We start from the raw sequence: 57,242 nt of genomic DNA, 5'->3' as shown, positions 1-57,242 counted from the left end.
ATAAAGCATTACAAAAGTACCTGTAGCAGCGCCTGCAACATAAGTTGTTATACCTATTGGATCTAATTTAATCCATTTAAAAGACACAAAAGTAATAGCCATATAGGCTTGGTATGGAATTGGAAAAACATTTAAAGCCGATAATAAGACACCTTGAAAAAAGCGACTTTTTTTACTTTTAACGTTAGACTCGACATTAGGTTTATCTGTTTTTTTTGCAACCACCAAAAAGTAAATGGTTAAGAGTACAAATAACACGAATGCAACACGTTGCATAATATCTACAACATCTGGATGGCTAGTTAAATACCTTGCAAAAACAAGTGCTATTAAGGTTTGTAAAATAACAATTACACAAACACCAACAGAAAACACTAAACCTCTAGTATGCCCTTCTTTTATACTAACCTTAGCAGCCGTCATGTTTAATAATCCCGGAGGAATTACGCCAACAAACGCAACAAATAAAGCAATACCAAAAGTTAAAGTTATCTCCAAATTTATTTAATTTTGAATCTAATATACGTAATTGGTTTGTTTTGCTCCAAATAGATGCTTTCGTAGTGCGTTTGAATGCTTGTAACCTCTTCTGGGCTACCTTCTTGCTTGTACACATTATGGTTTGCATACAATACTTCGTGTCCTGCACCATGCAATAACCCAAGTGTATAACCGTGCATAAATTCGCTATCGGTTTTTAGGTTCATTACACCATCTGCTTTTAAAATCTTTTTATAACGTTCTAAAAACACAGCATTCGTCATTCTATGTTTTGTACGCTTGTATTTTATTTGCGGATCTGGAAAAGTAATCCAGATTTCATCAACTTCGTTTTCAGCAAAAGCATGATCGATAAGTTCTATTTGTGTTCTTAAAAAAGCAACATTAGGAATATTTTCTTCTATTCCTGTTTTTGCACCTCTCCAAAAACGCGCACCTTTAATATCTACTCCAATAAAGTTTTTATTTGGATATTTTTTGGCAAGATTTACAGAGTATTCTCCTTTTCCACAGCCTAATTCTAAAATTAACGGATTGTTATTTTTAAAATGTTTCTCGTTCCAATGGCCTTTCATTTCGTAATCTGTATCAACTAAATCTTCTCGTTTTGGTTGATATACGTTAGAGAACGTTTCGTTTTCGTTAAATCGCTTAAGCTTATTTTTACTTCCCACTGCTGTAAATTAATTTTTGGTAAAAATAAAGAATTTTTTATAACCAACTATCCTCAAGACAGAGCAATAAAGGTATTACTTGGTTTCTCGTCTATACTAATAAAAAACCGTTATACGTTTTTAGGTTTTAAAGACTTAATTATACGAGAGCTTGATAATGATTATCTTTGTTATTTATTATGATGAAAAAAATTCTAGTCGCACCACTTAATTGGGGAATTGGCCATGCCACACGCTGTATCCCAATAATTAATTGGCTTTTAAACAGTAACTTTACGCCAATAATTGCAAGTGATGGTGATGCCTTATTATTACTACAAAAAGAGTTTCCTAATTTAGAATCTATAACATTACCAGCTTTAAATATTACATATCAAAAAAAAGGAAAACACCTAGATTTTAAACTATTTACACAGTTACCTCATATTTTAAAAACACTTAAAGCCGAAAAAAAAGCTATTAAACATATTCTTAAAACACGTGAAATTGATGGTATAATCTCCGATTGTCGTTTTGGTGTTTACAGTAAAACTATTCCGTCGGTAATTATTACGCATCAGCTAAATGTATTAAGTGGCAATGCAACTTATTTTAGTTCGAGGTTAAATCAGCTTCAGCTTAAAAAATTTAAAGAAGTTTGGGTTCCCGATTTTAAAAACAATCCTAATTTAAGTGGAAGGCTTGGGCATTTTACAAAAAAATCGAAGTTAAAAACCAAATATTTAGGCCCTTTAAGTAGGCTAAACAAAACCGAAAACAAAACTGAATACGACCTTATGGTTTTATTATCTGGCCCAGAACCTCAGCGTTCTCTACTAGAAAATAAATTAGTAAAAGAGTTACAGTATTATAAAGGTTTGGTTTTATTTGTAAAAGGAATAATAGAAACCGAGCAAACCAAAACTACAAATGGAGCGTTTACTGTTTATAATTTTATGACTTCTGAAGCATTAGAAAAAGCTATAAATAGTAGTAAAACTATTATCTGTCGTTCTGGCTATACTACCGTTATGGATTTAGCAAAACTAGGAAAGAGTGCTTTTTTTATACCTACTCCCGGGCAATATGAGCAAGAGTATTTAGCGCAGCGTTTTACAGCATTAAAACTAGTGCCTTCTTGCTCACAAAAAGAGTTTAGTTTAAATAAATTAAAGGACATTGAAACTTTTAAAGGCTTAAATATGGAATATAGCACTCCAGACCTAAAGGCGTTATTCGGTCTTTTCTAGTGTAAAAGAAAACTCACTACCCACACCAAATTCACTTTCAATATAGATTTTTTCGTCGTGAGCCTCTATAATATGTTTTACAATGGCTAAACCTAAACCAGAACCACCTTCTTTTCTAGAACCACTTTTATCGACTCTAAAAAAGCGTTCGAATAATCTTGGAATATTCTCTTTTATTACACCTTCGCCATTATCTGTAACACGAATAATAACTTTGTTTTTAATAAGGTTTTCTACGCTAATTTCTGTAGTTCCTTTTTCTTTACCGTATTTAAGAGAATTTACTACTAGATTACTAAGTACTTGCTGTATTTTTTCTTTGTCTGCAATTACCATAATTGGCTTTACATAATCTCTATCGAAAGTAAGTGTTATATTCTTTTTAGACGCTTTCATCTCGAACAAATCGAACACATCTTCTATAAGTTCTATAATATTAAAATTCTGTACTTGTATGCGCACATCTCCAGCTTCTAACTTGGTAATCATGTCTAAATCTTTTACAATATAAACAAGCCTTTCTACACCTTTGCTTGCACGATCTAAATACTTATCTCTTATATTTTTATCTTCGGCAGCACCATCTATTAATGTTTCTAGATAACCTTGCACTGTAAATAATGGTGTTCTTAATTCGTGCGAGACATTACCTAAAAATTCTTTTCGGTATTCTTCACGAATTTTAAGTGTTTCAATCTCTAGTTTTTTATCTCTGGCAAACCTATCTATTTCGGCAGTAAGTGTTGCCATATCTGTAGTAACAGGTCTTTTTCTAAAAGTAGTAGACTCTAAAAGTGTAAGATCTTCGTATATTTTATTAATACGTTTATAGATAAAGTTTTGAGCGCGGTGTTGTATTACCGAAAAAGATAAACCGTAACAAACACAAGCAAACAACAATAAATAGAACCAATTTATAGTATAAAACGCATACAAAAACACGCACATAGCTAACGATAGTACAACTGTAATGTGCAATGATGTTTTTAACGCAAATTTATAGGTCTTTTTAATTTTCATTTATTCTACAAACTTATAACCAACGCCTTTTACTGTTTTAAAAGAAGCATCACCTATTTTTTCACGTAGTTTTCTAATGTGTACATCTATTGTTCTACCACCAACAACAACATCGTTACCCCAAACTTTATCAAGAATCTCTTCTCTTTTGTAAACTTTTCCTGGTTTTGAAGCTAATAAAGACAATAACTCAAACTCTTTTCTTGGCAACACAATTTCTTTACCTTTAATAGATATTTTGTACTCTTCTCTATTAATAACAATGTCTCCAATTTTTAAAACAGGAATACTAGCATCCTCAGTTTTTACACGTCTTAATAAAGCTTTTACTTTACTAACTAACACTTTTGGCTTAATGGGTTTGGTAATATAATCGTCGGCACCAGCATCAAAACCTGCTACTTGAGAATAATCTTCGCCTCTAGCAGTTAAAAATGTAATCACCGTATTTTTTAACTCAGGAACTTTTCTAATAAGTTCGCAAGCCTCGATACCGTCCATTTCAGGCATCATAACATCTAAAACAATAAGTTGTGGTTTTTCGGCTTTAGCCAAAGCAACACCTTCGACACCATTACTTGCAGTAAGTACTTGATAACCTTCTTGTGTTAAATTATAACCAACAATTTCTAGAATATCTGGCTCATCGTCTACTAGTAGTATTTTAATGTCTTTTTTATTCATTAGAAATCTTTAATTTAAGAATTATTATTCGTGCCAAAGATAAAAATATTAAAATACTTCTATAAAAATTACAAATTGGTAACATTATAATAACATACAAAATCTTTAGCCTTAAAGTTCAACAAGTTATCTAATTTAGATATTATTTAAACGTTAATTTAAACTATAACTACCTATATATTAGTACTAAGCAATAAATTATTTTTATATTTGCACTCTAATTTAAAACACACTATTATGAAAAAAATCTACTTTTTACTATTAACTCTTTTAGTATCATCTGTTTCTTTTGGACAAGTGGCTAATTCGGGTTTTGAAACTTTTACAGGAGGCGCTTTCGATAGCTGGTCTACTGAAGCCGGAGCAACTGTTGAACAAGAGACAACAATTGTAAATTCTGGTACTAGTTCTGCTAAATTTACTGTTAACACTCCAACACAAGGTGATACAGACGTTAGACAAACAATAAATGTAGAAGCTGGTAAAACTTACGATGTTAGTGTTTTTGTATACCAAGCAGATAATGGAGCTAGAGCTCGTTTATATGTTGGTAACTACGAAGGCTACTCTGATCCTGATATGTTAAACGCATGGCAAGAACTTACTTTTGAGTACGCTTCTAGTGCTACAGAAACTATAGATATTGGACTTAGATTTTATGATATAGCTGCTAACTGGACTGGTTCTTCAGTTATATACATAGATGATTATACTGTTACTGAGCAAGTAACTACTGTACCATCTGTAACAATTACTGCTCCTGGTGACAATGATTCTTTTGCACCTGGAACTACTAGTGTAGATTTAGAATTTGTAACTCAAAATATAGATTTATCTACTGCAGGTAACCAAGTTAATGTTACTGTAGGAACTAATGCAACTGCTACAAATGTTGCAAGCCCTTACGCTATTGCAACTGTAGATGGAGGAACTTACGATGTTACTGTTGAGTTATTAGAAAACAATGCTGTTGTAGATACTAAAATGGTATCTTTTACTGTTAGCGCATTAACAACTGTTGCAGATATTGCTGCTTTAAGAGCAGATGTTACTGCAAATGGAACTGGTGGAACATATTTATTACAAAGTGTACCAGTAGTAACTTACACTAGAACAAGTAGAAACCAAAAATACATTCAAGATGCCTCTGCAGGTATTTTAATTGATGATGTTCCTGGTAACATTGCAACTACATTTGCTGAAGCAGATGGAATGGCAGGTCTTACAGGTGGTGTATCTATATTTAATGGTGTTTTACAATTTAATCCTTCTGCAGATGCTACTTTAGTAGCTAGTACAGCTGTTATTCCAGAAGTAGTTACAATTGCAACTTTATTAACAGACTACGCAGATTACCAGTCTGAATTAGTAAAAATAGTAGGTACTACATTTACTGAAACTGGAACTTTTGCTGCCTCTACAGATTATACAATTAACGATGGTGCTTCTATGGTCTTTAGAACTAACTTTTCTGAAGCAGATTATATTGGACAAGCAATACCAACAACATCTGAAGATTTAGTAGTTTTAGTTGGTGAATTTAATGGTACACCACAAGTTACAGCACGTACACTTACAGATTTAACTTTAAGCACAACTACTTTTGATGCTAAAACAAGCTTCTCTGTATACCCAAACCCAACAAACACAGGTTTTGTAAACATTACTACAACTGCTAACGAAGCAATTAATGTAACTGTTTTTAGTATTTTAGGAAAGCAAGTTTTATTTGAAACAATAAACAACAACGTTTTAAATGTTTCGACTTTAAATGCTGGTGTTTACATAATGACATTAAACCAAAATGGTGCTACAACTACTAAGAAATTAGTAATTAAATAGTCCTATATTAAGTAATTGTTAAAAAGGCTGATAATTTTTTATCAGCCTTTTTTTATATATATATTTGGGGTAATTAATCTAATTAAACACAACAACATGAAAAAAATTTACTTTTTACTTTTTACAATTTGTTCTTTAACTTTAAGTTTTGGTCAAAACGAACTTTCTAATGGAAGTTTTGAAACATGGACAGGGACTAGCTCTACAGATGTACCAAATAGTTGGCATGGAGATAGATCTAGTATTTCTCTATCTGGAGTATTACAATCTACAGAAGCTCAAGATGGATCTTCATCTGTTTCTTTAAATGTAACAGGAACTAGTCACAAACGTTTTACAAATGAAGCAATAACTGCAACTAACGAGGAATACAAATTAAGTTACTACTACAAAGGAAATGGAGATTTAAGAAATGCTTATAATGACGGAGCCTACTCTAATTATACATCATACACATCTGTTAATACTACAACTTGGACTTTAATGGAATATACTTTTACTCCTGATGCAGGAAATTTAGAAGTTATATTTTCTGTTAGAAATACAAGTGGTGATGGTGTATTAATTGATAATGTTGTATTAGTACCAACTGCGACTCTTTCAACTCAAAATTTCGAAGAAAAAGCAACTTTTTCTATGTACCCAAACCCAACAAGTAATGGTTTTGTAAACATTAAAACAAGTAACAATGCAGCAACTCAAGTTGCCGTTTACGATATTTTAGGAAAACAAGTTATTAATACTACATTAAATGGAGAGCGTTTAAACGTTTCTAAATTAAATGCTGGTGTTTATGCAGTAAGATTATCTCAAGGTAATACTGTAACTACTAAAAAATTAGTGGTTAAATAATTACTTTTTTTTAAAACACACAAAAAAGGCTGATAATATTTTATCAGCCTTTTTTTATGTCTATTTTTGCCGACTATTAATTAAACCATAACATAATTATGAAAAAAATCTACCTTTGGGGATTTTTATTAACTTCCCTCTTTTACGGTAATGCACAAGGCATTGCATCGAATTCTGGATTCGAAAACTTTACAGGCAATACGCCTAACAACTGGACACTTATTGACGAAGGTATTACAACTGCCGAAGAAACAGTAATTGTTAATCAAGGTTCAAAATCTTTAAAAGTTACTTTAACAACAGACAATCAAGAGATTACAGATTTAAGACAAAATTTATCTGTAGAAAACGGAGTTACTTATAATGTTTCTCTTAAAGTATACCATCCATCTACAGATAATGATGCAAGAGCAAGATTATTTTTAAACGGATTTTCTGTCTACTCTGATCCAAACATTACAGACCAATGGCAAACTGTAACTGCTACATACACAGCTACTGCAAATGCGTCTATACAAGTAGGAGTTAGATTTTACGATGTTACTCCTTTTAATGGTTCTTCTGTAATATACATAGACGATTTTTTAATGGAAGACCAAACGTTATCTATTAAAACATTCGAAGCTTTAACTTTTTCTATGTACCCAAACCCATCAAGTAATGGTTTTGTAAACATTAAAACAAGTAGCAAAGAAGCAATACAAGTTTCGGTTTTCGATATTTTAGGAAAACAAGTTATTAATACTACTTTAAATGCAGAGCGTTTAAATGTATCTTCTCTTAAATCTGGTATTTACGCAGTAAGATTATCTCAAGGTAATAATACAATTACTAAAAAATTACTGATTAAATAATCACTAATTTTTATACTTTTTAAAAAGAGCGTTGCCCATGGTAACGCTCTTTTTATATACCTAAAACACTATTAATTACAAGCATTATTTATTACTTTTGCGTTGTATTTAAAATACAGTAGCATTAAAAAATGATAGACCCAAACCAAATTTTCAACATTAAAACCGAAGCCGAGTTTAATACTATGGCTTTGCAAGTGTTTAAATTTCAGTTTGACAACAATCCTGTCTATCGTTCGTTTTGCGATTTACTTTACAAAAATCCAAGCGATATAAAAACAGTAGAAGCCATTCCGTTTTTACCTATACAGTTTTTTAAGTCTCACCATGTATTAAGTTCTAGAGATAACATAGTAAAAACATTTTCTAGTAGTGGCACCACAGGTAGCGTAACTAGCAAGCATTATATAACAGATGTTAAAGTCTACGAAGACAGCTTTAACTATGGTTTTAATGCGTTTTACGGCGACATTAAGGATTATGTTGTATTGGCATTGTTACCAAGTTATTTAGAGCGCGAAGGCTCGTCTCTTATCTATATGGTAGATAGCTTGATTAAAGACTCTAATCACCCAGAAAGTGGCTTTTACCTGGATAATCTTTCCGCTTTAAGCGAAACCTTAAAACGTTTGGATAGCGAAGGTAAAAAAGTATTGCTTATTGGCGTATCGTTCGCATTGCTAGATTTAGTAGAAGCCTATACTTTTAACCTTAACAATACCATTATAATGGAAACTGGAGGCATGAAAGGCAGACGTAAAGAATTAATTAGAGAAGAGCTACACCGTGTTTTAAAAACTGGTTTTGGCGTAAACGCAATACATAGCGAATATGGCATGACCGAGCTTTTAAGCCAAGGCTACTCTAAAGGTAATGGTGTTTTTAATTGCCCAAACTGGATGCGTATTATTACACGCGATACCGAAGATGCTTTAACCACACAAGATCGTGGTAAAACTGGCGGTATTAATGTTGTCGATTTGGCAAACATAAACTCCTGCTCTTTTATTGCTACACAAGATTTAGGTCGTGTAAATAACGATAACTCGTTTGAGGTTATTGGTCGTTTTGATACTAGCGATATTAGAGGCTGCAACCTTATGGTTTTATAATAACTGCAAAAAAAATAAAACCGCCTTTGTAAATTCTCCGTATATATTCCGACAAACGTGATATAGGAAACGAACTGTTAAACCTTAGCGCTAAAAAAACAGCTATAGCGAACAGCATGTGACCGTAAAACAATAATTAAAAATCGCATGAAATATATACTATACTTTTTTTTCTTCGGAATAATAACAAGCCAAGCGCAAACAGATTACAATACCAAAAAAGGTTTTGTAGCCGAAGGTTACGATGTGGTTTCCTATTTCGATAATAAAGCTATAGAAGGACATAAAGATTTTACCACCACTTACGATGGTGCAAAATATAAATTTACATCTCAAACACATTTAGATACTTTTACAGCAAACCCAAACAAATACGTACCACAATATGGTGGTTATTGTGCTTATGCTGTTGCCGAGTACGATAAAAAGGTTTCTATAGACCCAGAAACTTTTGAAATTAGAGATAACAAGCTTTATTTATTCTATAATTCTTGGGGAAATAACACTTTAGAATCTTGGTTAGAAAAAGATGTGAAAGGTTTAATAAAAAAAGCCGACAAAAGTTGGAAGACTATTGGTAAAGAAGATTAATTTATTGGTTTATTAATTAAATCTTTAATAGTTATGAAAAAGAAAAATTAGTTTTTAGTTGGTTAACTAATTTTTTATAAAAGGTCCGATTGCAGCTTTGCATTCGGGCTTTTTTTGTTAGTTAAACTTTGTTTTTTTTTAACTAGATAAATTGAAGATTGGACAGCGACATGAATTAATTCCTAATTTGTTTTTGAGAGCTTACTATTTTGTAATTCCTGCAAAGGTTTGAGGTATTACTATTCTGTCATTCCTGCGAAAGCAGGAATCCACTTTTATTATATAGATTCCTGCTTTCGCAGGAATGACAAAATAAAAAGACCTCACAGGTTAAAAAACTTGTGAGGTCTGTAAACTTAAAAAGGATATTTTTTTATACTACTTTTAAAATATAAGTATTCTTTTTCCCTTTGTTTAATACTACGTACTTATCGTGTATTAAATCTTGTGTTGTTATTTTATAATCTTCTTTTACTTTGTCTTTATTTACGGCAACAGCATTTTCTTTTAGTGCTCTTCTAGCTTCGCTATTACTCTTTAAAAAATTAGTTTTATCTGCTAAAGCAGCAATCATATCTAATCCTTCTTCTAAATCTGCTTTGGTAACTTCGGCTTGTGGCACACCTTCGAAAACATCTAAAAATAAACTTTCGTTTAATGTTCTAATGTCTTCGTTAAAAGTTTTACTAAATAAAATTCCAGAGGCTTTTTCAGCATTTAAAAAATCGTCTTCAGAATGTACAAAAGTCGTTACCTCTTTAGCTAAACGTTTTTGTAATAAACGTAAATGTGGTGCTTCGGTATGCTCTGCTATTAATGCTTCAATAGTTGCTTTGTCTAAAAACGTAAATATTTTAATATACTTAGCGGCATCTTCATCGGTAGTGTTTAGCCAGAATTGGTAGAACTTGTAAACCGAAGTTTTGTCTGTATCTAACCAAACATTACCACCTTCACTTTTACCAAATTTAGAGCCGTCTGCTTTTGTAATTAATGGACACGTCATAGCATACGCTTTTGCTTGATCTTCGCCATCGTGCATACGTCTTACTAGCTCTGTTCCTGTGGTTATGTTTCCCCATTGGTCGCTTCCTCCCATTTGAAGTTTACAGTCCATTGTTTTGTATAGGTGATGAAAATCGTAACCTTGAATTAATTGGTATGTAAATTCTGTAAAACTCATACCAACGTTTCCTTCATCTCCAGACAAACGTTTTTTAACTGAGTCTTTAGCCATCATGTAATTTACCGTAATACGTTTTCCAACGTCACGAGCAAAGTCGATAAAGCTAAAGTTCTTCATCCAATCGTAGTTATTCACTAAAACGGGAGCATTTTTATTAGTAGAGTTAAAATCTAAAAATCGAGATAAAACACTTTTAATACCTGCTACATTATGCGCTAAAGCTACTTCGTCTAATAAATTACGCTCGTCGCTTTTTCCAGAAGGATCACCAATCATTCCTGTAGCACCACCAACCAAAGCAACAGGCTTGTGTCCTGCTTTTTCAAGATGTACTAATAAAATAATTGGGACTAAACTACCAATATGTAGCGAATCGCTAGTAGGATCGAAACCTATATAAGCTGTCGTCATCTCCTTATTCAATTGCTCTTCTGTTCCTGGCATGATGTCGTGTAACATACCTCTCCAACGTAATTCTTCTACAAATGTATTAGCCATTTTATACTTGATTTTGTGTATTGATTCGCAAAGATAAAAATAGCTATATAATTTAAGATGCTATATTGAATATTTATTACCTTCGACTTATGATTTTAGTTACAGGAGGAACCGGATTTGTAGGTGCACATTTGCTTTTTAAATTATTAGAAGAAAAGCAAACGGTTCGCGCTATTTATAGAAATAAAAAAAAGTTTAATACTGTAAAACGTATTTTCTCTTATTATTCTAATAGTGCCGAAGCGCTTTTTAATACTATAGATTGGGTTGAAGCCGATTTAAACGATATTCCTGCCTTAACCGAAGCTTTTAAAGATGTAACACACGTTTACCATTGTGCTGCGTTTGTATCTTTCGAGCCAGATAAATTCGATTTATTACTAAAAACAAATGTAGAAGGCACTGCGAACATTGTTAACCTTTCTATTGCTTTTAATGTTACTAAACTGTGTTATATAAGTTCTATTGCTGCCATTGGAGAAGCAAAACCTGGAGCGATAACTACCGAAGAAACAGAATGGAATCCTGAAGCAGATAATAGTGTGTATGCCATTACAAAATATGGTGCAGAACTAGAAGTTTGGCGTGGTACGCAAGAAGGCTTAGATGCTGTAATTGTTAATCCTGGCGTTATTATTGGACCTGGTATTTGGCGATATGGTAGCGGTTCTATAATAAAAACAGTGGCTAATGGTTTAAAATATTATACTAATGGTAGTGTGGGTTATGTTGCAGTAAACGATGTTGTAAAGGCACTTTTTACACTCATGCACAGCGATGTTAAAAACGAACGTTTTATTATAGTATCTAAAAATTGGACTTATAAAAAATTCTTAGCTATTTGTGCAGAGGCCTTAGCTGTAAACGCTCCTAAAAAAGAGGCCGAAAATTGGTTATTACAAATAGGTTGGAGACTAGACTGGCTAAAACATAAAGTTACCGGTAAAAGAAGAGTACTAACAAAGCAACTTGCAGAATCTTTAGTATCGAAATCTCAATTTAATGGTGATAAGATTAAAGCTCATGTAGATTTTGAATATTCTGATTTAGAAATAGAAATTACCAAAACCTGCAGTTTTTATAGAAATGAAATTAATCTTTAATTTCAGGCTCTATTTTTCCTGCTTTACCATCTTGTAATTCACTATTATTTTTAAGCTTATCGAGATCTTCTTGACTGTGTTTCTCACGATTATTAACTTTCCCTTTACTCTTTTTTTCCGCTCTCTCTTCTTTCTCCTTCTTATCTACTACTCTATATTTTTCTCTAATAACAAATAAACTATCCTTTACACGTTTGTAAATTCCATTGTATGTTTGTATATCGAAAGCATAATATGCATTGCTTTCGGCAAAAGTGATACTATCTATATTGTTTCTTTTGTAAATGTATTCGGCTGGCACAATACCACTATCTTCTAACTTCTTTTTGTTAACACCTTTAGAAGCAGACATTATAGCCATATCTACTAAGACATTAACCATTTTTTCTTCGGAAATAAGGTTCTCAGGTTTCTCTGGCTTGCTAAAAGTATAACACGAGCTTAATGTTAAAAACAATACTAAAAATGAAAGATGTGTAATTTTCATGTGCTTAATTTAATAGTTATACTGTTTATTAATTATTCCTTTTCGGAATAAAAAACCATCTACTATTCCAGATTTCTATCTATCGAACGTTAATTGCTTTGCGAATTTAGTATCGTAAAACTTAAAGTTTTTATATGCTAAACCTCCATTTACAAAGGTATGTGTAATACGCGATTTAAATGTTGTGCCCTCAAAAGGAGACCAACCACATTTATATAAAATATTATCTTTTTTAACGGTCCAAGGATTGTTTAAATCTACAACAACTAAATCTGCATAATAGCCTTCTTTAACATAACCACGTTTTTCTACATTAAATAATATAGCAGGATTATGCGCTGTTTTCTCTACAATTTTCTCAATAGATATTTGTCCGCGATGATGCATCTCTAATAAAGCAGGTAAAGCGTGTTGTACTAATGGTCCTCCAGAAGGCGCTTTAGTGTAAACGTTGTTTTTCTCCTCGATTGTATGTGGTGCATGATCTGTTGCAATAACATCTATTCTATCGTCTAGCAATGCTTTTAATAATTGTTCTCTATCTTTTTCTGTCTTTACTGCTGGATTCCATTTAATTAAAGTGCCTTTCTCGTCGTAATCTTTATCGCTAAACCAAAGATGATGTATACAAACCTCAGCTGTGATTTTTTTATCTTTTAATGGTATTTTATTACTAAACAGTTCAGTTTCTTTACCTGTAGATACATGGAATACGTGTAATCTTGCTCCAGTTTTCTTTGCTAATTCGATAGCTTTAGAAGACGATAAATAACACGCTTCTTCACTTCTAATTATAGGATGTAAGTTTAGCGGAATATCATCTCCATAACGCTCCATATAAACTGCTATATTTGCTTTAATTGTTGCTTCATCTTCGCAATGAACAGAAATTAGCAAATCTGTACTTTTAAATATTTTTTCTAAAACTTCTGGATTATCAACTAACATATTTCCTGTAGAAGATCCCAAAAATAATTTTAGTCCAGCAACTTGTTTTGGATCTACTTTTAAAATTTCCTCAAGGTTATCGTTAGTGCCACCAAACATAAAAGAATAATTAGCATAAGCTGTTTCTTTTGCTATAGCGAACTTATCGTTCAACTTTTCTATAGTTGTAGTTTGTGGGTTTGTATTTGGCATTTCTATAAACGAAGTAATACCTCCAGCGATTGCTGCACGCGACTCGGTTTCTATATTCGCCTTATGTGTTAAACCAGGTTCTCTAAAGTGAACTTGATCGTCTATCATTCCAGGAATAACATACTTTCCTTCGGCGTCAAACACATTTACGTTTGCCGATTTTGCACTTATAGACGTATCTATTTTGGTAATAAACTCACCTTCAATTAATATGTCTCCATTAAAAATTGTGCCTTCATTTACAATTTTGGCATTTTTAATAAGTGTTATTTTATCGCTCATTATTTTATTTATTGAATATACTTTTAAATTTCATTGAGACTACTCCAAATATTGCTTCGGAAATAATACCTGTGCTTAATTTAGATTGTCCTTTTGTTCTGTCTGTAAAAATCACTGGAACTTCTACAATTTTAAAATGCTTTAAATAGGCTTTAAATTTCATTTCTATTTGAAAAGCGTAACCTATAAATTTAATATCATCAAAATTAATACTTTCTAATACACTTCTATGGTAGCAAATAAAACCTGCTGTACTATCATTAATGCGCATTCCTGTAATTAAACGCACATAAATAGAGGCACCATAAGATAATATAATTCGGCTTAAAGGCCAATTAACAACATTTATACCTTTTACATAACGCGATCCAATACTTAATGCAGCTCCTTTTTGGTGGCATGCATTATAAAGCCTTACTAGGTCTTTAGGATTGTGAGAGAAATCTGCATCCATTTCAAAAACATACTCATACGCTCTTTGCAAACACCATTTAAAACCGTGAATATAAGCAGTACCTAAACCCGATTTTTCTTTTCTAACTTCTAAAAATAAAGAGTCAGAATATTTACTTTGCAGCTCCCTTACTTTATCTGCAGTACCATCTGGAGAATTATCGTCTACCACCAAAACATGAAACGCTTTTTCTTGACTAAAAACTGTCTCGATAATAGCCTCGATGTTTTCAATTTCGTTAAAAGTGGGTATAATTACAACAGCGTCTTGCATTAAAAATCTTTAATTAAACGAACACATTCCTTTTTATTGTTTGATAAAAAAAGTCAACATACAACTATTCTTCTGTTTGCTTTAAAGTCTATAAACTATGTTATAAAACTAAAAAAAACACCTTAACTAGTTATATTTTAGGACTAATTTTAGCTACAATAGAAAAAGCTTAAATGAGTTCTTGGCAAATGTACATAATTTGACAATTGCTTTTTTATAAAAATTTCTTAATAAATGATGCATCGCCTTAAGAATTTTATAATAATTTTACGGCATGCTAAGAGAAGTCCTTTCAACCGAACTATATACCATTTTACTAATAATTTGCCTTGTTCTAGTTGCAATCACTAAACTTTTATTTCCAAAACGTTTTAGAGACTTTCAAGTACTATTAATAAACTTTAGATACTTAAAAGTCTATTCTCGAGAACAGAAGTTTTTTGACCTCTTTGAAGGCTTACTCTTTTTAAACCTCGTTATTAGTTTAACCGTTTTTACATTACTATGCTTTAATTTAAGTATTAATATTCCTGCAACCGAATACATAACAACACCTAAACTAGCCTTTGGTATTAGTGTTTTGTTTCTTGTTAAAATACTATTAGAACGTTTAGTAAGTAGTATTCTTAATATGGATGCTATTATTGATAATTACATTTTTTTAAAAGTAAGTTATAAAAACTTCTTAGGTTTATTACTAATACCTATTAATGCTATCCTAATTTATTCTTGGTATCCAACACAAACAAACACCTCCATTTTTGCAGTATTACTGGCCTTAATTAACGTATATGGCATTCTATTATTTATAAAAAACAATCTTAAAACTATAAAAAAGAATTGGCTCTATTTTATTTTGTATCTTTGCGCACTTGAAATTTCACCTTATCTAGTTTTGTATAAGTTATATACACTACAATAAGGTCTTAAAAAAGCTATTAGAATATGAAAGTAAAAACCATTTTAGTATCGCAACCGGAACCTAAAATAGAAAACTCACCATATTTCGACTTGTCAGAAAGACAGAAAGTTAAAATAGATTTTCGTCCTTTTATTCATGTAGAAGGTGTTCCTTCTAAGGAAATTAGACAACAAAAAATCGATCTTGGTAAATTTACAGCCATTATACTAACCAGTAGAAATGCAGTCGATCACTTTTTTAGAGTAGCCGACGAAATGCGTTTTAAAGTGCCAGACAGCATGAAATATTTTTGCCAGTCTGAGGCCGTAGCCTATTACCTTCAAAAATACGTAGTATACAGAAAACGTAAAATCTATGTTGGTAAGCGTACATTTTCAGAACTTTCTCCTTTAATTAAAAAATATAAAGACGAAACATTTTTATTACCTGCAGCGGATAAACTAAAAGCAGAAGTGCCAGAAGTTTTAAATGGTTTAGGCGTAAACTGGAAAGAAGCTGTTTTTTACAAAACTGTAATTAGTGATTTATCTGATCTAGAAAACGTAACCTATGATATATTAGTATTCTTTAGCCCAAGTGGTATTGATTCTTTATTTCATAATTTCCCAGATTTCGAACAAAAAGACACGAGAATTGCAGTGTTTGGAAACACAACAATAAAAGCTGTAGAAGCAAAAGGTTTAAGAGTAGATATTGCTGCTCCAACACCAGAAACACCTTCTATGACGATGGCATTAAAAAAATACATTACACTTGTAAACAAAAAATAATTATTATTTTACACCTCATAAAAAAAGGCTTCTCTATCGAGAAGCCTTTTTTAGTTTTATAGTTTAGCTATACTTAGTAAGCATAACGTTGTGGTCCACCACGTCTTATTTCTTCGCTTGCATTGTCTTCAAACTGTTCGAAGTTTTTTCTAAATGCATTGGCTAATTTAAAAGCAGTATCATAATATGCTTTATCATCTTTCCAAGTTGCTCTTGGGCTCAACACTTCTGTTGGTACTCCAGGACATGTTCTTGGCTGTGCAACTCCAAATACAGAGTGAATATGGTAATCATCGTAATTATACAATCCTAAATCACCATTTAACACTGCACTAATCATAGCACGTGTATATTTTAATTTCATACGTTTACCAACACCGTAAGATCCGCCAGACCATCCTGTGTTAACTAACCATACATTAACGTTAGCATCTAACATCTTTTTACTTAACATCTCTGCATACTTTGTAGGATGTAATGGCATAAAAGGTGCTCCAAAACAAGCTGAGAACGATGGTTGTGGTTCTTTAACTCCAGCTTCTGTTCCTGCAACCTTAGCAGTATAACCAGAAATAAAATGGTATGCCGCTTGTGCTGGTGTTAATTTAGAAATTGGAGGTAATACACCAAAAGCATCTGCTGTTAAAAAGAATATATTTTTAGGATTCTTTCCTATAGATGGCTTCTTAATATTTTCAATATGATGAATTGGGTAACTTACACGTGTATTTTGTGTAATAGAAGTATCTTCAAAATCTACTTCTCCTTTAGCATTCATTTTTACATTCTCCAGAATTGCACCTTCTTTTATAGCTGCAAATATTTCTGGTTCCTGTTCTTGAGAAAGGTTAATTACTTTGGCATAACAACCACCTTCAAAATTAAAGACAGTGTTTTCTGCAGTCCAACCATGCTCATCGTCACCAATTAAACTTCTCTCAGGATCTGTAGATAATGTAGTTTTTCCTGTTCCTGATAGTCCAAAGAAAATAGCAGTATCATCATTTTTACCAACATTAGCACTACAGTGCATTGGTAAAGTGTTTTTAAATACTGGAAGTATAAAGTTTAATGCAGAGAAAATACCTTTTTTAATTTCACCAGTGTAACCAGTTCCGCCTATAAGGGCTATTTTCTTTTCAAAGTTTAAGATAGCAAAGTTATGTTGGCGTGTTCCATCTTCTTCCGGATTAGCCATAAAACCTGGTGCGTTTACAATAGTCCATTCTGGAGAGAAATCTTTTAACTCCTCTTCTGTTGGGCGTAAAAACATATTATATGCAAACATGTTACTCCAAGGGAACTCATTGATTACACGAATATTTAATTTATAATCTTCGTCTGCACAAGCATAACTGTCTCTTACAAACACTTCTTTTTCAGATAAATAATCGACAACTTTATTATAAAGTTTATCAAACTTAGCAGAATCGAAAGGAATGTTTATGTCTCCCCACCAAACGCGATCTTTTGTGATATCGTCTTTTACAATAAAACGATCCATTGGAGAACGCCCAGTAAACTCACCTGTATTAACAGCTAAAGCTCCGGAAGACGCTTGCACGCCTTGTCCTTTCTCGATTGTTATATCTTGTAATTCTTGAGGAGATAGTTGGTATTGAACATTAGCGTTCTTAATACCGTATTGTTCTAACGAAATCGATTTCGTAGATTGTGTATGGTTTACCATAATTTAGATTATTGTTTAGAGTGTAAAATTAAACATAAATATGAGATACTGATAAAAATACAAGTTATTTATCTTATTTTTTTACAAATTCCACAAATAAGACTACCCAAGACAAAATAAATAATAATCCTCCAATTGGAGTAATAAAACCAATTACGCTAAAATCGAAACTAGTTAAACTATTGGTAGCCAAACTATATATTGAACCCGAAAAAAACAAAATACCAACGCCTATTAAATAAAACACTATTTTTTTTGCTTTAGCAGATATACCATCCATATTACCAACAAACAATAGTAATAGTGCATGATACATTTGATAACGTACTCCTGTCTCAAAAGATTGCATTGCAGAAGCAGAAATTTTGGGCTTTAATCCATGAGCAGCAAATGCTCCAATTACAACTGCTAAAAAGCCAAAAATAGTGGCTAGAATTAATATTCTTTTATTCATATAAATGTATTATTTGAGTTTAAATAACGCTAGCATTTATTACATTCGTATTTTATATACAAAATTACATAACAATTCTTAATATGAGAAACATTTTGGTTATAGGATCAGGAAAATCTGCATCTTATTTAATAAAGTATCTTTTAGACAAATCTGAAACTGAAAACCTACATATAACTGTTGGTGATTTAGACATAGCAAACGCATCAAAACTTACAAGTAATCATAAAAATGCAACCGCAATAACTTTAGATGTTTTTAACGAAAAATCGAGAGTTACAGCTGTAAAATCTGCAGATATAGTAATTTCTATGCTTCCTGCACGTTTTCATATAGAAGTTGCAAAAGACTGTATTACCTATAACAAAAATATGGTAACAGCATCTTATGTTAGCGACGAAATGCAAGCTTTAGACGCGCAAGCAAAAGAAAAAGGCTTAGTTTTCATGAATGAAATAGGTGTAGATCCAGGAATCGACCACATGAGTGCCATGCACGTAATAGATAGAATAGAAGATCAAGGCGGAAAACTAATATTATTCGAATCTTTTACTGGTGGTTTAGTTGCTCCAGAAAGCGACAATAATTTATGGAACTACAAATTTACTTGGAACCCAAGAAATGTAGTTTTAGCAGGACAAGGTAGTGCAGCAAAATTTTTACAAGAAGGCACTTATAAATACATACCATACAATCGTTTATTTAGACGAACAGAGTTTTTAGAAGTTGATGGTTTTGGGCGTTTTGAAGCCTATGCCAACAGAGATTCTTTAAAATATCAAGATATTTATGGTCTTGACGCTATTAAAACATTGTATCGTGGTACTATAAGACGTGTTGGTTTTAGCCGTGCTTGGAATGTTTTTGCAGCATTAGGCATGACAGACGATAGCTATACAATAGACGATAGTAAAAACATGAGTTATCGCGATTTTGTAAACTCATTTTTACCATATAGCCCTACAGATTCTGTAGAAATTAAATTTAGACACGCATTAAAAATTGACCAAGATGATGTGGTTTGGGATAAATTTGAAGAGTTAGATATTTTTAGTCCTACAAAAATGGTAACTCTAGATAAAGCAACTCCTGCGCAAATATTACAAAAAATATTAATGGATAGTTGGACATTAGACCCAACAGATAAAGACATGATTGTAATGTATCATAAATTTGGTTACCAATTAAATGGTAAAAACTACCAAATAGATGCTACAATGGTAACTTTAGGAGAAGACCAAACCTATACAGCAATGGCAAAAACCGTTGGCTTACCAGTAGCAATGGCTGCAATGGCTATACTTAACAAAAAAATTACCACTCCTGGCGTTTTAAGACCTATAAACAAAGAAGTTTACGAGCCAATTTTAGAAGAACTGGAAGATTATGGTATTATCTTTAAAGAGAAAAAAGTACCTTATTTAGGTTACAATCCCTTACACGTATAATATATTTGGGCGTTACCAAGACTTGCCTAAAGGCATTGTCTTGGTCAGGCTCTACGTTATATCTTTTTTTGCCATTTATGACAGCAAAAAAAAGGATACCACTTCTATCCTTAACGCACTTACCTAAGCATCATATTAAATTAAAGTTTCAGTTTCATACTATTTTAGTACTTTTATGTTTTAAATTAGAGTTTTACTACACTTAAAAAGTAATAAATACTAATAGATTTTCCGCTGTAGCGGTACTAAAAACATTTAAATGAAGGTTATAAACCAAAACATACATATAGATGGTATCGATAAAAAGATACTTCGTGCCTTAATGGAAGATGCAAGAACACCTGTTTTAGAAATTGCCAGACAAGTAGGCATCTCTGGAGCAGCAATACACCAACGTTTAAAAAAACTAGAAAAATCTGGATTAATAGCAGGTTCTAAATTTATAATAAACCCAAAAGTATTAGGCTATACTACCATGGCATATATTGGTGTTTACCTAGACAAAGCCATGAGTAATCCCGAAGCTGTAAAACAACTAAAAAAAATACCTGAAGTCTTAGAATGCCATTACACTACAGGGAACTGGAGTATTTTTATAAAAATTCTTTGTAAAGATAACGAGCACCTTATGCATGTTTTAAATAAAGACATTCAATCTATAGAAGGTGTATCGAGAACAGAAACTTTTATTTCTCTAAACCAGCAAATTGATAGACAGATTAAGATATAAAGAAGTCTCTATTACTTCGAAAGTTTTCAAAATAGAACAACTAAAACTAACAAAAAAAACTCTTAAATCGCTTTAAGAGTTTGTTTAATAAATTAAATTATTTATTTTATAATTAGCTTTTTAGTAATTGTACCTTTTTCAGATATAATAGAAACAAAATATAACCCTGAAAATAATTTTGAACTTAAATCTAAGTTTTTATTGGTTTTTATTCCATTTAAATTAATAGTCTCGATTGTTCGGCCTTTAATATCTGTAACTACAGCTGTATATAAAGTTACACCAGAATTTTTAATTGTTATATCTCCATTAGATGGGTTTGGAAAAACAGCAACTTGACTACCTAAAGACACAGACGCTCCCGTACTTAATGTATCAAGAACATCTACCTCTATATTGTGAAATGCAAAATCGGTATTATCACTCACATCTGGCTGAAGAATCTTAAATGCTGTAATATCTACAGCATTACTTGGATTATTTATAGGTATAGCACCAGCACCTACTAGATATTCTTGCTCTAATGAAATGACTTCATCATCTTGGTTTACAATAGAAATACTCCCTGTTTCTACTGTGTCATAATCCATTCCGTTTAATTTAAAATTTATAGGGTTACCATTTTTAGTAAGTGTAAGAGTAAAGGTATTTATAGTAGCTCCACTTCCAAAATAGAAGATTAAATCGGCACCAGATAAAGGCACTACAGTTTCAGCTCCTGAATTAGGAACGTCTATTAGTAATACATAGGTATCAGATCCTGTAGTAAGTGTTTCTGTAATACTTACACCATCATCTACTGCCGTATCAATAGTAAAATTTAATACTTGTGCATTTACGCTATAACTTAACATGATTAAGCAACAAAAAAAAATGCTATCTAATGTTGCCTTTTTTAAAGTGTAGTTTTTTTTCATAATAATAAGTTTTAATAATGAAAACCAAAGGCAAGGATTAGACTCCTTTTGCCTTTGATTAAATTTTTAATTAGCTTCTTGATGGAAATATACCTTGTAAAGCAATAATATAATTCACAACTTGATAAGGTTGCATATTATCGTGTGGCTGGCTACCTCCAGTTTGTCCAACAGACACACTATCTGCAGCCATTGTAGCATTTTTACCCATTGCATATACTCCACCTTGAGCATTATATGCATTTGCTGGATCTGCAACTGTCACTCCTCCTCTAGGAAGCGGACTAACGGCCTCAATTGTAGCTCCATGCGCATGAGCTGGTATTTCACTTACGTTAAGTGTAACACTTGCATTACCACCTTTTTGTCCTAATTTTACTACAGGCAATCCTGGTCCATCACCTGCATGTACAGGGACGCGACCTCTAAGATCTGGCAATCCAAAAGTTGTTCTTCCATCTCCACCATAAGTTGTTCCTAAAATAGAAAACAGTGCTGTATTGCTAGAAATAGATAATAACTGACCGTTGCAAAATGCCCAATTCCTAGGTGCAAAATTCCCTCCAAACATTAAAATTTGTCCAATAAACTGTTCCATAATTTTTATTTTTAGTTGATTAATTCTGTAAATGTACCCTAGACAATTCTCGTTTTTTAGAGCATTTTTACTCATATTAAAAAATAGGGGTTTACACCTGTTTTTAAGCCCCTATATTGCTCAATAACAATATTTTAGTACTTTTATATAATAACCAACTAAAAATAATATTATGAAAGCAAAACAAATAGACCTTGAAGACGCAATTATTTATGCACGTGAATGGCAAGAAGAAAACCCAACACATGCTAAAGCTTTTTTAATCCCTTCAAACGATTTAATTGCTTGTTTAGAAGAAATGAACGTGCTTGTAAAACAAGAAGATGGACACTACACAATAGAGAATGTTACAGACTCTGGAGTGCGTGCTTATATGGCCATTAAGAAATCAAAAAACGATCCGCCAAGCGCAGAAACAGAAAAACTATTAATTGTAGGAACAGTAAAAGATTGTAATGGGATATATAGAGATATTATTGAAAACGAAAAACCTTCTGGATGCCCAGATGGAGAAACAGAAAAAGCAGTAGCTGCTCTAGAAGGAAGTGGTGTTTTCGACTTTACATCACCTTGTCCTAGTACATGTGACCCAAATAGCCCTTTATATAATCCTTAAAAAATGGAATGAAAGAAATTGATGGTGCATTAAAACAGCTTGGCATAATAATACTTTTTATAAATGCTACATTATATATTTATAGTTACTTAAAAGGTAACAAAAGCAAAGCTGTTAAGTATTTTGTTTTTTATTTAGTTCTTAGTTTATGTATTTCAATTGGCAGTGATCAAATAGTAAAAATTCAGAGGTTGTATAATTTAGAATTAAACAACTTATACTTATCACATTTCTATTTTATTTTTCAATTTATTTTCTTGTCTTTATTTTACAATCAACTATTTAATAAAAACCAAAAGAAGTATGTAAAAATTATAAGCGCTATAATCTTTTCTATTTTAATAGTCCAATACACTTTAAATCCTAGTTTATTTTCTAAGTTTAATCTCTTAGAAATATTTATAACATCATTTCCTTTAGTTATATATTCTATTTTTCATCTATATAACTTGTTAAGCAAACCAGGAAAATTTATGTATATAAACGCTGGTGTATTAATATATCTATCTACAAGTACTCTTATTTTTATTTTAGGAAATCTACTTAATACTGTAGACAGGTTACTATCCTTTAACATTTGGTTTTTAAATAGATTATTCTATTTGGGTTTTTTAATACTAATTTTAATAGAATGGAAAAAGAGCTTATGGAAAACGAAAAGTTAATTATTCAAGCATTAGTTTATGGCATCATCTTTTTGGTTTTGGTAACTACTGGATTAATTCTGTTCTTTCATTATTCAAGACAAAAAATAGTTCAAAAAGAGCTTGAAAAATCAGCTTTAAAATTAGAAAATCAACAAAAAATATTACAAACCTCTATAGCTATTCAAGAAGCCGAACGCACCCGTATAGCACAAGACTTACACGATGCTATTAGCTCTAAACTAAATATAATTAGCCTAAGTACAAATGTGCTTTTGTGTGATAAAGTTATTAATATAAAGCAACGCGAATCTTTAAATCAAATATTAGAAATTACGACTAGCACACTAGAAAGCTCTAGAAGAATTGCACACGATTTAATGCCTCCAATTTTAGATAAATTTGGACTTAAAGTCGCCTTAGAAGAGCTTTTTGATGATGTTTCTACTAATACAGCTATAGACATTGAACATAATATTGAAGAGCTACATAAACTTAATGAAAGCAACCAGCTACATGTATTTAGAATTATTCAAGAATTAATAAACAACTCTATTAAACATGGAAAAGCAAAAGAACTTGCTGTATTTATGGAGCAAGATGCTAGCGGTTTTGTAATACATTACCAAGACAATGGTGTTGGGTTTAATGTTTTAGATCTACACAAAAAAACTGGAATTGGCTTGCAGAATATTAAAAGTCGAGTTAAAATTTTAAATGGAAAACTTAAAATTGATAGCATTCAAAATAACGGAAGTCATTTTATTATAAATTGCAAATACAATGAATAAAATAAAAATAGCATTAGCAGACGACGAGTTACTTTTTAGACAAGGTTTACTGGCTATTTTAGGTAACCAAGAGAATATTGACATTCTTTTTGATGCCGAAGATGGTGATGATTTAATTAACAAATTACGTAGTGCAGATCTACAGCCAGAAATTGTTGTAACCGACTTGAAAATGCCTGGTTTAAATGGTGTAGAAGTAACAAAACTTATTAGAAAAGAGTTTCCAAACATTAAGGTTATTGCATTAACCAGTTACTTTAGTAAACCTTTTATTTTAAATATGATATCTATTGGAGCTGTTGCTTACTTAGCAAAAAACAGCACACCAGCATTAATGATTAAAACCATAGAACAAGTTGCAAAAAAAGGTTTTTATTACGACGAGCAAGTACTACAATATGTCCATGAAAGCTTAGTAAGCCCAAAAGACAAAAAAACAAAATGTACTTTCGATGCCAACTATTTTACAAAAAGAGAAATTGAAGTTTTAGAGCTTATTTGCAATCAAATGACCACAAGCGATATTGCCGAAAAACTTTTTATAAGTCCAAGAACTGTAGAAGGGCATCGTAATAATTTACTTCTAAAAACCGAAGCCAAAAATGTTGCTGGACTAGTAATATATGCACTTAAAAACAAACTCGTTTCTTTAGACAATAATTCGTTTTAATATAAAACAGAACACTTATAAAAATAAAAAACTCCTCTAATTAGAGGAGCTTTTTAATTCTATAATTTTACAATAGATTAATCTCTAGACATGAAAATTCTTAATACATACCAGAATAATAACATTAACGAAGCAAACAACCCTAAAGCTGCAGGAATATAATCGTCTATTGTATATTTTTTTACAAGGTTAGAAGTTTGATATAAAATAGAACCTCCTGCAAGTAAACACATACCTACAGAAAACCATAATCCCATATTAAACCCAAAAAGAGTTCCTGCTACTATTAAACCTAGCGCAATAAAGAAACCTATTGTTAAACCTGTTTTTAAGAAAGAAAAATCTTTTTTAGTAACAAACACTACCGCTGTTAATCCTGAAAACAAGGCCAAAGTAACTATTCCCGCTTGCTGTATCATTTCCGATCCTTGTGGCAGATACGTTAAAGCAATATAAATCATTGGAATAAAAATAAAAGCTTCCGCTAAAATGTATAGTCCAAAAGCTAAGTACTGCTTGTTTTTATCTGGCGTTTTTAGTGCCATGTTTTCTGCATAATTAGTAATAAACATAAAACCACCTAACATTAATAACCATTTAAAACCTTCGGTCATTGATAAAGCAAAGCTTACAACAGCTTCACTTTGTAAAAAAAGATATTCAAAAAAGATAAATACTAATACACCTACTGCAACATGCGCGTATGTTTTTTTGTAAAAAGCTACGCGTTCTTCTTGCGCTACAGCACTAAGCGCCATACGTTGTTGTGGCATTGGGTTTTCGAAAGAATTTTCCATATAATTGTTTGTCTTATTTTTTGTTTTTAATCTCTAGATCCAAATATTCTTAAAGCAAAGTACAATAAAGAAGCAATTGCTCCAAGAGCAGCCACTAAATAAGTTCTTGCAGCCCATTTAAGTGCATCTTCCGAGCCTTTATATTCTTCTGGTGTTACTATGTTTTTATTTTTTAACCATGCTAATGCACGGTTACTAGCATCGTATTCTACAGGTAAAGTTACCACACTAAATAGTGTAGCAAAACCCATCATTATTAAACCAGCGATAGCTACATATTTACCAGCAGCTCCCATAGCCTCACTTGCCATTAATGCTATACCTCCAAAAATAACCCATTGAGAAATATTAGATGTTACTTGAACAACCGGCACTAATTTAGAGCGCATAGTTAAATACTTATAAGCCGTAGCATGTTGTACCGCATGACCACATTCGTGTGCTGCAACAGCTGCTGCCGATGCGTTACGTTCGCCATAAACAACCTCACTTAAATTAACTGTTTTATTTGCAGGATTGTAATGGTCTGTTAATTGTCCAGGAGTAGAAATAACCTCAACATCTCTAATACCATGATCTGCGAGCATTTTTCTAGCAATCTCTGCGCCGCTCATTCCATTTCTTAAATGCACCTTAGAGTATTTAGCAAACTTCTTTTTTAATTGGTTGCTAACCAACCAGCTTACTACAGATATTATTCCAATAATAATATAGTAACCCATATAACCTGTTCCCATCATAATTTTAAATATTAATTCTAGTTATAAATATAACAAAAAGTAAGCCAATGTCTTTAACCGAAAAAATGTCAGCTAACAAATGGTTTATTTTAGTTTTTCTTTAGAATGAATCACCTCTGTAGCTACATCGTATTTAAAAACGACAGTTAGCTTCTCTCGTTTTTCTTCAAAAAAAGTAGGTTTAATACCTAAACGGTATTCCATATGTTCTTTTCCATTAACATTATACACCTCTCCTTCTCCTAATAAAACAATAACAGCTGCTTTTCTTTTGCCTACAATTAATTTATTATCCAAAAGGTCTTCTACAATTTTATAGCGCATTCCTGGACTCGATTTCCATTGCTTTGAATTAAACCGCTCTTCGAAAAACCATATTAAAGATGTACCTATTACAAATGCTGCAAAGAAAAACATTCCTATTTGGTCATTCCGTTTAATTTTAAAACCCATCTCCTTTTTTTGCTATTATTCTAATTGCTTAACTAATTTTAAAAACAATTTCTCTATCGCTTCCGCGGAAAAACCAAAGCCTAACCCTAAAAATAAATAGAAAAACTTGAATAACCTTATTTAAATGTAAAGTATAAAAAAATGGATTCTCTCTTTCAAAAGAATCCATCTATCACTAAATAAGCTAACATTGTTTTAGCCTACTATATTTACAATTTTACCAGGAACTACAATTACTTTTTTAGGCGTGCGCCCTTCTAATTGTGCTATGGTTTTTTCGTGAGCCATAACGGCTTTTTCTATTTCGTCTTTACTTAAATCCATTGGTAACTCTAACGTAAAACGCATTTTACCATTAAATGAAATTGGGTAATTTTTACTACTCTCTACTAAATGGCTTGCTTCAAATTCTGGAAAAGCAGCAGTAGAAATAGATGTACTATTTCCTAATTTACTGTATAATTCTTCAGCAATATGTGGTGCGTAAGGCGATATTAAAACCAATAAAGGCTCTAGTACGTCTTTACTTGTACATTTTTGAGCACCAAGTTCGTTTACAGCAATCATAAAAGTAGAAACCGAAGTATTAAAAGAGAAATTCTCGATATCTTCCTGTACTTTCTTTATGGTTTTGTGCAACGTTTTAAGGTTGTCTTTTGTTGGTTCTGCGTCGTTTATTTTTAAACCATTATCATCTACATACAATTTCCATAGTTTCTTTAAGAAATTATGCACACCTGTAATACCTGCTGTATTCCATGGCTTGTATTGTTCTAATGGACCTAAAAACATTTCGTATAAACGAAGACTGTCTGCTCCGTAATCTGCTACAATGTTGTCTGGATTGACAACGTTGTATTTTGATTTCGACATTTTTTCTACTTCGCGTCCTACTTTGAACACACCTTTTCCTTCTTCAACTATTTCTCCTTTATTTCCTATAAAAATTGCATTAGCATAATCATCTCCAAACTCACCATCATTTTTTAAACCCTCAATATTTAATTCATCTGAAGCATTTACATATTGTACCTTAACATGAACCGGCATAAAATCAAGACCATCCAAATCATTAGAAAAATTGTTAACACGTAAATTACCTATACCTAAATCATCAATAATTTTTTGAAGTTTATTCTTTATTTCAACAATTGCTACTGCATCTTTATTTATAATTTTTTCAGATATATCTTCTGATAAACAAACATAAGGCAGCTTTGTTTGATCAAAATCTGATTCTCCTGATAATGACCATGCTATTCTCTTTACAAAAGCACTAGTCCCAAGAATCATCCCTTGGTTTATTAGCTTTTTAAAAGGCTCTTCAACATTTACAAAACCTCTATCTTTTAATAATTTTACCCAGAAACGAGAATATAATAAGTGACCAGTAGCATGCTCTGCTCCACCAATATATAAATCTACATTTTCCCAATATTTAAGGGCATCTTCACTTGCAAAAACATCTCCTCTATTGGCTGCTTCCTCCATATAACGGAAAAAGTACCATGAGCTTCCAGCCCAACCCGGCATTGTGTTTAATTCTAAAGGATAGATACCATTATGAGATTCTTCGCTTTGCTCTGAATGACAAAGATCGTTAGAAACAACTTTGTTATTTTTAGTATCCCAAGCCCAAACATCAGCACGGCCTAATGGCGGCTCACCTTCTTCGGTTGGTAAATACTTTTCTACTTCTGGTAATTGTATTGGTAGATGTTGTGCATCTATCATTTGTGGCATTCCATTTACATAATACACAGGAAATGGTTCTCCCCAATAACGCTGTCTAGAAAATACAGCATCACGTAATCTATAGTTTGTTTTACCTTCTCCTTGACCTAGTTTTTCTAGTTCGTAGATCGCTAATTTACTTGCTTTTTTATAGTTCATTCCGTTTAGGAAATCGCTATTAGCAATCTTTACATTGTCTTTTCCGGTAAAAGCTTCTTCACTAATATCTACGCCTTCAAAAATGTTAGGAATCTCAATATTAAAGTGTTTTGCAAAATCGTAATCGCGCTGATCTCCACAAGGCACAGCCATAACAGCTCCTGTTCCGTAACTTGCTAATACGTAATCACCAATCCAAATTTGCACTGGTTCTTTAGTAAAAGGATGTTCTGCATAAGCACCTGTAAATACACCAGAAATGGTTTTTACATCTGCCATACGATCGCGTTCGCTACGTTTTGCGGTTTTTTCTATATAGGCTTCAACAGCTTCTTTTTGGTCTGCTGTTGTTAATATAGATACTAGTTCGTGTTCTGGCGCTAACGTCATGAAACTTACTCCAAAAATAGTATCTGGTCTTGTGGTGAAAACTTCTATTTTATGAGACTCTTCGCTTTCGCTCTGAGTGACATTGAACGACACTGTAGCTCCAACCGATTTTCCAATCCAGTTACGCTGTGTTTCTTTTAAAGAATCTGTCCAATCAACAGCTTCCAAACCTTGCAATAAACGTTCTGCATAAGCAGAAATTCGCATACTCCATTGTGTCATCTTTTTACGTACAACTGGATGTCCACCACGTTCCGATACACCATTTACAATCTCGTCGTTTGCTAAAACGGTTCCTAAAACTGGACACCAATTTACTTCGGTTTCAGCTAGGTATGTTAATCTGTATTTTAATAGTATTGCTTGTTGTTCTTCAGTTGAAAAACTGTTCCAAGCTTCGGCAGTAAATACTTCAATATCATCATCGCAAGCAACGTTAACATTGGCATTTCCTTCCGAAGAAAAAATAGAGACTAATTCTGTTATATCTTTAGCTTTATTATCATTATTGCAATAATACGATTCGAATAATTGAATAAATATCCATTGCGTCCATTTGTAATATTCCGGATTAGAAGTTCGTACTTCTCGAGACCAATCGAAAGAAAAACCAATTTGATCTAACTGCCTTCTATAAGTTTTAATATTGGTTTCTGTAGTAATTGCAGGATGCTGTCCTGTTTGTATTGCATACTGCTCTGCAGGTAAACCAAAACTATCGTAACCTTGAGGATGCAATACATTAAAACCTTTATGGCGCTTGTAACGCGCATAAATATCGCTGGCAATATAGCCTAAAGGATGCCCAACGTGTAAACCTGCTCCAGATGGATAAGGAAACATATCGAGTACGTAATATTTAGGTTTATCGCTATTGTTTGAGGCTTTAAACGTTTGGTTTTCTGCCCAATATTTTTGCCAGTCTCTTTCTATTCTATTAAAATCGTATTGCATGGTCTTGTTTTTCCGCTTATAAAGCGTCAAATTTAAAGGTATTACAACAGAATTAAAAGTTTAAACGTTGTAATTATATTAAACATGAATTTAGGAAGATTCCCGTTTTAAAGGGAAAGACAATTTAATTGAAAACAAAAGACTTAAATCTTTTGAAGTATTGTTCATTTTCTTTATTATTTTTACACCATTAACTAAACTCTTTTTATGAGCTCATCTTTTGATAAATACCAAAAACGTCGTTTAATTTCTTCATACTTTTCTGTAGTTTTAAGTATTGGACTCGTTCTATTTTTATTAGGCTTATTAGGCCTTTTGGTATTGAATGCAAAAAAAGTAGCCGATCATTTTAAAGAGCAAGTTACCGTTACTATTTTTTTAAAAGATACTGCTAAGGATGTTGAAACTAAACAACTTGAAAAAAGTTTAGCAATGGCAGACTACGTAAAATCGACAACTTTTGTATCTAAAGAGCAAGCTGCCGAATTTATGAAAGCCGAAAGTGGTGAGGATTTTATGGACTTTTTAGGAAGTAATCCGTTAAAAAATTCGATCGATGTAAACTTAAAAGCAGATTTTGTAACCTCAGAAAAATTACAAATTATTGCCGATGAAGCATTAACTAAAAACTTTGTAGAAGAAGTTAGTTATGATAATGACCTTGTAAACCTAATGAATGATAATGTTAAGAAAATTAGTTTTTGGGTTTTACTAATAACTGGACTATTTACATTAATCGCCGTTTTATTAATCAACAGTTCGATTAGATTAGCAGTATATTCTAAGCGTTTTACCATTAAAACCATGCAAATGGTTGGTGCAACAAAACGCTTTATTAGAAGACCTTTTATATGGAGAAGTGTAAAACTAGGGATATTTGGTGCTATTTTAGCTTTAATAGGAATGGCTGTTGTGCTTTATTATATAGACAAAACATTCCCTGAATTAGAGTTATTAAGTAAACCTATTCTTATTATAGGCCTCTTTACTATAGTATTTTTCCTTGGTATATTTATTACCTGGATTTCTACTTTTTTCGCTACTCAGCGTTTTTTAAACCTTAACACAGATAAGCTCTATTACTAAGAGCGCTTCGTTTTTTTTCTTCTTATTAAGTTTAACATTCTTTAACTTTAGCCTTAACAATATTTAGGAAAGTTAGAGGTTATATTTACATAACAAAAAACCAGATATATTGACTATACCATTACATTTATAAATCTCTTAATTTAAAAATTATGAAACGAGTAACATTTGTATTTATAGGTATTGTAGCGATAACAAGTTTTGTATTGTTATCTCAAAACAAGATAGAAGATAGATCGACTAAAGTCGTTAAGGTAGATACGAGTAAACACTACATTAAAGGACTTTACGATTAATATTTTGAGTTTGTCATTAAAAACAAGAAATGGGATTGCTATAATTAGTGCTCTTATTGTAATCTCTTGGGTTATTTTTTTAATTTACCAGTTGTTTTTGTCTATTAAATTTGACAAAACTACTTCTGAAAGTCGAAAATTTAAAGCCAAAGAGATTACAAAAATAGCCGAAGGCACAGCTTTAAACAGCGCATATAATGTTATACATCATGAATATTATCACATAATGCATAGTCATGAGAATGGGTTAAATTTAGATTCATTAGAGGTGAAAGTTTTAAATAAAACCGTTACTTTGCACTTACCAAGAATATTGGGTAGTAAAATTACTAGTGAACATATTACACAAATTATAAAATCTACATAAAGTGGGAGAGCAAAAACGTAAAGAAATCGGTTCGGAGAATAAAGGTGAATTTATCTTTGGTAAACGCAACTATAAATTTATGTTTATTGGTTTAGCCTTTATTGTAATAGGTTTTATTTTAATGTCTGGTGGTGGTAACGATGACCCAACTGTTTTTAATGAAGATATTTTTCATTGGAGACGTATTAGGCTAGCTCCAGCTTTAGTTCTTATTGGTTTTGGCATGCAGATTTATGCTATTTTAACGCGTAAAGAAGATTCCGATTCTAAAAATTAACTACAAACGACCTTTTGGTCATTCAATTTTGATATTTTTGCCGAATGAACATTATCGACTCAATCATTTTAGGCATTATTCAAGGACTAACAGAATTTCTTCCTGTATCTTCTAGTGGACATTTAGAATTAGGTAAAGCCATATTAGGCGATAATTCGGTTCCTGAAGAGAGTTTACTATTTACTGTTGTGCTACACTTTGCAACGGCACTAAGTACTATTGTAATTTTTAGAAAAGATATAATTGATATTGTTAAAGGATTATTTAAACCTGGTATTAACGAAGACCAACGCTTTGCCGGAAAAATTATAATTTCTATGATTCCTGCTGTTATAGTCGGTCTTTTTTTTGAAGAGCAACTCGAACAACTTTTTGGAGGAAATATAATGCTTGTAGGCTGCATGCTTTTAGTAACTGCCGCACTATTATTTTTAGCAGACAAAGCTAAAAACACTCAAAAGAAAGTCGGTTTTAAAGATGCTCTTATTATTGGTATCTCTCAAGCTATTGCTATGCTTCCAGGAATTTCTAGAAGTGGAGCTACAATATCAACTTCTGTATTATTAGGTAATGACAAAACGAAAGCTGCACGTTTTTCGTTTTTAATGGTTGTACCTTTAATTATTGGTAAAATTGCAAAAGATCTTTTGGGCGGTGATTTATCTTTCGAAAGTCAGAACATAACAGCTTTAGGTGCTGGATTTGTAGCGGCTTTTATATCTGGTTTATTTGCGTGCACTTGGATGATTGCTTTAGTTAAAAAAAGTAAGCTATCTTATTTCGCTATTTATTGCGTAGTTGTAGGATTAATTGCAATTGGCTTTTCACTTTTAAATTAAATTTATGACTCTTGAAGACTACCAAGCCGGACAAGTTTTACTAATAGATAAGCCTTTAAATTGGACGTCTTTTCAAGTGGTTAACAAACTACGTTGGGAAATACGTCAAGCGTTTAGTATTAAGAAAATAAAAGTAGGTCATGCAGGAACTTTAGATCCTTTAGCTACTGGGTTATTAATAATCTGTACTGGAAAAATGACCAAGCAGATTGATACTTTTCAAGGACAAATTAAAGAGTATACAGGTACTATTGCTTTAGGAGGAACAACACCTTCTTTCGATTTAGAATCTGAAATAAACGAAACATTTCCAACAGATCATATTACCGAAGAATTAATACACGAAACAACGAAGCAATTTATTGGTGAAATAGACCAATTTCCTCCTGTGTTTTCTGCACTTAAAAAGGACGGAAAACGTTTGTATGAATATGCGAGAGCAGGCGAAGCCGTTGAGATAAAATCGCGTAAAATCACTATAAAAGAGTTCGAAATTACTAAAATTGATGGCGGTTCGGTCGATTTTAGAGTAATTTGCAGCAAAGGCACTTACATACGCTCACTAGCAAACGACTTTGGAAAAGCCTTAATTTCTGGTGGACATCTTTCAGCTTTAAGACGCACAAAAATTGGGGATTTCCATGTTGATAATGCTTTATCAATGGCAAATTTTATAACCGCTTTACCTAAAAAAGTAGAGTAACATTTTAAACTCTAAAATCTAAACGCTTTTTACCTGTTATTTCTTCAATTTTTATAATAAAGACTGCAGGCACATCATCCTTATAAATTTTACTAGAAAAATCGCTAATAAAGCTAGCTTTACTTTGTTCTTTCTCTAAAATAATATCTTTGATGCCTAAGGAAAACTTGTGCAAATAGGCTTTTGCATCACTACCAAAATGCTGCTCGAAAACACCATGCACTAAAACAGATTTCCAATGTGTTACATTTTCAATATTTGAAACCAATAAAGAAACTTTTGGATTTTTACGCATAGCCTTCATTTTATGCCCATCTCCAGAGTAACATATTATCGCATTGTTTTCTTTATCAAAAAAATAAGTAATAGGAACAACAAAAGGAGAATTATTAAAAATATAACCTAATTGACCTACGTAATTGTTTTCTAAAATGTATTCGATTTCTTTATCTTCTAAATTTTTAAACATAGCTTTTATTGTTTTGTAGTGTTAGAATTATCAATTTTTATTTCTGGTATTTTTATTAACTCTATAGTTGTAGATGCTAAAACAACTTTACCGTTAGTAGCTTCAATTTGTTTTCTAATAGCGTCGTGCAACAAGTGTTTTGTAAATCGTCTTTTTTTATAATCTACAATGTATCTTAAATTAAATTTCACCCAGTTATCTGTTAGCGTTATTGCTAATGTAGGTTCTACCATTGCATCTTCTATATAATATTTAGAAACTACTTCTGTCCATTGTTCTCTAGAAGCTTGTGTATATTCTGATAGAATATTAGTTGCTATCTCAATAATTATTGACTTCGCTAATTCTATATCTGAGCCATATCGTATTGGTAAATTAAATTCGTCCCAAATAAATGGAAAATCTTTAGAGTAATTATAAACTGGCCCTTTAAACACAAAAGCATTACTTAATTTTACAATTCTACCAGTATAATTATCACTTTCAACCCACTGCCCAATCTCCATCATTGTTGTATAAATACTATCAACATCTATTACATCTCCTCTTATACCATTTATTTCTATTCTATCTCCTGGACCATATACCTTTACAATAAATATGTATACTGATCCTGCAATGCTTAAAATTAACTCTTGTAGTGTAAAAGCTAATCCTGCAGAGAGCAAACCTAACGTTATAGTAAAATCTTTAATACTTCCTGTAAAGTATAAAATAGTTACAAATGCTAGCACAAAATAGCCTAGCACTTCTATTCCTTTTTGCGACTTATATCTTACAGAAACGTTCTCTATATTTCGCTTTAAAAAACGTCTAATAAACTGAATACATAACAATACAAATACTACAATTGCAACGTATTTAATAATACTTTGCAAAAGCGGATAATCCTGAAACCATTGTTGTATTCTTTCCATTATCTATAAATCTTCATACAACCTTAGCTTATTATTAAGTGTTATAATTTCGTTTTGCATACTTTCTACACGTTCTAATAAATTATAAACAGCATCTAAACCTTCTAAATTTATGTTTAGGTCAAAATGCAATCGCATCATTTTTTCAACCTCATTAATTTGGGTTATTTTTATATAATTTATATCGTCTGAAACTACAATTTCTATAAGTTCATAATCTTGTAAATCGTCTATAAACGTCGCTGGCACATTATAATGAGAGCAAAAAGTTGTTATAGAAATTAAATCTCCTATTTCCATAATTATCTTAGTTTTTGAAGTTGTGTAAATAATTCTCTTTCCTTATCTGTAAGTTTAGTAGGTGTTTTAAGTTGGTAGGTTATATACAAATCACCAAACTGCTCTTCTTTTTTATACTTCGGAAATCCTTTTCCTTTTAACTTTACTTTTGTTCCGTTTTGTGTTTCTGGTTTAATAGTTAATTTAACCTTACCATTAAATGTGTTCACCATTAAATCACCACCAAGCATTGCAGTGTATAAGTCTAAATCTACAGTTGTGTATAGATTATCTTTATCTCTTTTAAATTTTGAATGATTTTGAATTAAAAACTGAATGTATAAATCTCCATTCGGACCATTATTAACACCTTTACCTCCGTGTCCTTTTATTTTTATGGTTTGCCCATTTTCTACACCAGCAGGAATTGTAATACGTATTTTTTTATTATTAACAGTAAGCGTGCGTTTGTGTGCTTTAAAAACATCTTCAAGCTCTAATTGAAGTTCTGCATTAAAATCTTGACCTCTAAATCTTGAATTCGCTTGACTTCTCCCTGAAGATTGACCTCCAAACATATTGCCAAAAATATCTTCAAAATCTTTTTCGCTATAACTTCCAGACTGTCCTTGATAAGCGTTTTGATTTTGATTCTGCTGCTGCTTTGCTTGCTCATAAGCTTCTGAGTTTTTCCAATGCTCTCCATACGCATCGTATTTTTTTCTGTTCTCAACATTGCTTAATACTTCATTCGCTTCATTAATTTCTTTAAATTTTGTTTCCGCATCTTTATCGTTCGGGTTTAAATCTGGATGATATTTACGAGCTAATTTTCGATAAGCTTTTTTAATATCACTCTCTGACGCTGTTTTAGAAATTCCCAACGTTTTATAATAATCTATAAATGCCATTTATTTCGCTTTATGAGTTTTAATATGATGATGTAATTCTTCCTTTAATGTTTGCAAATAATCTTGCAAAACAGTGCTATTTATTTCTGGATGTTGTGTAGATGGTATAGTTATTGGTTCTTCTAACAAAAAAGAATACAACTCGGGATAATTAGTCTCTATATTAGACGTTAACTGAGTAATCTGAGTAAGCAACTCTTGTGTTTTTTTCATAGATCAACTATTTTGATGTCTATAAATTTACTTATAACATTACTTTTGTAAAATGATAAATATCAGTTTTAAGCTACTAATAATACTTATTTTATTGCTTTGAAATTAAAAAACTCACATAAGGCATTAGCCATTTCTTTATTAATTGCAGGCTGTGTAGTGCTTTCTCTTTTTAATTACTCTCTTATTAAACAGAATAAAACAGTTAGAGAAACTTTAGTAGATATTACACCAGCAGATTTATTTGATGAAGCCATACAAGAAGAACCTGAGTTAGAAAACAACGCACTAAAAACAAACAAGGCCTACAACGATACTAAAGAATACAAACATTTTGCGCAAGCTTTTAAACCCATTGCGCCACCAAAAGATTATGATGACCCTAGGTTAAGAGATAAAACTGAAAATACTTTAAAAAACAAGGAGGCTTTAAAAAGTGAAACTATTTCTAATGTAAATAATGAAGAACTTACCTCTTTTGAAAACGTAAGTGCTATTTTAAAAAAAAGTAGAAAAGCCTCTCAACAATTAAATAATGAAGTTTCTGTAAATAAAAATAGTAGTATTATATACTCTCTAGTAGGAAGAACAGACACCGCTTTGCCTATTCCTATTTACTTATGCGAAGCTAATGGTGAGATTGTAGTAAATATTACTGTTAATGGTTTTGGTAAAGTTGTTTCTACCTCCATAAATTCTTCTTCAACATCTAATAATGCATGTTTACAAAAGCATGCCTTAGAATTTGCAAAAAAAGCACATTTTGATACATCAAAAAAAGCATCCCAAATTGGAACAATTACTTTTAATTTTGAAGGAAAAAATTAGATTTCTTAGTCATTACTACGAAGGCAGGAATCCAAAATCAAGCTAAACTAAAAATAGATTCCTGCCTTCGCTGGAATGAAAACCTAAGACATTAAACCAACCAAATCATCAATTGCATTTTGGCCTTTATTTTTATTATACCAACCTTGTAAATCTTCTTTAAACTCTGGAGTTAATGCACCGTGTTCTGCTTTATAATCGTTAACCAATTTAGTCGCTTCTGTAGGTCTCGGCCCAAAAGTATTCACCACTTCGTTTGTGTTATTATCAATCATTATTAACTTAGGAATCGCTTGTCCTCCATTAGTTAAAAACTGATTCATTAAAGCTTCATTTTCGTCTCTAAGCACAACTTTAAAGTCAATATTATCTTTCAACTCAGCAACCTTATTCATTACTGGCATTAAATGCGCAGCATCTCCACACCAACTTTCGGTTAACACTAACCATGTTTGGTTTATCTCTAAATTAGAAACTTGCTCTTTTACCGTTTCTGAAACTTTCACCGTTTTATCCCAACGCTTCATTCTTCTATCGTTAAGCATAGTATAGTTTGCTAAAGCTTCAGTTTTATTAGCTCCTGTTGTAGATTCTTTTGCAACTAAATCTTTTACTAAAGTTCTATAATCTTGATAAGTAATAGCTTTTTCTAAACTATCAGTTATTATATTTTTTAAATCTGTGTTTTGTAGTGTTTCCATAATATAAAAATACTGATACTGTGTTTATTTTTAAGTAACAGTTGTTACATTAGTAGTATAAATTTAAAATCCTTACAATCCCTATTGGGCATTAAATAAAAACAGATGAAAAAACATAAATGCGGTTGGTGTGTTGGCGATGATTTATATGAAGCTTACCACGATAATGAATGGGGAGTCCCGGTTTATGACGATCATCAATTATTCGAATTTTTAATTCTTGAAACCTTTCAAGCTGGTTTGAGTTGGATTACTATTTTACGTAAACGTGAAAATTTTAGAGAAGCTTTCGATTTTTTCGATTATAAAAAAATAGCCAACTATAATGAAGACAAAAAGGAAGAGCTACTTCAAAATGCTGGAATTATTAGAAATAAACTCAAGGTGAAATCGGCAATTACGAACGCTCAAGCATTTATGGAAATTCAAAAAGAATTTGGCAGTTTTAGCAAATACATTTGGGCTTTTGTAGATAATAAAACAATTAAGAATAAGGTGAAAATCTACAAGGATGCTCCTGCAAACACACCTTTAAGTGATGCTTTGAGCAAAGATTTAAAAAAACGCGGTTTTAAATTTGTTGGTAGTACTGTTATGTATGCTTTTATGCAAGCAACAGGAATGGTTAACGATCATGAAGCTGAATGTTTTAGGTATAATGAAGTTTAATGTTAAGTAATTGTCGGTTCTAGTTAAATTCTTTTTTAAGAATTTTGTATCGAGAACTAATTAAACAACACAAAAAATTGCTTCTCGATACAATTTCTCATACTTCGAAATCACTCGAAGTGACATAACTACTTCAAATAAGCCATAAACTCATCTCTAGAAACATCTCCTGCTCCCAAGCTCGCTAAATGATTTGTGTACACTTGGCAATCAATTAACTTATAGTCTGTATTTTGAATAAAAGTAATAAATGCTGTTTTGCTTGCATTACTTTCTTTTGCAAACATACTCTCTCCACAAAATACACCGTTATCTAAATCTACACCATAAAAGCCACCTACAAGTTTATTATCTCTCCATACCTCAACAGATTTAGCATAGCCTTGCTCGTGTAATTTACAATACGCCTCAATCATGTTGGTTGTAATCCAAGTTCCTGCTTGACCGTCTCGTTTTGCATTTGCACATTCTGTAATTACAGATTTAAAATCTTTGTTTATAGTAATTTCGAAATCGCAATTTCTAAGAAACTGCTTCATACTTTTAGAAACCTTTAAATCTTCTGGATATAATACAAACCTAGGATCTGGTGACCACCATAAAACAACCTCATCCTCATTAAACCAAGGGAAAATGCCACTTTTGTAAGCCAATAATAAACGTTCTACAGATAAATCGCCACCAACTGCAAGTAAACCTTCTTCGTCTGCTTCTTGTACATTTGGAAATTCTATATTTTGGTTTAGTATGTGCATAATTTTATTTTACTAAAATAAAAAACCTCAATGACATTTAGCATTGAGGTTATATTATATGATTTCTGCCTAAGCAGAAATAGATTTAGAAAGGTAAATCGTCGTGATCTTCTTCTTTTAAATCTGTTGCTGGTTCAAAAGCTGCAGCCGGTGGAACTTCTGGCATTCCAGCAGGAGCTCCTGCTTGTGCTCCTTCAATTCTCCAACCTTGAATAGAGTTAAAGTATTTTGTTTCTCCTTGAGGATTAACCCACTCTCTTCCACGTAAATTGATGTTTACTTTAACATCTTGTCCTGGCTTATAGTTGTTTAATAAATCGCACTTATCTTGAACAAATTCCACTAATATGTGTTGAGGATACTGCTCATCTGTTGTTACAACTAATTCTCTCTTTCTAAAACCGTTACTTCCAAACGTTTGTGTCTCTCCTACTAATTTTACTTTACCTTGTACTTCCATTATCTATATAATTATTAAATATTCGTCTTATTTATTATTGTTACTTTACGATAACAATACTTTCCATGCACTCTCTACATCACCAAAACTAAGCAAATTCTGTGCCTTCTTATGCTTTTCTACTTCTGTTAATGCAATATTGTCATGTTTTTCCGCAAAAGCGTTAATAGCTTCTTTGGTTGGTAAGGCTTCAACATTACCTAGTAAACCTAAATCATTACCTGTTAAAACAGCACTATTTCTAATGTTTTCTGGTAACGCATCTACTCCAATACCTAAAGTTGATAACGGTTTTGGAATTTCGAAAAAACCAGTTTTTGCTCTACTATAATAACTCCCACCTGCACGAGCTACTAAATCTAATTTTTCTTGGTCTATACTTCCGCTTTCGTTTAAAACAGCATCGTTAATATGAAGCTTTACAACTTCGCAAATAATTAAATTACCTGCTCCACCTTCTGCACCTAACTTTATAATCTCATTTACTTTGCACTCGAATTGTACAGGAGATTCTGCTACACGAAATGGTTTTACAATATCGCTTTTAAGCATTGTTAAACCAGCTTTATCAAACTCGTTTACACCTTGAGCATATTCTGTACTACTAAGCGACATTTGCTGTACAATATCATAATTTACAACATTTATCACTACTTCTTTCATGCTTTCTGCATTTTCCAACGTATGTTTTGTTGTATTGTCTCTAACACGACGTGCTGGAGAAAATATTAAAATTGGAGGATTAGCACTAAATACATTAAAGAAACTAAATGGCGACAAATTCGGATTTCCATGCTCGTCCATAGTGCTTGCAAACGCTATTGGTCTTGGCGCTACTGCACTTAACAAATAGCCATGTAATTTTGCTGTTGATATGTCTTTAGGTTCGAAAGATGTCATTAACTCTATAATTTTCAACAAATGTACTTAAATAACGCCCGAACTAAAAGAAGATTATTCTACGTTTGCACAATATTATTAACAATAGCCCATTATATAGTTTTTAACTATTTTATATCAAAAGAACTATAGCGTTAAACCAATAATAATTTTATTTTTCTACTATTTCATCGTTATGAAATTTTACCATAGCTTAGGCTATGTTTAAATTTAATGCCTTGAACTAGCGAAAACTAATTCTCATTATTTTAGCTTAAGTTTATAGCATATTTGATATTAACACAAAAATCATTTCATGTTTTTCACTAAAAATAGACAACTTGTTCGCTGGATTATAATAATCACTTCTTTTGCAATCATTTCTTTGATTCTTTGGAACACTTACACATTCTTTCAAAAATTTAAAGATGAGGAACGTGCTAAAATGGAAATATGGTCTAACGCCCAAAAAATATTTTCTAGTGATGAGAACAATCCTAATTTTAATTTTCTAGTAAAAATTTTAAATAGTAATAGTACTACTCCCATTTTAGTTGTTAATGTTGATGGTACTATTAGTAACTTTAATAATATTGATTTTAATGGTAAAGACTCTACTAAATATGTAACGCAAAACAAGGACAAACTTATTAGACAGTTTGAATCTGAAAATATACCTATTGAGATTTCGTATATAGATTCTGAAACACAAGAAAGAATCCTAGCTAGTAAATTGTATTACGGTAATGCTCCTTTATTAAACAAGTTAAAATACTACCCATTAGCGTTACTACTAATCATTTTCTTATTCGCTTTTGTAGTCTATTTCTTTTACCGTAGTTCAAAAATTGCAGCGCAGAATAAATTATGGTCTGGAATGGCAAAGGAAACGGCACATCAAATAGGAACACCTTTATCATCTTTAATTGGTTGGGCTGAAATTTTAAAAACCGAAAATGTAAATCCGGAATACATTTTAGAAATAGAAAAGGATATTGACAGGTTGCAAACAATAACAGAGCGTTTTAGTAAAATTGGATCACTTCCTACACTAAAAAAAACAGATATTGTAAAAGAAACTCAAGATACTTACGATTACTTAAAAACGAGATCTTCGAAGCTAATTAACTTTAATTTAAAGTTACCAGAACAACCTATTTATGTAAATTTGAATCCGCAATTATACAGTTGGACAATAGAAAATTTAGTAAAAAATGCTATCGATGCCATGAAAGGTAAAGGCGATCTTACAATAGTAATAACACAATTAGAAAACAGCGTGAAAATTAACATTATCGATACAGGAAAAGGCTTAACTAAAAGCCAATTTAAAAGTGTTTTCGAGCCTGGCTACACCACAAAAAAACGTGGTTGGGGATTAGGCTTATCTCTTGCAAGACGTATTGTAGAAGATTTTCATGGCGGAAAAATTAAAGTTGCTCAATCTCAAATTGACAAAGGAACAATAATGCAAATTGCATTAAAAACAGTTTAATTATGAGCGAAAAACTAATTACTGTAAAGGAAGTATCCTTAAATAATAACTGTCCAGAATGTTTTAGTAAAGAAGGTTTAGAACTTACTTTTAAGCAAAAATTTATTGAAACAAAATTCTCTAAATCTATAACTCAAGAGATTGCAACCGAAATGTTTTGCAATGTCTGCAATACACCCATTTATCCTGTAAACTGGACAGAAGATATTGAACGTGTTTACGAGTACCAAATGAAGGCTTTTACACCTAAAAAAGCATCTAAAAAGTATAAATCTAATTTCTGGATTATTATTGGTATTGTAGCAGCCGTAATAATTGCAGCTATTGTTTTAGCAGTTACAAATTTGCCTGTATAGCTTTAGCTAATGTTTCAAATTCGGCCTTATCAAGCGACACCTTATTTACAAATCGAGCATCTTCCATAGAATTTAATGGTATTAAGTGCACATGAACATGTGGCACTTCTAAACCAATAACAGATAGACCTACACGCTTACAAGGTACTGTTTTTTCTAAACCAATTGCAACCAATCTAGAAAACTCCATTAAGCGAGAATATGCTTCTTTTTCTAAATCGAAGATTTTATTAGTCTCCTTTTTAGGGATACATAATGTATGTCCTTTAGCATTTGGATTAACATCTAAAAAAGCTAAAAACTCTTCAGTTTCTGCTACTTTATAACATGGAATTTCTCCGTTTACAATTTTTGTGAATATAGATGCCATAATTTTAATTTTAAAGTACATTTATAGACCTTTCGGTCTTTTCGGAATTCAATATAAAAAAAGATTCCTGCAAAACTGAAAATTATTTCAGAATAAACAGGAATATTAATTATAACAATATAATTCCGCGAAAGCGAAACACTAAAACTATCTAGAAATCTCGACAATATCAAACTTAATAACACCACTTGGCACTGTTATTTCTGCAACATCACCTACTGTTTTGCCCAGTAAACCTTGACCAATTGGCGAATTTACAGATATTTTACCTGCAGCTAAATCTGCCTCACCATCTGCAACCAAAGTATACTTAAGTTCCATACCATTAGTTTGGTTTTTTATTTTCACTTTAGATAATACTAATATTTTAGAAGTATCCATCTGGCTTTCGTCTATTACACGAGCTCCAGCTAATTGATCTTCTAATTTACTTATACGCATCTCTAGCATACCTTGTGCTTCTTTAGCAGCATCGTACTCGGCATTTTCACTTAAATCACCTTTATCACGTGCTTCACCAATAGCCTTACTAGCCTTTACGCGCTCTACATCTTTTAATTGCGCCAGCTCTGCTCTTAATTTTTTTAATCCCTCGGCTGTATAATATGATACTTTACTCATGATTTTTTCGTTTTAGTACTAATTCTAAGTCAATTTATGCCTCTGCCTTTGTTTAATTTAAAAGAAGAGATGCTAAAATTAATTTAGCATAAAAAAATCTCGCATACACGAGATCGTATTACAAATATACAAAATATTTAATTCGCAATTTACTTTTGTTGTAAATTGCAGTGCTAAAAAAGATTAAAGAAAAATGAATTTAAAACACACAATATCAATATTACTAATTACTTTTTTACTAACCTCTTGTAGTAAAAACGACGATAATAACCAGAATAACAATCCTAATATTCCAAACGTCTCTTTTGACACCCAAACATTAATTAACACCAATTTACCGCAATATAACCAAATGCAATTTCCCGGAAACTATATTCTTTTAAACAGCAATTATGGTATTAAAGGTGTAGTACTTTATTATTCTGGAAGCGATTATAGTGCTTTCGAACTTAGCGACCCAAACCACCCAATTAGCAGCTGCTCTAAATTAACTGTTAATGGTATTATTGCAACTTGCGGTTGTGCAGACGAGAATGCCTACGAAATTTTAAATGGCACCAAACAAGATGGCGGACAATACACAATGACGCGCTACAATGTAGAAGTAAACGGAAGCATTATTCGCGTATACAATTAGGGCAAATTTTTAATGCTTTTAATAGCATTAAAAACCAGGCTCTCACTACTCGCTCTCTTCGAGGAGCTCAAACATACCGTTCCATCCTTTTCGCAATAAAAAAAGCGGCATCGAGCCGCTTTTTTCTATTCAAGTCCTTTTTAACTTAAAATTTAAGTGTTGCACCAACAAGAAAGTTTCTAGTTGCTTGTGGATAGTATCCTTGTATTTCTTGCGTTTCTCCAGGCGTAGACCATGTATCTAAATAAATATAACCTCTATCTACATATTCTTTATCAAAAATATTGTTTACTAAAGCAGTAAGTACAATAGATTTAAAAACGCTTTCCATTTTAAACTCATACATTACGTTTAAATCGCTAGTAAAATAACTGTCTAATTTTGAAACCTCTGTATCTGTATTACTTAGATATTGTTCTCCTACAAATTTTGATAAAAAGGCAACCTGAAACCTTTCTGATGGATGATACACCAACGCATTACCAGCAACAGTATTTGGTGAATTTGCAATATTAGTGTTCCCTAATTCTTGTATAGCATCGTCTCTATTTGTAACATAATCAACATTTTCGTTCTTACTAATAGAAATGTTTGGTCTTACAGAAAAATTATTACTTAAACGGATATCTGCATCAATCTCTAAACCTAATCTATAACTATTACCACTAGTACCACGTAAAGCATCTCCTGTATCATCAATCTCTCCTGTAAGTACTAATTGGTTTTGATAATCCATAAAATAAACATTAGTACTTAACTTAAAATTCTCTTGTGTTAAACGCCATCCTAACTCATAATCGTTTAAGCTTTCATGAGTACTTACACCAGCTTTAAAATCGTCTCTATTAGGTTCTCTATTTGCTCTTGCAAACGATGTATAGAAACTATTTTCATTGTTTAACCTATAAGTTAGACCTAACTTTGGATTAAAGAAACTAAATTTTTCATCAACATTTAATGGTACTCTTTTAGATGTTAATCCGTTAGTTTTATAATTTACAAATCTACCTTGTATATCTACAAAAGCTTTTAATTTTTCGGTAAGACCAAACGATACTTTAGAAAAAATATTTAAATCGCTTTTAGTAGATTTCCCATCGTAATAATGATCTCTTATACTTGTATTATCTGCTAATTCACTTCCCCAAATAAGCTCACCATAATGGTCGTTTTCGTAATCACTGTAAGACACTCCTGAAATAATTTCTAATCTATCTTTTCTATAAGTAGCATTAAAATTACCAACATAGAAATGGTTATCTAACCAACGACGTACAATAACATCACTACCATCTTCTATTAAGTTATTATAATCTACTGCATCTCTATCGTCTTTAAACTGCTCAAAATAACCTTTACCTCTAGTGTAGTTTAAACCAACATTAGTTGTCCAATTATTGTTCAATTTCTCGTTCCAATGTAATTGGTAATGATCTTGTTGATAGTTGTCTACTTCATTATCGTAAGTTAATGGATTTTGTCTTCTATTTTCTTCCAATTGTTCTGCCGAAATTCCATCCCAAGCTTGGTATGTTTCCTCTTTCCCTCCAAAAGCTAAAGCTTTAATCAAGGTGTTTTCATCAGTATAACTTCCTTGTAAAAAATATGACTTTAAATCGGTAGACGCTCTATCAATATAGCCATCTGAATGAATATTAGACAAGCGACCAGCAAATTCAAAATGTTCATTTACTTTACCTGTAGTAAATTTTACATTATGTTTTCTCGTACCGTAAGAACCAAAAGAATTAGAAATTTCGCCTCCAGCCTCTTTAGAAACAGCATCTGTTAAAATATTTAAACTAGCACCAAAAGCACCAGAACCATTTGTAGATGTACCAACACCACGTTGCAATTGTAAACTCTCTGTAGACGAAGCAAAATCTCCCATATTTACCCAAAAAGTGCCTTGACTCTCAGCATCATTATATGGGATTCCGTTTATAGTGACATTAACTCTTGAAGCGTCAGATCCACGGACACTCATATACGTATAACCAATACCTGCACCAGCATCAGACGATGATACTACGTTTGGCAAATAATTTAATAGAATAGGAATGTCTTGTCCTAAATTACGTTTTGCAATTTGCTTTTTTGTTAAATTAGAATGCGTTACAGGCGCATCTGCTTTTACTCTAACCGCAGAAACCAAAACCTCATCTAAGGTTTCAATTTTTGTTGAGTCTTGTTTAACTTCTTGTGCAAAACCATTTAAAGTTAATACTGTAAATGCTAAAAATAAAGTTGTTGTTTTTACTATAGATTTCATTCGAAATACATTTAAATCGCGAATAAAAAGAGGTAATTATTCTATTATAATAATTAGTTTTTTTCAAAATACAATCAATACATTTTATAGTCTGTTTTTCACTTTCTTATTCTTAGATAAGATGACTAATAATATTAATTGTATTTCTACAAATTCCTAAACAGCATTACCTGTTCTAGGTTCAATGGGTATGATCTCAGCCTAATTTATGGCACCCCTTTTTTGAGAACAGCGCAAAGGTATGATAGATTTTTGAGTTACGTTTTACGTTTTAATCTTTTTTTAATCTAAATTAGGCTTACGTCTGGTTGCTTTTCTTTCTTTATTAGCACGCTTACTTTTAAGCCTCCTAATAATTACTGCCTTCGGAATTTTTGTTGGAATGCGTTTTTTCTTTACAAACAATGTAGATTTAAGAAGTTGGATAGCTCTTACTATAGCAATGTTTTTATTTCTATGTTGACTTCGGCTTTCTCCACATTGAAGTATTAGTAAGCCATCTTTAGTAATTCGATTAGACAACTTATATGCTATAACTTCTTTTTGTTTTTCATTTAAAACTAAAGACTCTTGAATATTAAAGGTTAATTCTATTTTAGAAGACACCTTATTTACATGTTGTCCTCCGGCACCAGAACTCCTAATACCTTTAAAATTAAATTCTTTAACAAGAGCTTCTTCGTTAAACATTATAATTGATGTGTTGCCTTTAATAAATCTGTAACAGTTTTTACAGGATTAAAAGTTACTATTGGAGTCTCTACAAAAATGGTATTCCAATTTGCCATTCCACCATTCCATAGTCCTGGAGATTCCAGCGCTTTAATATCTTTTCCTGTTTTAGTTTTCATTGTAATAAAAGCCGTTTTTGGATCTACATATTTTGAGAGATCGAACTTTTCGCCTTTATAATTTTTAATACCACAAACTAAATCTACAGGATTAAAATGCGTTGCATTTTTTAAAATACTTTTTTGATGCTTGTTCTTTTTATCTACTTGTGCTGATTCTACTATTTGTAATGACACAGTACCACTTTCGTCTTTAACCCAAAATGGTCCACCTCCTGGCTCTCCTTCGTTTCTAACCATTCCGCAAACTCGAATTGGCCTATTGAGTTTACTTTTCAGATATTCTATTTGATATTTGGGAGAGTATTTTTCGAATTCATGAGAAATAATGACATTCAATTTTTTCCTTAAAAAACGTGCAATTTCAATTAATTTATCCTCACAAACCTTGTCTGCTTCTAACTCTTTTAAATACTTAAAAGCTTTATTTTGTTTTTTAAGTAAAATTCCTGCTAATACCTTTTTATGCTTTGCAACTTCATTTTCATATTTATAAACAACAACATTATCAATGTTTTTTATAAATATAATATCGGCATCAAAATCGTTTAAATTTGCTAACAAAGCACCATGTCCAGAAGGTCTAAAATGTAAAGAACCATCTACATCTTCTATAGGTTCATTTTTTGCTGACACGGCAATAGTATCTGTTTCTTCTTTTTGATAAGAATAAGATATCTTAAATTTTGTATTCGTTTTCTGTTCTACTATGCTTTGAATTCGATTAAACTCTTCATCAAAAATATCTTTGTAAATTTCTGATATTGTAAAGTGAATCGCAGCTATATTATTAGAGGTTGCATACAGTGCAGCTTCGAATAAATGCTCTTCGAAAGCAGTAGCTATATGATCTTTGTATTTATGAAAAGGCAATAATCCTTTTGGTGAGAAACTATAATTTAAACGATCTTCGTTTAACATGGTTTTTACAAACTCTACAACTTTTAAATCTGCAGATAATGAGTCGAAGTTTGGAACATGTTTTTTAGACTCTTTGATTACATCATTATAAAAAGGAAATTTTTCAAGACCTACACCAAACACTAACAAATCGTTAGCTTTATGTTTGTTAATGTAACCATTAACCGTTTCTTTTTCATGGTCATACATATCTAAAAACTCGAACAAAAACTTAAACATTCTAGTAGCAGCACCAGAAGCTGGAACAAACTTTAAAACATCTAACTCTTCCTTTTGCTTATCGTAAAATGCTGAATACTCTTTATTTTCATCTTTTGAAACACTCAATATTCCATGACCTAAAATCGCGGCAGATTCTAAATTAATTAAAGGCAATCCCGATTTAAAAGTTTCAATTTGTTTCAAAACTTTATCTACTGTTAATCCTTTATTTTCTATTTGCTTTATTTGTGCTTTGGTGAAGTTCACTTTTTCTTGTTATTAATTTATCTATATGATTTACTGCTGCTTCAAGACGTGTTTTTTCATCTCCTTTTAGCAAAACATAAGGTCTATTGTGTTTTTTTAAAGCCGCTTCAAACACTTTAAACATAGCTTCTCTTTCCTCAGGCTTATCTCTTAAATCATCGGCTTCCCAAGGCGTATCAATATACGTTAAAAAGTACAAATCATAAGTGTTTTCCAACGCATATTTTTCTAATTCAGGATTGCACATTCCAGAATAATAGACTTCGGAATACACTTTAGTTTCTAACAAATCGGTATCACAAATAAGAACAGTATCTGTTTTTTTTGCTAATTCGTTTTCTAAAAGCATTTGTCCTTCAGCAATTGGCAATAAATCTTTTGGCTCACAAATTTTACGCTCATTATTCCATTTTTCTTGAAGGTACTCTCGCGCAAATTCGCGTACCCAAACCGAATTATAATAAGCTGCTAATTGTTTTGCCAATGTTGTTTTACCAGTAGATTCTGGGCCAAACAACACAACTTTTATGCAATTTGCTTCTTGTTGTCTATACTTTTCTTCCATTGTTTATAACCTTGTATAGCTAAAATGGTAAATATTAAATATTGTAATGATAAAATCCCTAAACCTCTATAAGCGTATAGTGGTATAGTTATTAAATCGGCAATTATCCATAAAGTCCAATTCGCTAATTTCTTGGTAGCCATATACCACATTGCAGTAAAGAAAATACCGGAAGTAAAAATATCTATGTAATTCGGGATTTCTAACTTATAATCGTAAACACTATAAACTAAATAGGTTACAAACATTGTAATAAAAAACAAGGCTATACCTATTAATTTCTCTTGAGTATTCGTTCTAGAAAGAGGAAGAACATATTCGTTTTCGTTTTTTCTAGCCCAATTCCACCAGCCATAAAGACTCATGACAGAATAGTAAAAATTCATCATCATATCTCCAAAATACTCAGCTTTATAAAGTAGATAAACAGTTATAATAGTTGCTACTAATCCTGTTGGATATACTAGAATATTTTCTCTCTTTGCATAAATTACACTTGCAATACCAAAAAAAAAGACAATAATCTCTAATACAATATCTGTGGCTGATGCATTTTTATAAGCATCTAGAAAAAAATCAAAAATTTGGTTCATAGTCACTTCTATCTGTTTTTACCACTTTCATTGTTAACACACAAATATCTTGATTCTCGAAAGAGTTTTTAATAGCTTGGGTTAAAAAAGGCATTAGACTATTATAATCACCATATATTTGAGTACTTAACGGATTTTCTAAAACCGTAAACTCCGAATCTCGGAGCACTTTTATAAAATCTATAACGTGTTTTTCGTAATCGTCTTGTAACGGCGATAATGTTAAGTCTATAGATATATTCATGATCTTGGGATATTTACTTATTTTATTTTTTTATCTCTTCAAAAAACGATTCGTCATCTTCAAATGCCGTACCAATAACAACTAAATTGGCTCCTGCTTTAAACGCTTTATCTATTACAAATTTACTTCTTATTCCTCCACCAACTATTAAAGGTATATTAATTTCTGATTTAACAGCTGAAATCACAGCATTACTAACCTCTTGTTTTGCACCACTTCCAGCCTCTAAATAGACTAATTGCATTCCTAATAACTCAGTAGCTTTTGCAGTATCTACAATCTCTTGCAATTTATTTAAAGGTTTGGTTTTAGTCACTTTTTGAGTTGCAGTCTCCTTTTTTCCATCAACTAAAATATAACCTGTCGGGATGATTTCTAGACTACTATTTCTCAATTTCGAAACAGCTTTTACCTGCTGACCAATTAAATACTCAGGATTTCTACCAGAAACTAAAGACAGAAATAAAATAGCATCAGCTTTTTCTGAAACTTGAATAACATCTCCCGGAAACAAAACAATTGGTAAGTTTGTTAATGGTTTTATTGCTAAAAGTAATGCTTCGGTTACATCTTTTTCAACTATACTTCCTCCAACAAACACGTGCGTAGCTATAGATCTATTAACTTTATCTATAAATTGCGATGCATTTTTTAAATCAAATTTATCAGGGTCTATTAAAACTGCAAGATTTTGTTTTTTCGATGTTTTAAGATGTTGTAAAATAGACTTCATTTATCCTAATACGTATGCACAAGTAAAACCTTCAAACTCTAAGAAGTAAGAATTATACCTGTATTTTTTCATCTTATAATCTATCCAACACAACGTTTCTCTATCTTCCATCATAAAAGGAATCACCAAAAAGTGTTCTCTAAACAACATACCTGGAGTAGCAAATAATTTGTAAAGCGACTCTTTAATTCCCCAAATAACAGTTAGCCTATTTATATAATCGGTATCTAGTTCGCTTAAATATTCAAACTCATAATCCACAAATTTCTTTGCTATAACTGCTATTTTATCACGTTGTTTCTCTATATCTATTCCAACTTCTTTATCACCAACAATAACACCCGAAAACGTAAAACTATGCGTTATAGAAATATGTTTTCCATCTTTTAAATGTGGCTTTCCATTATCATCATAAAATAAATCTTGGTCTGTATAACCAAAAGCTCGTAAAAGATGCCTAACACTTAAAAAGCCACGTTGATGCAATTGGCTTTTCATACCATTTACACGGTTTAAGCTTTCTTCTTTTAAATTTAAAGGAGTAATTAACTCTGTATAAGACTCTTCAATCTTCCAGATTTTAACAGTAGTTTGTGAATTTACACTAATGGATTTGTAAAGAGGCATTTAATATTCTAAATTCTATTGATTATCTTTGCATCGCTTAAGGCGATCTAGGTGCTTTTAATGGCTAATTTAACTATTTTAAGTCCTAAATCCCAAAGGCGTTTCATTTTATAAAAAATTAAGACAAAGAAATATGAGTAATAAAACAGTTGCTTACGTACCTAATAAGGTAAAAGATATGTCGCTTGCGGCTTGGGGAAGAAAAGAAATTAATTTAGCTGAAGCTGAAATGCCAGGCTTAATGAGTTTACGTGAAGAATACAAAAACGAGCAACCATTAAAAGGTGCACGTATTGCAGGATGTTTACACATGACTATTCAAACTGCCGTTTTAATTGAAACTTTACAAGCTTTAGGAGCAGAAGTTACATGGAGTTCTTGTAACATTTTCTCTACACAAGATCAAGCTGCTGCTGCAATTGCAGACGCTGGAACTGCTGTGTACGCATGGAAAGACATGACAGAAGAAGAATTTGATTGGTGTATAGAACAAACCTTATTTTTTGGTGAAGACAGAAAGCCATTAAACATGATTCTTGATGACGGTGGAGATTTAACTAACATGGTTTTAGATAAATACCCAGAATTATCAGCAGGAATTAAAGGATTATCTGAAGAAACTACAACTGGAGTTCACAGATTATACGAGCGTGTAAAAAACGGAACATTAACAATGCCAGCAATTAACGTTAACGATTCGGTTACTAAATCTAAATTCGATAACAAATACGGTTGTAAAGAATCTGCAGTAGATGCTATACGTCGTGCAACAGATATTATGTTAGCTGGAAAACGTGTTACTGTTTGTGGTTACGGTGATGTTGGTAAAGGTACAGCTGCCTCTTTTAAAGGAGCAGGGAGTATTGTAACCGTTACAGAAATTGATCCTATTTGTGCTTTACAAGCTGCAATGGACGGTTTTGAAGTTAAAAAATTAGAAACTGTTGTTGGTAATAGTGATATCATTATTACAACTACAGGAAATAAAGATATCGTTCGTGCTGAGCATTTTGAGGCAATGAAAGATAAAGTTATCGTTTGTAACATCGGTCACTTCGATAACGAAATACAAGTAGGATGGTTAAACGAAAAACACGGTCATACTAAAGACACTATTAAACCTCAAGTAGACAAATACGTTATTGACGGAAAAGATATTATTTTACTTGCCGAGGGACGTTTAGTAAACTTAGGTTGTGCAACAGGACACCCTAGTTTTGTAATGAGCAACTCATTTACTAACCAAACTTTAGCACAAATAGAACTTTGGAAAAACAGTGCAAATTACAAAAACGATGTATATATGCTACCAAAGTATTTAGATGAGAAAGTAGCAAAATTACACTTAGCTAAAATTGGAGTAGAGCTTACAGAATTAGCACCTTACCAAGCAGAATATATTGGTGTAACAGTAGAAGGCCCATACAAACCAGAACACTACAGATACTAGTCAGAAATATCATTGCGAGGAGCTTTTTAGCGACATGGCAATCTTATTAATTGAAACTAAATTATACTAAAGTCCCAAGCATTCGTGTTTGGGATTTTTTTATTATCACTTCGCGTGTATCGATTTTTATCGTGATGTATCGAGAAGTTGGGCAATTTGCTTTTGGCAGAAAAACCAAAACCAACCGCGCTTTCCACTATATCTTTTTTTCGTGCCTCAAAAAAGGATGCCGCATCAATCGCTATTGCAGGCCAATCATCTTAAGTCTTTATTAAGAGAAATTAGAGACCACCTTTTTAGTTTTATTATCACTTACAAAAATGCACTTTGTTTATTTTAGCTTTTAAATAATTACCTTCACCTTAACAAATAACAACTTTATGTCTTTAGATAAAATCAACTCTGTCATTAATACATTAGAATCCCATATAGAAAATCACAACCTTTCAAAACCTAAAGTATCTAAAAGCGATATTGCTTGGCACATAGACCATAGTCTTAAGGTAGTTAATAATGTAATCATTGCACTTCAAAACTCGGATCCTGACACCTTTAAAAACAACTTCAGTTTTTTAGGTAAAGTATTCTTTACACTAGGCTTCTTTCCAAGAGGAAAAGCAAAAGCTCCAAAACATGTAAAGCCGCCAGAAATTATTTTAAAAGAAGACCTCAACAAACAAGTACAACAGGTTAAAACTAATATAGAATCCATAAACAGTTTAAACAAGAACGCTTACTTTAAACACCCACTATTTGGACACATTAACAAGAAAAGAGTGCCTCACTTTTTAGTATTACATACAAATCACCATTTAAAGATTATAAATGATATTTTAAAAAAGTAACAAAAAAAAACGCCTCTCTATATAGAAAGGCGTTTTTATATTTTAGGATTTAAAATTCCTAAGCCTCGAAAGGCTCGATAGAAACGTAAGATCTGTTATCTTTTTTCTTTGTGAATTTTACTAAACCATCTACTCTAGCATGTAAAGTATGATCTTTTCCTTGGTATACGTTCTCAGCTGGGTGATGCGTATTACCTCTTTGTCTTAATATGATATTTCCAGCAATAGCAGCTTGTCCACCAAATATCTTAACGCCTAAACGTTTTGATTCTGATTCTCTACCATTCTTCGAACTACCAACTCCTTTTTTATGAGCCATTGTCTTAAGGTTTTATTTTGTTATACTTAAGTAGTTTAGCAATTAAGCTTTACCACCATCTAATTCGTCTTGCCATTTCTTTAACTCATCCCACTTACCATCAGCAGCCATTTGAGCTTGTGCTGGCCAAGTATCAGTTACGTGGTTACCACGAACACCTGCAATGATTTCAGAAATTTTAGCCGCATCTGTTTTTGCTAATTCAGCAAAAGTTGAGATTCCTGCTTCAGCTAATGTCGAAGCAATTTTTGGACCAATACCTTCAACTTTCTTTAAATCATCAGCTTTTCCTGTTGATTTTGAAGCCTTAGGAGCAGCAGCTTTCGCTTCTACTTTCTTAGTTTCTTTTTTTGGAGCAGCCTTTTTTGCTGGCTTAGCTCCTGAAGCTACAATGCTCTCAATAACGATTTCAGTTAAGGCTTGTCTGTGACCATTTTTAACACGGTAACCTTTTCTTCTTTTCTTCTTGAAAACAATAACTTTATCACCTTGAAGGTGCTTTAAGACTTTCACACTTACTTGTGCTCCATCTATAGCTGGGGCGCCTAAAGTAACATTGTCACCATCTGCAATTAAAAGAACATTATCGAAAGACATAGTCTCTCCTTCTTCTGATGCTAAACGGTTAACAAAAACTTTTTGGTCTTTTTCAACTTTAAATTGATGCCCTGCTATCTCTACAATTGCGTACATAGCGTAACGTTTTTATTAATTTGTTATTAAATATATCTACTTTCCTCTCAGAAAGCGGATGCAAATATACTTCTAAAAAATTAATTTGCAAACGTTTTCACCTATGATTACTAATATTTTAAGCATTAAAAGTCAACATCTTACAAAAAAGCTGTAAAATTTAAAAGAAATCTTACAAAAAACACATATTAAAATGCTATTAACAAAGTTATAATTTAAATGTACTTGTTATATCAAATTGCTCTATAATGTTAATAATCATTAGTAATTCATATTAATTTTGCAAAAAAAAGATTAAAAAAGTGACAATTCAATGTTAAATTTTTTAACATATCCTAAACATTCCGTTCATCTATTAGTAAATTTGTTCTGAATCTGTAACAAATTATATAAGTTATAGACTTATACCGCAATTAATACTAATTAACTCACAACACAATGAAAAAAAATTTATTCTCATTAGCAGCTTTGCTCTTGGCTGGATTTGCAGCTAATGCACAAGAAGTTAAATTTGAAGAGTATGATTTAAGTAACGGCATGCACGTTATTTTACATCAAGACAACACTGCTCCAGTAGTAACAACCTCTGTAATGTATCATGTAGGTGCTAAAGATGAACAACCAGACCGTACAGGTATGGCTCACTTTTTTGAACACCTTTTATTTGAAGGTACAGAAAACATTGAGCGTGGTGAATGGTTTAAAATTGTAACTTCTAACGGAGGAAGTAATAATGCCAACACAACAGACGATAGAACATATTATTACGAAGTATTCCCATCTAACAGTCTTGAATTAGGTTTATGGATGGAATCTGAGCGTTTAATGCACCCAATTATTAATCAAATTGGTGTAGACACACAAAACGAAGTTGTAAAAGAAGAGAAACGTTTACGTGTTGATAATGCGCCTTATGGTAAATTTATTGAAGAAATTAAACTTAATATCTTTAAAAAACACCCATATAAAGGAACAACAATTGGTAAAATGGCACACTTAGATGCTGCTTCTTTAGAAGAGTTTCAAGCTTTTAACAAAAAGTTCTACGTACCTAACAATGCTGTTTTAGTTGTTGCTGGAGATATAGATGTTCCTGCAACTAAAAAAATGATTGAAGATTATTTTGGACCTATTCCAAGAGGAGAAGATATTGTTAGAAACTTCCCAAAAGAAGATCCAATTACAGAAACTATTAAAGCTAAAGCTTACGATTCTAATATCCAGATTCCAGCAATTATGGCGGCTTATAGAACTCCTGCAATGACAGAGAGAGATGCTTATGTTTTAGATATGTTATCTAGCTATTTAAGTTCTGGTAAAACTTCAAAATTATACAAAAAACTTGTTGACGATAAGAAAATGGCACTTCAAGTTGGTGCTTTTAACCAAAGTCAAGAAGATTACGGAACGTACATTTTATACGGCTTACCTTTAGGAGATAATTCTTTAGAAAGCTTATTAGCAGAAATAGACGAAGAATTAGTAAAAGTTCAAAATGAATTAATGTCTGAAAGAGATTATCAAAAACTTCAAAACCAATTTGAAAACGATTTTGTTAGCTCTAACTCTAGCGTTTCTGGTATTGCAAATTCTTTAGCACGTTACTACATGTTATTTGATGATGTTAATTTAATTAATAACGAAATTAATATCTACAGATCTATTACTAGAGAAGAAATACAAGCGGTTGCTAAAAAATACTTAAACCCAAATCAACGTGTGGTTTTAGAGTATTTACCAGTAGCTAAAGAAGAAGAATAATATCTTAGAAAAATAACAAGACAAGTGAATGTTCTTAATTTAAATAAGAATACTAAAAAGTTAAAAACATCATTTGACAAATTATAAAAAACAAATAAGACAAATGAAAACAAAAATAACAGCAATTATAGCACTGTTTTTACTATCCTTTTCGGCTACTGCTCAAATAGATAGATCTGTGCAACCAAAACCAGGTCCAGCGCCAACAATTACATTGGAAGTTCCTGGAGAATTTGAACTTAAAAACGGACTTAAAGTATTAGTAGTAGAAAACCACAAGTTACCAAGAGTATCTTATTCTTTAAGAATAGATAACCAACCAAAAGTTGAAGGTAAAATAGCAGGTGTTTCTGGTATACTTGGATCTATGTTAGGTAATGGAACAACTTCTATTTCTAAAGATCAATTTAATGAAGAGATCGATTTCCTTGGAGCAAGTTTAAGCTTTGGATCTAGTAGTGCATTTGGTAGCTCATTAACAAAGTATTCTGAAAGAATATTAGAATTAATGGC

Annotated in this window: 66 protein-coding genes and 1 riboswitch (2 of these 67 only partly in view); of the genes, 29 read left to right on the top strand and 37 right to left on the bottom strand. The window is 31.8% G+C overall.

Annotation, left to right across the window (positions count from 1 at the left end; translation table 11 throughout):
- Positions 1-498, bottom strand: the 5' portion of a protein-coding gene (locus Q0935_RS06970) for a LysE family transporter (protein ID WP_299249819.1). 132 nt of this gene lie to the left of the window's left edge; only the first 498 of its 630 coding nucleotides appear in the window; its start codon is at positions 496-498; its stop codon lies off the left edge, out of view.
- A gap of 2 nt (positions 499-500) precedes the next feature.
- Positions 501-1,175 carry a tRNA (guanosine(46)-N7)-methyltransferase TrmB gene (gene trmB / locus Q0935_RS06965; protein WP_299249821.1) on the bottom strand — a complete coding sequence of 225 codons (675 nt, stop codon included), beginning with the start codon at positions 1,173-1,175 and terminating at the stop codon, positions 501-503.
- 179 nt (positions 1,176-1,354) lie between these two features.
- On the opposite strand from trmB, the gene Q0935_RS06960 reads away from it, so the two are divergent.
- Entirely contained in the window at positions 1,355-2,404 is a 1,050-nt protein-coding gene (locus Q0935_RS06960) for a glycosyltransferase (RefSeq protein ID WP_299383805.1), read from the top strand.
- Here Q0935_RS06960 and Q0935_RS06955 read toward each other — a convergent pair.
- Together Q0935_RS06955 and Q0935_RS06950 are read right to left on the bottom strand one after the other, a co-directional pair.
- Positions 2,387-3,424 (bottom strand): ATP-binding protein, encoded by a 1,038-nt coding sequence (locus Q0935_RS06955; protein ID WP_299249825.1) that lies wholly within the window; start codon positions 3,422-3,424, stop codon positions 2,387-2,389. The genes Q0935_RS06960 and Q0935_RS06955 overlap by 18 nt on opposite strands.
- Positions 3,425-4,108: a response regulator transcription factor gene (locus tag Q0935_RS06950; protein WP_299249827.1), complete on the bottom strand. Its 684-nt coding sequence runs from the start codon at positions 4,106-4,108 to the stop codon at positions 3,425-3,427.
- A gap of 237 nt (positions 4,109-4,345) precedes the next feature.
- Here Q0935_RS06950 and Q0935_RS06945 point away from each other — a divergent pair, with 237 nt between their 5' ends.
- From Q0935_RS06945 to Q0935_RS06925, 5 genes are all read left to right on the top strand, one after another.
- On the top strand, positions 4,346-5,950 hold the full coding sequence (locus tag Q0935_RS06945) for a T9SS type A sorting domain-containing protein (protein WP_299383802.1): 1,605 nt from the start codon (positions 4,346-4,348) through the stop codon (positions 5,948-5,950).
- Between the two features lie 96 nt (positions 5,951-6,046).
- Positions 6,047-6,802, top strand: coding sequence for a T9SS type A sorting domain-containing protein (locus Q0935_RS06940; protein WP_299383799.1), 756 nt, complete (start codon positions 6,047-6,049; stop codon positions 6,800-6,802).
- Positions 6,803-6,900: 98 nt separating this feature from the next.
- Positions 6,901-7,656: a T9SS type A sorting domain-containing protein gene (locus tag Q0935_RS06935; RefSeq protein WP_299249835.1), complete on the top strand. Its 756-nt coding sequence runs from the start codon at positions 6,901-6,903 to the stop codon at positions 7,654-7,656.
- 131 nt (positions 7,657-7,787) lie between these two features.
- Positions 7,788-8,768 (top strand): acyl transferase, encoded by a 981-nt coding sequence (locus Q0935_RS06930; RefSeq protein WP_299383796.1) that lies wholly within the window; start codon positions 7,788-7,790, stop codon positions 8,766-8,768.
- Positions 8,769-8,915: 147 nt separating this feature from the next.
- Positions 8,916-9,359 carry a YHS domain-containing (seleno)protein gene (locus Q0935_RS06925; protein ID WP_299383793.1) on the top strand — a complete coding sequence of 148 codons (444 nt, stop codon included), beginning with the start codon at positions 8,916-8,918 and terminating at the stop codon, positions 9,357-9,359.
- A 373-nt stretch (positions 9,360-9,732) separates the two neighbouring features.
- Here Q0935_RS06925 and tyrS read toward each other — a convergent pair whose 3' ends face one another.
- Complete coding sequence (tyrS, locus tag Q0935_RS06920; protein WP_299383790.1) at positions 9,733-11,043, bottom strand: tyrosine--tRNA ligase; 1,311 nt, start codon at positions 11,041-11,043, stop codon at positions 9,733-9,735.
- An 89-nt stretch (positions 11,044-11,132) separates the two neighbouring features.
- On the opposite strand from tyrS, the gene Q0935_RS06915 reads away from it, so the two are divergent.
- On the top strand, positions 11,133-12,146 hold the full coding sequence (locus Q0935_RS06915; protein ID WP_299383788.1) for an NAD-dependent epimerase/dehydratase family protein: 1,014 nt from the start codon (positions 11,133-11,135) through the stop codon (positions 12,144-12,146).
- Here the strand turns inward: Q0935_RS06915 and Q0935_RS06910 are convergent.
- The 3 genes from Q0935_RS06910 to Q0935_RS06900 all read right to left on the bottom strand — a co-directional run bounded on the left by Q0935_RS06910 (position 12,136) and on the right by Q0935_RS06900 (position 14,782).
- Positions 12,136-12,633 carry a DUF4296 domain-containing protein gene (locus Q0935_RS06910; RefSeq protein ID WP_299383785.1) on the bottom strand — a complete coding sequence of 166 codons (498 nt, stop codon included), beginning with the start codon at positions 12,631-12,633 and terminating at the stop codon, positions 12,136-12,138. The genes Q0935_RS06915 and Q0935_RS06910 overlap by 11 nt on opposite strands.
- 75 nt (positions 12,634-12,708) lie before the next feature.
- On the bottom strand, positions 12,709-14,055 hold the full coding sequence (locus tag Q0935_RS06905) for a dihydroorotase (protein ID WP_299383782.1): 1,347 nt from the start codon (positions 14,053-14,055) through the stop codon (positions 12,709-12,711).
- A 4-nt stretch (positions 14,056-14,059) separates the two neighbouring features.
- The gene (locus tag Q0935_RS06900) at positions 14,060-14,782 is read right to left on the bottom strand and encodes a polyprenol monophosphomannose synthase (protein WP_299249853.1); all 723 of its coding nucleotides are present in this window, start codon (positions 14,780-14,782) and stop codon (positions 14,060-14,062) included.
- A gap of 274 nt (positions 14,783-15,056) precedes the next feature.
- Between Q0935_RS06900 and Q0935_RS06895 the strand changes: the two genes are divergently transcribed.
- Together Q0935_RS06895 and Q0935_RS06890 are read left to right on the top strand one after the other, a co-directional pair.
- Positions 15,057-15,704 (top strand): DUF4271 domain-containing protein, encoded by a 648-nt coding sequence (locus tag Q0935_RS06895; protein WP_299383777.1) that lies wholly within the window; start codon positions 15,057-15,059, stop codon positions 15,702-15,704.
- Between the two features lie 23 nt (positions 15,705-15,727).
- Entirely contained in the window at positions 15,728-16,474 is a 747-nt protein-coding gene (locus Q0935_RS06890) for a uroporphyrinogen-III synthase (protein ID WP_055434760.1), read from the top strand.
- 73 nt (positions 16,475-16,547) lie between these two features.
- Here Q0935_RS06890 and pckA read toward each other — a convergent pair whose 3' ends face one another.
- Positions 16,548-18,164: a phosphoenolpyruvate carboxykinase (ATP) gene (pckA, locus tag Q0935_RS06885; protein ID WP_299383763.1), complete on the bottom strand. Its 1,617-nt coding sequence runs from the start codon at positions 18,162-18,164 to the stop codon at positions 16,548-16,550.
- 73 nt (positions 18,165-18,237) lie between these two features.
- Positions 18,238-18,618, bottom strand: a complete 381-nt coding sequence (locus tag Q0935_RS06880) for a DUF423 domain-containing protein (RefSeq protein ID WP_299383761.1) — start codon at positions 18,616-18,618, stop codon at positions 18,238-18,240.
- An 83-nt stretch (positions 18,619-18,701) separates the two neighbouring features.
- Between Q0935_RS06880 and Q0935_RS06875 the strand changes: the two genes are divergently transcribed.
- Positions 18,702-20,066 (top strand): saccharopine dehydrogenase C-terminal domain-containing protein, encoded by a 1,365-nt coding sequence (locus Q0935_RS06875; protein ID WP_299383759.1) that lies wholly within the window; start codon positions 18,702-18,704, stop codon positions 20,064-20,066.
- A 259-nt stretch (positions 20,067-20,325) separates the two neighbouring features.
- On the top strand, positions 20,326-20,796 hold the full coding sequence (locus Q0935_RS06870) for an Lrp/AsnC ligand binding domain-containing protein (protein WP_055434756.1): 471 nt from the start codon (positions 20,326-20,328) through the stop codon (positions 20,794-20,796).
- 101 nt (positions 20,797-20,897) lie between these two features.
- Here the strand turns inward: Q0935_RS06870 and Q0935_RS06865 are convergent, their stop codons facing one another.
- A complete protein-coding gene (locus Q0935_RS06865) occupies positions 20,898-21,713 on the bottom strand; it encodes a T9SS type A sorting domain-containing protein (protein ID WP_299383756.1) in 816 nt (271 codons plus the stop codon).
- A gap of 70 nt (positions 21,714-21,783) precedes the next feature.
- Positions 21,784-22,311 (bottom strand): phage tail protein, encoded by a 528-nt coding sequence (locus tag Q0935_RS06860; RefSeq protein ID WP_299383734.1) that lies wholly within the window; start codon positions 22,309-22,311, stop codon positions 21,784-21,786.
- Between the two features lie 172 nt (positions 22,312-22,483).
- On the opposite strand from Q0935_RS06860, the gene Q0935_RS06855 reads away from it, so the two are divergent.
- From Q0935_RS06855 to Q0935_RS06845, 3 genes are all read left to right on the top strand, one after another.
- Positions 22,484-22,927, top strand: coding sequence for a hypothetical protein (locus tag Q0935_RS06855; RefSeq protein ID WP_299249878.1), 444 nt, complete (start codon positions 22,484-22,486; stop codon positions 22,925-22,927).
- Between the two features lie 631 nt (positions 22,928-23,558).
- The gene (locus Q0935_RS06850; RefSeq protein ID WP_299249881.1) at positions 23,559-24,362 is read left to right on the top strand and encodes an ATP-binding protein; all 804 of its coding nucleotides are present in this window, start codon (positions 23,559-23,561) and stop codon (positions 24,360-24,362) included.
- Positions 24,355-25,032 (top strand): response regulator transcription factor, encoded by a 678-nt coding sequence (locus tag Q0935_RS06845; RefSeq protein ID WP_299249884.1) that lies wholly within the window; start codon positions 24,355-24,357, stop codon positions 25,030-25,032. Before Q0935_RS06850 ends, Q0935_RS06845 begins: the two co-directional genes overlap by 8 nt.
- Before the next feature lie 77 nt (positions 25,033-25,109).
- Here the strand turns inward: Q0935_RS06845 and Q0935_RS06840 are convergent, their stop codons facing one another.
- The 4 genes from Q0935_RS06840 to Q0935_RS06825 form a co-directional block, all read right to left on the bottom strand.
- Entirely contained in the window at positions 25,110-25,829 is a 720-nt protein-coding gene (locus tag Q0935_RS06840) for a Bax inhibitor-1 family protein (protein WP_299383731.1), read from the bottom strand.
- Between the two features lie 26 nt (positions 25,830-25,855).
- Positions 25,856-26,569 (bottom strand): zinc metallopeptidase, encoded by a 714-nt coding sequence (locus Q0935_RS06835; protein ID WP_299383728.1) that lies wholly within the window; start codon positions 26,567-26,569, stop codon positions 25,856-25,858.
- An 84-nt stretch (positions 26,570-26,653) separates the two neighbouring features.
- Positions 26,654-27,022: a hypothetical protein gene (locus Q0935_RS06830; protein ID WP_299383724.1), complete on the bottom strand. Its 369-nt coding sequence runs from the start codon at positions 27,020-27,022 to the stop codon at positions 26,654-26,656.
- 195 nt (positions 27,023-27,217) lie between these two features.
- Positions 27,218-30,259 (bottom strand): leucine--tRNA ligase, encoded by a 3,042-nt coding sequence (locus Q0935_RS06825; protein WP_299383721.1) that lies wholly within the window; start codon positions 30,257-30,259, stop codon positions 27,218-27,220.
- 207 nt (positions 30,260-30,466) lie between these two features.
- Here Q0935_RS06825 and Q0935_RS06820 point away from each other — a divergent pair, with 207 nt between their 5' ends.
- From Q0935_RS06820 to truB, 6 genes are all read left to right on the top strand, one after another.
- Positions 30,467-31,345, top strand: coding sequence for an ABC transporter permease (locus Q0935_RS06820; protein ID WP_299249898.1), 879 nt, complete (start codon positions 30,467-30,469; stop codon positions 31,343-31,345).
- A gap of 152 nt (positions 31,346-31,497) precedes the next feature.
- Positions 31,498-31,641, top strand: a complete 144-nt coding sequence (locus Q0935_RS06815; protein WP_299383717.1) for a hypothetical protein — start codon at positions 31,498-31,500, stop codon at positions 31,639-31,641.
- Positions 31,642-31,651: 10 nt separating this feature from the next.
- On the top strand, positions 31,652-32,008 hold the full coding sequence (locus Q0935_RS06810) for a hypothetical protein (protein ID WP_299383714.1): 357 nt from the start codon (positions 31,652-31,654) through the stop codon (positions 32,006-32,008).
- Position 32,009: 1 nt separating this feature from the next.
- Positions 32,010-32,285, top strand: coding sequence for a DUF3098 domain-containing protein (locus tag Q0935_RS06805; protein WP_299383711.1), 276 nt, complete (start codon positions 32,010-32,012; stop codon positions 32,283-32,285).
- Between the two features lie 44 nt (positions 32,286-32,329).
- Complete coding sequence (locus tag Q0935_RS06800) at positions 32,330-33,124, top strand: undecaprenyl-diphosphate phosphatase (RefSeq protein WP_299383709.1); 795 nt, start codon at positions 32,330-32,332, stop codon at positions 33,122-33,124.
- 4 nt (positions 33,125-33,128) lie between these two features.
- Positions 33,129-33,827 (top strand): tRNA pseudouridine(55) synthase TruB, encoded by a 699-nt coding sequence (gene truB, locus Q0935_RS06795; protein ID WP_299383708.1) that lies wholly within the window; start codon positions 33,129-33,131, stop codon positions 33,825-33,827.
- Positions 33,828-33,831: 4 nt separating this feature from the next.
- Here truB and Q0935_RS06790 read toward each other — a convergent pair whose 3' ends face one another.
- Genes Q0935_RS06790 through Q0935_RS06770 form a run of 5 tightly spaced genes read right to left on the bottom strand, consistent with a single transcriptional unit; the run spans position 33,832 to position 36,616 of the window.
- Complete coding sequence (locus tag Q0935_RS06790; RefSeq protein WP_299383706.1) at positions 33,832-34,296, bottom strand: pyridoxamine 5'-phosphate oxidase family protein; 465 nt, start codon at positions 34,294-34,296, stop codon at positions 33,832-33,834.
- Between the two features lie 5 nt (positions 34,297-34,301).
- Complete coding sequence (locus Q0935_RS06785; protein WP_299383703.1) at positions 34,302-35,213, bottom strand: mechanosensitive ion channel family protein; 912 nt, start codon at positions 35,211-35,213, stop codon at positions 34,302-34,304.
- A gap of 3 nt (positions 35,214-35,216) precedes the next feature.
- A complete protein-coding gene (locus tag Q0935_RS06780) occupies positions 35,217-35,513 on the bottom strand; it encodes a chaperone modulator CbpM (protein WP_055434742.1) in 297 nt (98 codons plus the stop codon).
- A gap of 2 nt (positions 35,514-35,515) precedes the next feature.
- Complete coding sequence (locus Q0935_RS06775; RefSeq protein WP_299249924.1) at positions 35,516-36,403, bottom strand: J domain-containing protein; 888 nt, start codon at positions 36,401-36,403, stop codon at positions 35,516-35,518.
- On the bottom strand, positions 36,404-36,616 hold the full coding sequence (locus tag Q0935_RS06770) for a hypothetical protein (RefSeq protein WP_299249927.1): 213 nt from the start codon (positions 36,614-36,616) through the stop codon (positions 36,404-36,406).
- Between the two features lie 99 nt (positions 36,617-36,715).
- On the opposite strand from Q0935_RS06770, the gene Q0935_RS06765 reads away from it, so the two are divergent.
- A complete protein-coding gene (locus tag Q0935_RS06765) occupies positions 36,716-37,444 on the top strand; it encodes a TonB family protein (protein ID WP_299383700.1) in 729 nt (242 codons plus the stop codon).
- 83 nt (positions 37,445-37,527) lie between these two features.
- Here the strand turns inward: Q0935_RS06765 and Q0935_RS06760 are convergent, their stop codons facing one another.
- The gene (locus tag Q0935_RS06760; RefSeq protein WP_299383699.1) at positions 37,528-38,145 is read right to left on the bottom strand and encodes a thioredoxin family protein; all 618 of its coding nucleotides are present in this window, start codon (positions 38,143-38,145) and stop codon (positions 37,528-37,530) included.
- Between the two features lie 105 nt (positions 38,146-38,250).
- Between Q0935_RS06760 and Q0935_RS06755 the strand changes: the two genes are divergently transcribed.
- Positions 38,251-38,814, top strand: coding sequence for a DNA-3-methyladenine glycosylase I (locus Q0935_RS06755; RefSeq protein ID WP_299383689.1), 564 nt, complete (start codon positions 38,251-38,253; stop codon positions 38,812-38,814).
- 128 nt (positions 38,815-38,942) lie between these two features.
- Here the strand turns inward: Q0935_RS06755 and aat are convergent, their stop codons facing one another.
- From aat to Q0935_RS06740, 3 genes are all read right to left on the bottom strand, one after another.
- Positions 38,943-39,569: a leucyl/phenylalanyl-tRNA--protein transferase gene (aat, locus tag Q0935_RS06750; protein WP_299249942.1), complete on the bottom strand. Its 627-nt coding sequence runs from the start codon at positions 39,567-39,569 to the stop codon at positions 38,943-38,945.
- A gap of 85 nt (positions 39,570-39,654) precedes the next feature.
- On the bottom strand, positions 39,655-40,029 hold the full coding sequence (locus Q0935_RS06745; RefSeq protein ID WP_299249945.1) for a DUF3127 domain-containing protein: 375 nt from the start codon (positions 40,027-40,029) through the stop codon (positions 39,655-39,657).
- Positions 40,030-40,074: 45 nt separating this feature from the next.
- On the bottom strand, positions 40,075-40,929 hold the full coding sequence (locus tag Q0935_RS06740; protein ID WP_299383685.1) for a flavin reductase family protein: 855 nt from the start codon (positions 40,927-40,929) through the stop codon (positions 40,075-40,077).
- 295 nt (positions 40,930-41,224) lie between these two features.
- On the opposite strand from Q0935_RS06740, the gene Q0935_RS06735 reads away from it, so the two are divergent.
- Both Q0935_RS06735 and Q0935_RS06730 read left to right on the top strand, forming a co-directional pair.
- A complete protein-coding gene (locus tag Q0935_RS06735) occupies positions 41,225-42,403 on the top strand; it encodes a HAMP domain-containing sensor histidine kinase (protein ID WP_299383680.1) in 1,179 nt (392 codons plus the stop codon).
- Between the two features lie 2 nt (positions 42,404-42,405).
- Complete coding sequence (locus tag Q0935_RS06730; RefSeq protein WP_299249951.1) at positions 42,406-42,759, top strand: hypothetical protein; 354 nt, start codon at positions 42,406-42,408, stop codon at positions 42,757-42,759.
- Here the strand turns inward: Q0935_RS06730 and Q0935_RS06725 are convergent.
- Positions 42,740-43,129 (bottom strand): HIT family protein, encoded by a 390-nt coding sequence (locus Q0935_RS06725; protein ID WP_299383676.1) that lies wholly within the window; start codon positions 43,127-43,129, stop codon positions 42,740-42,742. The genes Q0935_RS06730 and Q0935_RS06725 overlap by 20 nt on opposite strands.
- 147 nt (positions 43,130-43,276) lie before the next feature.
- The gene (gene greA, locus Q0935_RS06720; protein WP_299383674.1) at positions 43,277-43,750 is read right to left on the bottom strand and encodes a transcription elongation factor GreA; all 474 of its coding nucleotides are present in this window, start codon (positions 43,748-43,750) and stop codon (positions 43,277-43,279) included.
- Positions 43,751-43,943: 193 nt separating this feature from the next.
- On the opposite strand from greA, the gene Q0935_RS06715 reads away from it, so the two are divergent.
- Positions 43,944-44,387 (top strand): hypothetical protein, encoded by a 444-nt coding sequence (locus Q0935_RS06715; protein WP_055434730.1) that lies wholly within the window; start codon positions 43,944-43,946, stop codon positions 44,385-44,387.
- A 145-nt stretch (positions 44,388-44,532) separates the two neighbouring features.
- Here Q0935_RS06715 and Q0935_RS06710 read toward each other — a convergent pair whose 3' ends face one another.
- From Q0935_RS06710 to Q0935_RS06675, 8 genes are all read right to left on the bottom strand, one after another.
- Positions 44,533-46,659: a TonB-dependent receptor gene (locus Q0935_RS06710; protein WP_299383671.1), complete on the bottom strand. Its 2,127-nt coding sequence runs from the start codon at positions 46,657-46,659 to the stop codon at positions 44,533-44,535.
- A gap of 136 nt (positions 46,660-46,795) precedes the next feature.
- A riboswitch (TPP riboswitch) is annotated at positions 46,796-46,888 on the bottom strand.
- Between the two features lie 53 nt (positions 46,889-46,941).
- On the bottom strand, positions 46,942-47,349 hold the full coding sequence (arfB, locus tag Q0935_RS06705; protein WP_299383668.1) for an alternative ribosome rescue aminoacyl-tRNA hydrolase ArfB: 408 nt from the start codon (positions 47,347-47,349) through the stop codon (positions 46,942-46,944).
- Entirely contained in the window at positions 47,349-48,899 is a 1,551-nt protein-coding gene (locus Q0935_RS06700) for a DUF4301 family protein (RefSeq protein WP_299383664.1), read from the bottom strand. Before Q0935_RS06700 ends, arfB begins: the two co-directional genes overlap by 1 nt.
- Entirely contained in the window at positions 48,859-49,464 is a 606-nt protein-coding gene (locus Q0935_RS06695; RefSeq protein WP_299249970.1) for an ATP-binding protein, read from the bottom strand. The genes Q0935_RS06700 and Q0935_RS06695 overlap by 41 nt, the downstream gene beginning before the upstream one ends.
- Positions 49,425-50,057: a nicotinamide riboside transporter PnuC gene (gene pnuC, locus Q0935_RS06690; RefSeq protein WP_299383662.1), complete on the bottom strand. Its 633-nt coding sequence runs from the start codon at positions 50,055-50,057 to the stop codon at positions 49,425-49,427. The genes Q0935_RS06695 and pnuC overlap by 40 nt, the downstream gene beginning before the upstream one ends.
- Complete coding sequence (locus tag Q0935_RS06685) at positions 50,041-50,301, bottom strand: hypothetical protein (protein ID WP_299383658.1); 261 nt, start codon at positions 50,299-50,301, stop codon at positions 50,041-50,043. Before Q0935_RS06685 ends, pnuC begins: the two co-directional genes overlap by 17 nt.
- A 22-nt stretch (positions 50,302-50,323) precedes the next feature.
- The gene (locus tag Q0935_RS06680) at positions 50,324-51,034 is read right to left on the bottom strand and encodes a geranylgeranylglyceryl/heptaprenylglyceryl phosphate synthase (RefSeq protein WP_299383654.1); all 711 of its coding nucleotides are present in this window, start codon (positions 51,032-51,034) and stop codon (positions 50,324-50,326) included.
- Complete coding sequence (locus Q0935_RS06675) at positions 51,035-51,661, bottom strand: 4'-phosphopantetheinyl transferase superfamily protein (RefSeq protein WP_299383651.1); 627 nt, start codon at positions 51,659-51,661, stop codon at positions 51,035-51,037. It lies immediately after the preceding gene.
- A gap of 133 nt (positions 51,662-51,794) precedes the next feature.
- Between Q0935_RS06675 and ahcY the strand changes: the two genes are divergently transcribed.
- Together ahcY and Q0935_RS06665 are read left to right on the top strand one after the other, a co-directional pair.
- Entirely contained in the window at positions 51,795-53,111 is a 1,317-nt protein-coding gene (ahcY, locus tag Q0935_RS06670; RefSeq protein ID WP_299249985.1) for an adenosylhomocysteinase, read from the top strand.
- A 380-nt stretch (positions 53,112-53,491) separates the two neighbouring features.
- Positions 53,492-53,956: a DUF1569 domain-containing protein gene (locus tag Q0935_RS06665; RefSeq protein WP_299249988.1), complete on the top strand. Its 465-nt coding sequence runs from the start codon at positions 53,492-53,494 to the stop codon at positions 53,954-53,956.
- A gap of 58 nt (positions 53,957-54,014) precedes the next feature.
- On the opposite strand, the gene rpmA is transcribed toward Q0935_RS06665, so the two are convergent.
- Both rpmA and rplU read right to left on the bottom strand, forming a co-directional pair.
- Positions 54,015-54,275: a 50S ribosomal protein L27 gene (gene rpmA, locus Q0935_RS06660; protein WP_299249991.1), complete on the bottom strand. Its 261-nt coding sequence runs from the start codon at positions 54,273-54,275 to the stop codon at positions 54,015-54,017.
- A gap of 42 nt (positions 54,276-54,317) precedes the next feature.
- On the bottom strand, positions 54,318-54,968 hold the full coding sequence (rplU, locus tag Q0935_RS06655) for a 50S ribosomal protein L21 (protein WP_299249994.1): 651 nt from the start codon (positions 54,966-54,968) through the stop codon (positions 54,318-54,320).
- Between the two features lie 438 nt (positions 54,969-55,406).
- Here rplU and Q0935_RS06650 point away from each other — a divergent pair, with 438 nt between their 5' ends.
- Together Q0935_RS06650 and Q0935_RS06645 are read left to right on the top strand one after the other, a co-directional pair.
- Positions 55,407-56,729, top strand: coding sequence for a pitrilysin family protein (locus tag Q0935_RS06650; RefSeq protein WP_055434717.1), 1,323 nt, complete (start codon positions 55,407-55,409; stop codon positions 56,727-56,729).
- A gap of 103 nt (positions 56,730-56,832) precedes the next feature.
- Positions 56,833-57,242: the 5' portion of a pitrilysin family protein gene (locus Q0935_RS06645; RefSeq protein WP_299383647.1), read on the top strand. The gene runs 1,678 nt beyond the window's last position; 410 of the gene's 2,088 nt are visible here — the first part of the coding sequence; its start codon is at positions 56,833-56,835; the stop codon falls past the right edge of the window.

This window comes from uncultured Lacinutrix sp., from assembly GCF_947500605.1.
In the GTDB taxonomy this organism is placed as follows: Bacteria; Bacteroidota; Bacteroidia; order Flavobacteriales; family Flavobacteriaceae; genus Lacinutrix.
This window is presented reverse-complemented; position numbering and strand designations above follow the sequence as displayed.

Coding starts and splice junctions, on each gene's coding strand:
- Q0935_RS06960 (WP_299383805.1), top strand. CDS start 1,355: ATGATGAAAAAAATTCTAGTCGCACCACTTAATTGGGGAATTGGCCAT.
- Q0935_RS06955 (WP_299249825.1), bottom strand. CDS start 3,424: ATGAAAATTAAAAAGACCTATAAATTTGCGTTAAAAACATCATTGCAC.
- Q0935_RS06950 (WP_299249827.1), bottom strand. CDS start 4,108: ATGAATAAAAAAGACATTAAAATACTACTAGTAGACGATGAGCCAGAT.
- Q0935_RS06945 (WP_299383802.1), top strand. CDS start 4,346: ATGAAAAAAATCTACTTTTTACTATTAACTCTTTTAGTATCATCTGTT.
- Q0935_RS06940 (WP_299383799.1), top strand. CDS start 6,047: ATGAAAAAAATTTACTTTTTACTTTTTACAATTTGTTCTTTAACTTTA.
- Q0935_RS06935 (WP_299249835.1), top strand. CDS start 6,901: ATGAAAAAAATCTACCTTTGGGGATTTTTATTAACTTCCCTCTTTTAC.
- Q0935_RS06930 (WP_299383796.1), top strand. CDS start 7,788: ATGATAGACCCAAACCAAATTTTCAACATTAAAACCGAAGCCGAGTTT.
- Q0935_RS06925 (WP_299383793.1), top strand. CDS start 8,916: ATGAAATATATACTATACTTTTTTTTCTTCGGAATAATAACAAGCCAA.
- tyrS (WP_299383790.1), bottom strand. CDS start 11,043: ATGGCTAATACATTTGTAGAAGAATTACGTTGGAGAGGTATGTTACAC.
- Q0935_RS06915 (WP_299383788.1), top strand. CDS start 11,133: ATGATTTTAGTTACAGGAGGAACCGGATTTGTAGGTGCACATTTGCTT.
- Q0935_RS06910 (WP_299383785.1), bottom strand. CDS start 12,633: ATGAAAATTACACATCTTTCATTTTTAGTATTGTTTTTAACATTAAGC.
- Q0935_RS06905 (WP_299383782.1), bottom strand. CDS start 14,055: ATGAGCGATAAAATAACACTTATTAAAAATGCCAAAATTGTAAATGAA.
- Q0935_RS06900 (WP_299249853.1), bottom strand. CDS start 14,782: ATGCAAGACGCTGTTGTAATTATACCCACTTTTAACGAAATTGAAAAC.
- Q0935_RS06895 (WP_299383777.1), top strand. CDS start 15,057: ATGCTAAGAGAAGTCCTTTCAACCGAACTATATACCATTTTACTAATA.
- Q0935_RS06890 (WP_055434760.1), top strand. CDS start 15,728: ATGAAAGTAAAAACCATTTTAGTATCGCAACCGGAACCTAAAATAGAA.
- pckA (WP_299383763.1), bottom strand. CDS start 18,164: ATGGTAAACCATACACAATCTACGAAATCGATTTCGTTAGAACAATAC.
- Q0935_RS06880 (WP_299383761.1), bottom strand. CDS start 18,618: ATGAATAAAAGAATATTAATTCTAGCCACTATTTTTGGCTTTTTAGCA.
- Q0935_RS06875 (WP_299383759.1), top strand. CDS start 18,702: ATGAGAAACATTTTGGTTATAGGATCAGGAAAATCTGCATCTTATTTA.
- Q0935_RS06870 (WP_055434756.1), top strand. CDS start 20,326: ATGAAGGTTATAAACCAAAACATACATATAGATGGTATCGATAAAAAG.
- Q0935_RS06865 (WP_299383756.1), bottom strand. CDS start 21,713: ATGAAAAAAAACTACACTTTAAAAAAGGCAACATTAGATAGCATTTTT.
- Q0935_RS06860 (WP_299383734.1), bottom strand. CDS start 22,311: ATGGAACAGTTTATTGGACAAATTTTAATGTTTGGAGGGAATTTTGCA.
- Q0935_RS06855 (WP_299249878.1), top strand. CDS start 22,484: ATGAAAGCAAAACAAATAGACCTTGAAGACGCAATTATTTATGCACGT.
- Q0935_RS06850 (WP_299249881.1), top strand. CDS start 23,559: ATGGAAAAAGAGCTTATGGAAAACGAAAAGTTAATTATTCAAGCATTA.
- Q0935_RS06845 (WP_299249884.1), top strand. CDS start 24,355: ATGAATAAAATAAAAATAGCATTAGCAGACGACGAGTTACTTTTTAGA.
- Q0935_RS06840 (WP_299383731.1), bottom strand. CDS start 25,829: ATGGAAAATTCTTTCGAAAACCCAATGCCACAACAACGTATGGCGCTT.
- Q0935_RS06835 (WP_299383728.1), bottom strand. CDS start 26,569: ATGATGGGAACAGGTTATATGGGTTACTATATTATTATTGGAATAATA.
- Q0935_RS06830 (WP_299383724.1), bottom strand. CDS start 27,022: ATGGGTTTTAAAATTAAACGGAATGACCAAATAGGAATGTTTTTCTTT.
- Q0935_RS06825 (WP_299383721.1), bottom strand. CDS start 30,259: ATGCAATACGATTTTAATAGAATAGAAAGAGACTGGCAAAAATATTGG.
- Q0935_RS06820 (WP_299249898.1), top strand. CDS start 30,467: ATGAGCTCATCTTTTGATAAATACCAAAAACGTCGTTTAATTTCTTCA.
- Q0935_RS06815 (WP_299383717.1), top strand. CDS start 31,498: ATGAAACGAGTAACATTTGTATTTATAGGTATTGTAGCGATAACAAGT.
- Q0935_RS06800 (WP_299383709.1), top strand. CDS start 32,330: ATGAACATTATCGACTCAATCATTTTAGGCATTATTCAAGGACTAACA.
- truB (WP_299383708.1), top strand. CDS start 33,129: ATGACTCTTGAAGACTACCAAGCCGGACAAGTTTTACTAATAGATAAG.
- Q0935_RS06790 (WP_299383706.1), bottom strand. CDS start 34,296: ATGTTTAAAAATTTAGAAGATAAAGAAATCGAATACATTTTAGAAAAC.
- Q0935_RS06785 (WP_299383703.1), bottom strand. CDS start 35,213: ATGGAAAGAATACAACAATGGTTTCAGGATTATCCGCTTTTGCAAAGT.
- Q0935_RS06780 (WP_055434742.1), bottom strand. CDS start 35,513: ATGGAAATAGGAGATTTAATTTCTATAACAACTTTTTGCTCTCATTAT.
- Q0935_RS06775 (WP_299249924.1), bottom strand. CDS start 36,403: ATGGCATTTATAGATTATTATAAAACGTTGGGAATTTCTAAAACAGCG.
- Q0935_RS06770 (WP_299249927.1), bottom strand. CDS start 36,616: ATGAAAAAAACACAAGAGTTGCTTACTCAGATTACTCAGTTAACGTCT.
- Q0935_RS06760 (WP_299383699.1), bottom strand. CDS start 38,145: ATGGAAACACTACAAAACACAGATTTAAAAAATATAATAACTGATAGT.
- Q0935_RS06755 (WP_299383689.1), top strand. CDS start 38,251: ATGAAAAAACATAAATGCGGTTGGTGTGTTGGCGATGATTTATATGAA.
- aat (WP_299249942.1), bottom strand. CDS start 39,569: ATGCACATACTAAACCAAAATATAGAATTTCCAAATGTACAAGAAGCA.
- Q0935_RS06745 (WP_299249945.1), bottom strand. CDS start 40,029: ATGGAAGTACAAGGTAAAGTAAAATTAGTAGGAGAGACACAAACGTTT.
- Q0935_RS06740 (WP_299383685.1), bottom strand. CDS start 40,929: ATGACATCTTTCGAACCTAAAGACATATCAACAGCAAAATTACATGGC.
- Q0935_RS06735 (WP_299383680.1), top strand. CDS start 41,225: ATGTTTTTCACTAAAAATAGACAACTTGTTCGCTGGATTATAATAATC.
- Q0935_RS06730 (WP_299249951.1), top strand. CDS start 42,406: ATGAGCGAAAAACTAATTACTGTAAAGGAAGTATCCTTAAATAATAAC.
- Q0935_RS06725 (WP_299383676.1), bottom strand. CDS start 43,129: ATGGCATCTATATTCACAAAAATTGTAAACGGAGAAATTCCATGTTAT.
- greA (WP_299383674.1), bottom strand. CDS start 43,750: ATGAGTAAAGTATCATATTATACAGCCGAGGGATTAAAAAAATTAAGA.
- Q0935_RS06715 (WP_055434730.1), top strand. CDS start 43,944: ATGAATTTAAAACACACAATATCAATATTACTAATTACTTTTTTACTA.
- Q0935_RS06710 (WP_299383671.1), bottom strand. CDS start 46,659: ATGAAATCTATAGTAAAAACAACAACTTTATTTTTAGCATTTACAGTA.
- arfB (WP_299383668.1), bottom strand. CDS start 47,349: ATGTTTAACGAAGAAGCTCTTGTTAAAGAATTTAATTTTAAAGGTATT.
- Q0935_RS06695 (WP_299249970.1), bottom strand. CDS start 49,464: ATGGAAGAAAAGTATAGACAACAAGAAGCAAATTGCATAAAAGTTGTG.
- pnuC (WP_299383662.1), bottom strand. CDS start 50,057: ATGAACCAAATTTTTGATTTTTTTCTAGATGCTTATAAAAATGCATCA.
- Q0935_RS06685 (WP_299383658.1), bottom strand. CDS start 50,301: ATGAATATATCTATAGACTTAACATTATCGCCGTTACAAGACGATTAC.
- Q0935_RS06680 (WP_299383654.1), bottom strand. CDS start 51,034: ATGAAGTCTATTTTACAACATCTTAAAACATCGAAAAAACAAAATCTT.
- Q0935_RS06675 (WP_299383651.1), bottom strand. CDS start 51,661: ATGCCTCTTTACAAATCCATTAGTGTAAATTCACAAACTACTGTTAAA.
- ahcY (WP_299249985.1), top strand. CDS start 51,795: ATGAGTAATAAAACAGTTGCTTACGTACCTAATAAGGTAAAAGATATG.
- Q0935_RS06665 (WP_299249988.1), top strand. CDS start 53,492: ATGTCTTTAGATAAAATCAACTCTGTCATTAATACATTAGAATCCCAT.
- rpmA (WP_299249991.1), bottom strand. CDS start 54,275: ATGGCTCATAAAAAAGGAGTTGGTAGTTCGAAGAATGGTAGAGAATCA.
- rplU (WP_299249994.1), bottom strand. CDS start 54,968: ATGTACGCAATTGTAGAGATAGCAGGGCATCAATTTAAAGTTGAAAAA.
- Q0935_RS06650 (WP_055434717.1), top strand. CDS start 55,407: ATGAAAAAAAATTTATTCTCATTAGCAGCTTTGCTCTTGGCTGGATTT.